At 65.9% G+C, this 57,163-nt stretch carries 52 protein-coding genes (1 of these 52 cut by a window edge); 28 read left to right on the forward strand and 24 right to left on the reverse strand.

What is annotated here, in order from left to right:
* Nucleotides 1-371: 371 nt before the first annotated feature.
* Entirely contained in the window at nt 372-3,362 is a 2,991-nt protein-coding gene (locus tag F464_RS0105525) for an EAL domain-containing protein (RefSeq protein WP_051092253.1), read from the reverse strand.
* 186 nt (nt 3,363-3,548) lie between these two features.
* Entirely contained in the window at nt 3,549-4,748 is a 1,200-nt protein-coding gene (gene tyrS, locus F464_RS0105530) for a tyrosine--tRNA ligase (RefSeq protein ID WP_018988793.1), read from the reverse strand.
* A 71-nt stretch (nt 4,749-4,819) separates the two neighbouring features.
* Between tyrS and F464_RS0105535 the strand changes: the two genes are divergently transcribed.
* On the forward strand, nt 4,820-6,142 hold the full coding sequence (locus tag F464_RS0105535) for a M23 family metallopeptidase (protein ID WP_026295770.1): 1,323 nt from the start codon (nt 4,820-4,822) through the stop codon (nt 6,140-6,142).
* Between the two features lie 75 nt (nt 6,143-6,217).
* On the opposite strand, the gene erpA is transcribed toward F464_RS0105535, so the two are convergent.
* The 4 genes from erpA to rplM all read right to left on the reverse strand — a co-directional run bounded on the left by erpA (nt 6,218) and on the right by rplM (nt 8,657).
* Nucleotides 6,218-6,568: an iron-sulfur cluster insertion protein ErpA gene (gene erpA, locus F464_RS0105540; protein ID WP_018988795.1), complete on the reverse strand. Its 351-nt coding sequence runs from the start codon at nt 6,566-6,568 to the stop codon at nt 6,218-6,220.
* Nucleotides 6,569-6,659: 91 nt separating this feature from the next.
* Nucleotides 6,660-7,688 carry an N-acetyl-gamma-glutamyl-phosphate reductase gene (gene argC / locus F464_RS0105545; protein ID WP_018988796.1) on the reverse strand — a complete coding sequence of 343 codons (1,029 nt, stop codon included), beginning with the start codon at nt 7,686-7,688 and terminating at the stop codon, nt 6,660-6,662.
* A gap of 134 nt (nt 7,689-7,822) precedes the next feature.
* Nucleotides 7,823-8,215 (reverse strand): 30S ribosomal protein S9, encoded by a 393-nt coding sequence (rpsI, locus tag F464_RS0105550; protein WP_018988797.1) that lies wholly within the window; start codon nt 8,213-8,215, stop codon nt 7,823-7,825.
* A gap of 13 nt (nt 8,216-8,228) precedes the next feature.
* Complete coding sequence (rplM, locus tag F464_RS0105555) at nt 8,229-8,657, reverse strand: 50S ribosomal protein L13 (RefSeq protein WP_018988798.1); 429 nt, start codon at nt 8,655-8,657, stop codon at nt 8,229-8,231.
* A gap of 248 nt (nt 8,658-8,905) precedes the next feature.
* On the opposite strand from rplM, the gene F464_RS0105560 reads away from it, so the two are divergent.
* Nucleotides 8,906-10,354 (forward strand): tryptophanase, encoded by a 1,449-nt coding sequence (locus F464_RS0105560; protein ID WP_018988799.1) that lies wholly within the window; start codon nt 8,906-8,908, stop codon nt 10,352-10,354.
* A 528-nt stretch (nt 10,355-10,882) separates the two neighbouring features.
* Complete coding sequence (locus F464_RS0105565; RefSeq protein ID WP_018988800.1) at nt 10,883-11,302, forward strand: OsmC family protein; 420 nt, start codon at nt 10,883-10,885, stop codon at nt 11,300-11,302.
* Between the two features lie 66 nt (nt 11,303-11,368).
* Here the strand turns inward: F464_RS0105565 and coq7 are convergent, their stop codons facing one another.
* From coq7 to F464_RS0105600, 7 genes are all read right to left on the reverse strand, one after another.
* The gene (coq7, locus tag F464_RS0105570) at nt 11,369-11,986 is read right to left on the reverse strand and encodes a 2-polyprenyl-3-methyl-6-methoxy-1,4-benzoquinone monooxygenase (RefSeq protein ID WP_018988801.1); all 618 of its coding nucleotides are present in this window, start codon (nt 11,984-11,986) and stop codon (nt 11,369-11,371) included.
* Between the two features lie 22 nt (nt 11,987-12,008).
* Nucleotides 12,009-12,467, reverse strand: a complete 459-nt coding sequence (locus F464_RS0105575; protein WP_084600434.1) for a CNP1-like family protein — start codon at nt 12,465-12,467, stop codon at nt 12,009-12,011.
* A 62-nt stretch (nt 12,468-12,529) separates the two neighbouring features.
* Complete coding sequence (locus tag F464_RS0105580; RefSeq protein ID WP_018988803.1) at nt 12,530-13,117, reverse strand: DUF3501 family protein; 588 nt, start codon at nt 13,115-13,117, stop codon at nt 12,530-12,532.
* Nucleotides 13,118-13,128: 11 nt separating this feature from the next.
* A complete protein-coding gene (locus F464_RS0105585; protein WP_018988804.1) occupies nt 13,129-14,469 on the reverse strand; it encodes a heterodisulfide reductase-related iron-sulfur binding cluster in 1,341 nt (446 codons plus the stop codon).
* 97 nt (nt 14,470-14,566) lie between these two features.
* On the reverse strand, nt 14,567-14,986 hold the full coding sequence (locus tag F464_RS0105590; RefSeq protein ID WP_018988805.1) for a rubrerythrin family protein: 420 nt from the start codon (nt 14,984-14,986) through the stop codon (nt 14,567-14,569).
* Nucleotides 14,987-15,130: 144 nt separating this feature from the next.
* Nucleotides 15,131-15,724, reverse strand: coding sequence for a CBS domain-containing protein (locus tag F464_RS0105595; RefSeq protein ID WP_026295771.1), 594 nt, complete (start codon nt 15,722-15,724; stop codon nt 15,131-15,133).
* Nucleotides 15,725-15,973: 249 nt separating this feature from the next.
* Nucleotides 15,974-16,504, reverse strand: coding sequence for an RNA pyrophosphohydrolase (locus tag F464_RS0105600; protein WP_026295772.1), 531 nt, complete (start codon nt 16,502-16,504; stop codon nt 15,974-15,976).
* A gap of 218 nt (nt 16,505-16,722) precedes the next feature.
* Here F464_RS0105600 and F464_RS0105605 point away from each other — a divergent pair, with 218 nt between their 5' ends.
* From F464_RS0105605 to F464_RS0105615, 3 genes are read left to right on the forward strand one after another with little or no spacing between them, the layout of a single operon-like run.
* The gene (locus F464_RS0105605; protein WP_018988808.1) at nt 16,723-18,471 is read left to right on the forward strand and encodes a proline--tRNA ligase; all 1,749 of its coding nucleotides are present in this window, start codon (nt 16,723-16,725) and stop codon (nt 18,469-18,471) included.
* Between the two features lie 20 nt (nt 18,472-18,491).
* On the forward strand, nt 18,492-19,136 hold the full coding sequence (locus tag F464_RS0105610; protein WP_018988809.1) for a lytic transglycosylase domain-containing protein: 645 nt from the start codon (nt 18,492-18,494) through the stop codon (nt 19,134-19,136).
* 30 nt (nt 19,137-19,166) lie between these two features.
* Nucleotides 19,167-19,532 (forward strand): PilZ domain-containing protein, encoded by a 366-nt coding sequence (locus F464_RS0105615; protein ID WP_018988810.1) that lies wholly within the window; start codon nt 19,167-19,169, stop codon nt 19,530-19,532.
* A 62-nt stretch (nt 19,533-19,594) separates the two neighbouring features.
* On the opposite strand, the gene F464_RS0105620 is transcribed toward F464_RS0105615, so the two are convergent.
* Complete coding sequence (locus F464_RS0105620; protein WP_018988811.1) at nt 19,595-20,239, reverse strand: bactofilin family protein; 645 nt, start codon at nt 20,237-20,239, stop codon at nt 19,595-19,597.
* Between the two features lie 332 nt (nt 20,240-20,571).
* On the opposite strand from F464_RS0105620, the gene F464_RS0105625 reads away from it, so the two are divergent.
* The 4 genes from F464_RS0105625 (at nt 20,572) to F464_RS0105640 (ending at nt 24,622) form a co-directional block, all read left to right on the forward strand.
* Nucleotides 20,572-21,975 (forward strand): sensor histidine kinase, encoded by a 1,404-nt coding sequence (locus tag F464_RS0105625; RefSeq protein WP_018988812.1) that lies wholly within the window; start codon nt 20,572-20,574, stop codon nt 21,973-21,975.
* A complete protein-coding gene (locus F464_RS0105630) occupies nt 21,965-22,618 on the forward strand; it encodes a hypothetical protein (protein ID WP_018988813.1) in 654 nt (217 codons plus the stop codon). Before F464_RS0105625 ends, F464_RS0105630 begins: the two co-directional genes overlap by 11 nt.
* Nucleotides 22,615-24,051: a sigma 54-interacting transcriptional regulator gene (locus F464_RS0105635; RefSeq protein WP_018988814.1), complete on the forward strand. Its 1,437-nt coding sequence runs from the start codon at nt 22,615-22,617 to the stop codon at nt 24,049-24,051. The genes F464_RS0105630 and F464_RS0105635 overlap by 4 nt, the downstream gene beginning before the upstream one ends.
* A gap of 229 nt (nt 24,052-24,280) precedes the next feature.
* Complete coding sequence (locus tag F464_RS0105640) at nt 24,281-24,622, forward strand: BON domain-containing protein (RefSeq protein ID WP_026295776.1); 342 nt, start codon at nt 24,281-24,283, stop codon at nt 24,620-24,622.
* Between the two features lie 41 nt (nt 24,623-24,663).
* Here F464_RS0105640 and tldD read toward each other — a convergent pair whose 3' ends face one another.
* The 3 genes from tldD to F464_RS0105655 form a co-directional block, all read right to left on the reverse strand.
* The gene (gene tldD / locus F464_RS0105645) at nt 24,664-26,109 is read right to left on the reverse strand and encodes a metalloprotease TldD (protein WP_018988816.1); all 1,446 of its coding nucleotides are present in this window, start codon (nt 26,107-26,109) and stop codon (nt 24,664-24,666) included.
* Between the two features lie 73 nt (nt 26,110-26,182).
* The gene (locus F464_RS0105650; protein ID WP_051092254.1) at nt 26,183-27,031 is read right to left on the reverse strand and encodes a carbon-nitrogen hydrolase family protein; all 849 of its coding nucleotides are present in this window, start codon (nt 27,029-27,031) and stop codon (nt 26,183-26,185) included.
* A gap of 5 nt (nt 27,032-27,036) precedes the next feature.
* Nucleotides 27,037-30,894 (reverse strand): YhdP family protein, encoded by a 3,858-nt coding sequence (locus F464_RS0105655; protein WP_018988818.1) that lies wholly within the window; start codon nt 30,892-30,894, stop codon nt 27,037-27,039.
* A gap of 181 nt (nt 30,895-31,075) precedes the next feature.
* Between F464_RS0105655 and glnE the strand changes: the two genes are divergently transcribed.
* The 5 genes from glnE (at nt 31,076) to F464_RS0105680 (ending at nt 37,267) form a co-directional block, all read left to right on the forward strand.
* Complete coding sequence (glnE, locus tag F464_RS0105660) at nt 31,076-33,760, forward strand: bifunctional [glutamate--ammonia ligase]-adenylyl-L-tyrosine phosphorylase/[glutamate--ammonia-ligase] adenylyltransferase (RefSeq protein ID WP_018988819.1); 2,685 nt, start codon at nt 31,076-31,078, stop codon at nt 33,758-33,760.
* Between the two features lie 122 nt (nt 33,761-33,882).
* Nucleotides 33,883-35,406: a CYTH and CHAD domain-containing protein gene (locus F464_RS0105665; RefSeq protein ID WP_018988820.1), complete on the forward strand. Its 1,524-nt coding sequence runs from the start codon at nt 33,883-33,885 to the stop codon at nt 35,404-35,406.
* 61 nt (nt 35,407-35,467) lie between these two features.
* The gene (locus F464_RS0105670; protein ID WP_018988821.1) at nt 35,468-35,920 is read left to right on the forward strand and encodes a SixA phosphatase family protein; all 453 of its coding nucleotides are present in this window, start codon (nt 35,468-35,470) and stop codon (nt 35,918-35,920) included.
* Nucleotides 35,921-36,068: 148 nt separating this feature from the next.
* Nucleotides 36,069-37,001: a hypothetical protein gene (locus tag F464_RS27910; RefSeq protein ID WP_018988822.1), complete on the forward strand. Its 933-nt coding sequence runs from the start codon at nt 36,069-36,071 to the stop codon at nt 36,999-37,001.
* 59 nt (nt 37,002-37,060) lie between these two features.
* Nucleotides 37,061-37,267, forward strand: a complete 207-nt coding sequence (locus tag F464_RS0105680) for a hypothetical protein (RefSeq protein WP_018988823.1) — start codon at nt 37,061-37,063, stop codon at nt 37,265-37,267.
* A gap of 66 nt (nt 37,268-37,333) precedes the next feature.
* On the opposite strand, the gene mnmA is transcribed toward F464_RS0105680, so the two are convergent.
* The 3 genes from mnmA to F464_RS0105695 are packed head-to-tail and all read right to left on the reverse strand — an operon-like array spanning nt 37,334 to nt 39,636.
* The gene (mnmA, locus tag F464_RS0105685) at nt 37,334-38,431 is read right to left on the reverse strand and encodes a tRNA 2-thiouridine(34) synthase MnmA (RefSeq protein ID WP_026295779.1); all 1,098 of its coding nucleotides are present in this window, start codon (nt 38,429-38,431) and stop codon (nt 37,334-37,336) included.
* 16 nt (nt 38,432-38,447) lie between these two features.
* Complete coding sequence (locus F464_RS0105690) at nt 38,448-39,173, reverse strand: hypothetical protein (RefSeq protein WP_018988825.1); 726 nt, start codon at nt 39,171-39,173, stop codon at nt 38,448-38,450.
* A gap of 7 nt (nt 39,174-39,180) precedes the next feature.
* Nucleotides 39,181-39,636 (reverse strand): NUDIX hydrolase, encoded by a 456-nt coding sequence (locus F464_RS0105695; RefSeq protein WP_018988826.1) that lies wholly within the window; start codon nt 39,634-39,636, stop codon nt 39,181-39,183.
* 196 nt (nt 39,637-39,832) lie between these two features.
* On the opposite strand from F464_RS0105695, the gene F464_RS0105700 reads away from it, so the two are divergent.
* The 5 genes from F464_RS0105700 (at nt 39,833) to F464_RS0105720 (ending at nt 44,356) form a co-directional block, all read left to right on the forward strand.
* The gene (locus F464_RS0105700) at nt 39,833-41,038 is read left to right on the forward strand and encodes a hypothetical protein (protein ID WP_018988827.1); all 1,206 of its coding nucleotides are present in this window, start codon (nt 39,833-39,835) and stop codon (nt 41,036-41,038) included.
* Nucleotides 41,039-41,152: 114 nt separating this feature from the next.
* Nucleotides 41,153-42,073, forward strand: a complete 921-nt coding sequence (locus tag F464_RS0105705; RefSeq protein ID WP_018988828.1) for a branched-chain amino acid transaminase — start codon at nt 41,153-41,155, stop codon at nt 42,071-42,073.
* A gap of 13 nt (nt 42,074-42,086) precedes the next feature.
* Complete coding sequence (locus F464_RS0105710) at nt 42,087-42,287, forward strand: zinc-finger domain-containing protein (RefSeq protein ID WP_018988829.1); 201 nt, start codon at nt 42,087-42,089, stop codon at nt 42,285-42,287.
* Nucleotides 42,288-42,372: 85 nt separating this feature from the next.
* Nucleotides 42,373-42,804: a YybH family protein gene (locus tag F464_RS0105715; protein WP_018988830.1), complete on the forward strand. Its 432-nt coding sequence runs from the start codon at nt 42,373-42,375 to the stop codon at nt 42,802-42,804.
* A gap of 160 nt (nt 42,805-42,964) precedes the next feature.
* On the forward strand, nt 42,965-44,356 hold the full coding sequence (locus tag F464_RS0105720) for a phosphomannomutase/phosphoglucomutase (RefSeq protein ID WP_018988831.1): 1,392 nt from the start codon (nt 42,965-42,967) through the stop codon (nt 44,354-44,356).
* 586 nt (nt 44,357-44,942) lie between these two features.
* Here the strand turns inward: F464_RS0105720 and alaS are convergent.
* Nucleotides 44,943-47,564: an alanine--tRNA ligase gene (alaS, locus tag F464_RS0105725; RefSeq protein WP_018988832.1), complete on the reverse strand. Its 2,622-nt coding sequence runs from the start codon at nt 47,562-47,564 to the stop codon at nt 44,943-44,945.
* Between the two features lie 90 nt (nt 47,565-47,654).
* Nucleotides 47,655-47,813 (reverse strand): hypothetical protein, encoded by a 159-nt coding sequence (locus F464_RS30850; RefSeq protein ID WP_018988833.1) that lies wholly within the window; start codon nt 47,811-47,813, stop codon nt 47,655-47,657.
* Nucleotides 47,814-48,008: 195 nt separating this feature from the next.
* Between F464_RS30850 and F464_RS0105735 the strand changes: the two genes are divergently transcribed.
* Entirely contained in the window at nt 48,009-48,560 is a 552-nt protein-coding gene (locus tag F464_RS0105735; protein ID WP_018988834.1) for a cob(I)yrinic acid a,c-diamide adenosyltransferase, read from the forward strand.
* A 178-nt stretch (nt 48,561-48,738) separates the two neighbouring features.
* Here the strand turns inward: F464_RS0105735 and aroG are convergent, their stop codons facing one another.
* Nucleotides 48,739-49,824, reverse strand: a complete 1,086-nt coding sequence (aroG, locus tag F464_RS0105740; protein ID WP_018988835.1) for a 3-deoxy-7-phosphoheptulonate synthase AroG — start codon at nt 49,822-49,824, stop codon at nt 48,739-48,741.
* A gap of 284 nt (nt 49,825-50,108) precedes the next feature.
* Here aroG and pcnB point away from each other — a divergent pair, with 284 nt between their 5' ends.
* The 7 genes from pcnB (at nt 50,109) to F464_RS0105775 (ending at nt 55,363) form a co-directional block, all read left to right on the forward strand.
* On the forward strand, nt 50,109-51,473 hold the full coding sequence (gene pcnB / locus F464_RS0105745) for a polynucleotide adenylyltransferase PcnB (protein WP_018988836.1): 1,365 nt from the start codon (nt 50,109-50,111) through the stop codon (nt 51,471-51,473).
* Nucleotides 51,470-51,982: a 2-amino-4-hydroxy-6-hydroxymethyldihydropteridine diphosphokinase gene (gene folK, locus F464_RS0105750; protein ID WP_018988837.1), complete on the forward strand. Its 513-nt coding sequence runs from the start codon at nt 51,470-51,472 to the stop codon at nt 51,980-51,982. The genes pcnB and folK overlap by 4 nt, the downstream gene beginning before the upstream one ends.
* 24 nt (nt 51,983-52,006) lie before the next feature.
* Nucleotides 52,007-52,369, forward strand: coding sequence for a DMT family protein (locus F464_RS0105755; RefSeq protein WP_018988838.1), 363 nt, complete (start codon nt 52,007-52,009; stop codon nt 52,367-52,369).
* A 15-nt stretch (nt 52,370-52,384) separates the two neighbouring features.
* Nucleotides 52,385-53,026: a deoxynucleoside kinase gene (locus F464_RS0105760; protein ID WP_018988839.1), complete on the forward strand. Its 642-nt coding sequence runs from the start codon at nt 52,385-52,387 to the stop codon at nt 53,024-53,026.
* 78 nt (nt 53,027-53,104) lie between these two features.
* The gene (gene panB / locus F464_RS0105765) at nt 53,105-53,920 is read left to right on the forward strand and encodes a 3-methyl-2-oxobutanoate hydroxymethyltransferase (protein ID WP_018988840.1); all 816 of its coding nucleotides are present in this window, start codon (nt 53,105-53,107) and stop codon (nt 53,918-53,920) included.
* Nucleotides 53,921-53,949: 29 nt separating this feature from the next.
* Nucleotides 53,950-54,777, forward strand: coding sequence for a pantoate--beta-alanine ligase (panC, locus tag F464_RS0105770; protein ID WP_018988841.1), 828 nt, complete (start codon nt 53,950-53,952; stop codon nt 54,775-54,777).
* Nucleotides 54,778-54,910: 133 nt separating this feature from the next.
* Nucleotides 54,911-55,363 (forward strand): CBS domain-containing protein, encoded by a 453-nt coding sequence (locus F464_RS0105775; protein ID WP_018988842.1) that lies wholly within the window; start codon nt 54,911-54,913, stop codon nt 55,361-55,363.
* Between the two features lie 56 nt (nt 55,364-55,419).
* Here F464_RS0105775 and pepN read toward each other — a convergent pair whose 3' ends face one another.
* Nucleotides 55,420-57,163: the 3' portion of an aminopeptidase N gene (pepN, locus tag F464_RS0105780; protein ID WP_018988843.1), read on the reverse strand. The gene runs 944 nt beyond the window's last position; the window shows 1,744 of its 2,688 coding nt (coding positions 945-2,688); its start codon lies beyond the right edge, outside the window; its stop codon occupies nt 55,420-55,422.

Here is a 57,163-nt window from a genome sequence, read left to right on the forward strand (position 1 = left end):
GAAATCATTACTGACTTACATATGAGCACTCAATCTTTGCAACATTAAAACCGCCGAAGCAGTTCCGGTCGCGCCAACCAAGCACCCACACTTATCGGTTGTCCAATTTTTTAAAGAACCGCTGCCGTTGCAGCGAGAAAGAGATTCTGACAAACCTTACCGCTTTCGTCAAGCACCGCAGCAAACTTTTTTAAATCCGCCGCCGCACTACCCACCTCTTTCCTCTCCCCACCGCCACCAACGAATCCGCTGCAGCGCTGAAGAGGCGCGAATTATATAGAGCTCAAAAACCCCGTCAAGCGCTTTAGCGCGGTTTTGTGCGAACGCGTCGTTTTAACCTGCAATTCGCCCCGCACGGCACAAGACGACACTCACCATGGGGGCAGCAGTTGAGCACGCACATCACTCTCGGCCCGGTAGCGGACGGCGAACATGTGAAATTCGTCTGGCGGCAGGGGCTGACTGACGAGGTAGCCCTGGAGGTAGTCGCAATGACGCATGCGAAGGAACTCACGCTGCGAATCCGTTTCGACTCCTTCCGCCGTAACCTTGAGTCCCAGGCTATGGGCCATGTTGATGATTGCCTCGACCAGGAGAGCGTCGTTCTTGTCTTCAACGCAGTCGCTGACAAAGCTCCGGTCGATCTTGACGTGATCGACCGGAAAACGCTTCAGGTAAGACAGCGATGAGTAGCCGGTTCCGAAGTCATCGAGCGAGTAATTGACGCCAAGCTTGCCGATTTCGCGCATGAGCGCTTCTGTGGCATCGCTGCTCTGCATGAGCACGGATTCGGTGATCTCCAGGACGAGTTTGATCCTGTCGAACCCGGGTTCCCGGCTGGCCTGCGCGATCAGTTCGAGCAGCCCCTGCTCCCGGAACTGGACGCCTGACACATTGACCGCAATCCGCAGCGGCGACAATCCCTGCTCGTGCCATTCGTTCGCCTGACGCAAGGCTTCGTTCAGTACCCATGCACCGATCGGGAGAATCATTCCAGTATCTTCGGCGATGGCGATGAATTCGTCGGGAGCGACGAGCCCGCGCAAGGGATGCTGCCAACGTACAAGGGCTTCTGCTCCGATCACGCAACCGCTTCGCGCATCGATGATGGGTTGGTAATAGAGCACGAACTGGCGGCGCTCGACAGCCACGCGCAGCTCGGCCTCCATCTGCACGCGCAAACGGGCAGCCTCCTGCATGTCCTGGGAATAGAATTGGCAGCGGTTCTTCCCCAGTTGCTTGGACTGGTACATCGCGATGTCGGCGTTGCGCAGCAGGGTCTGCACGTTGTCGCCGTCGTCGGGAAACACCGTTATCCCCAGGCTGCCCGAGACATAACGGTTCGCGCCGGCAAGCAGGAAGGGCTCGCGAATGATCCGTAGCACCTTCTCGCCGACGATCTGAAGGTCCTCGGCATCTTCAATGTCATCAACGACAAGCGTGAATTCATCGCCCCCGAGCCGTGCGACCGTGTCCTGCTGGCGGACACAGTCCTTGAGCCGGGCGGCAACCTCGATGAGCATTTCGTCGCCGACGTCGTGACCCAAGGTGTCATTGATCCACTTGAACCCGTCGAGATCAAGAAAGACGAGACCGGCTTTCTTGCCCATGCGACGGCCGTGCGCCAACGCACGCTCGAGTCTGTCATTGAGCAGGTTGCGGTTGGCAAGACCGGTGAGGGCATCGAAATTCGCCTGCCGCCAGATGACCTCCTCGCGTTGCTTGCGTCGCGTCATGTCGCTGAAGATCGACACATATTTGATGAGTCTTCCCGATTCGTCGCGCACGGCCGAGATGGTCAGCCACTGGGGATAGACGTCACCAGCCTTACGCCGATTCCAGACTTCACCCTCCCAGCGGCCGGTCGTCTCGAGGGTCGCCCACATGTTCTTGTAAAAACCGGCGTCGTGCCGCCCGGATTTGAACATCGCCGGAGTCTGCCCGATGACATCGTCCGACGAGTAGCCGGTAATTGAGCAGAAGGCAGGGTTCACGGAGGTGATGACGCCCGCGGCGTCCGCAGTCATGATCCCTTGACTGGATGCATCGAAGACTACCATCGCCTCACGCATCCTTTCCTCTGCCAGTTTGCGTTCGGAGACATCCCGTACGAGAGCGATGAAACCGGCTGGCGCTCCGTCGCTGCGCGAGAGCTGACTCATCGACGCGCTGAACTGCCGACACCCGCCGGGGAGATCCAGCGCGTACTCGAATTCATGTCGCTGCCCATCCTTCCGGATGGCTGCAAGCGCCTCGCCGACCGCGTGCGCGACCGGCTTCGGAAAAACATCGCCATAAGTTCGGCCCGGCAGATCGTGCGGAGCCATCGGAAGAAGAGCAGGATCGGGTGAATGAACTTCGACGATCCGCCCCGGCTCATCGAGTACGAACAGTTGGTCGGGCAGCGAACCGATCAGCGCTCCCAGCTTGGATTCACGGGCCGCCAGCGCAGACGTACGCTCATCGACCAGCGTCTGCAACCGGTAACGGTGAAATCTCAGCTCCGCCATCTGTTTCGCCAGCCAGCCGAGGAGCGCGCTGAAGATGAATCCGAGGAACAACTTGAGCGACAGCGTCGACTTGTGCGTCCAGCCGTCGGCCGGCGCGACGCTGAGCGTCCACGCGCCATTCGGCATCATGACTGCACGGTCCACCGGATCGATGAGCGACTCCTCCGAGGAGGCGGCAATGATCTGCTTCAGTCCGGTATCGGGGTGCACGCGCCAAAGTTGGTAGTGCAGCCCACGCTTCACGAGTTGGGGTAGCTGTGCTTTGCCGATGACCTGAGGAAACCGGATCAGTACGGTGGTAAATCCCCAGAATCGCGGCCGGCCGCTCTCGTCATCAAGGAACACCGGCAAGCGACCGACCGCTCCGATACCGCCCTGCATCAGTTCGAACGGTCCGGCAAGGGTGAGTTCCCCTGTATCCCGGGCGCGGAATGCTTCCTTGTTCCGGGCGGGATCCGCGAGCAGATCGTGCCCTATCGCACGTGCGTTCTCCGCGAGCGGAACGATCTGCCGGATGACTCCACCGGGCGCTAGCTGGAGGGAGTCGGCCCCGGGGTAGTAGCGGAGCATTTCCGTCGCAACGGCATCGAAGTTGTGAACCTCGCCCTTCCCCTGCCGTACGAGTGCAGCGAGGGCATAGGTCGCAGTCAGACCATGGCGGACGGCACTCTCGATTTCGTGCGCCTTGTCGCCACTCTGATCGGCAACTTCCGCACGCCGGATGCGCAGGCTCTCGCGCTCCGACTGCGCCACAAACAGCGTCGCAACGGCCAATGCGACCACAAAGACGATCGCGCCCAGGGAGCCGGGGCGCAAAGTGGCCCCTGAACAGAACGATGACCGGAACTTCATGGTCGCGAAATCCTGCCTTCAAGAACGGGCGCGGTGAGGAACGCTCCAGAAGCCGGCGCACGGGCGATGATCCGGAAAAGGATCATTCGTCGCTGCCAGCCCGAGCATTTTTACATTATTTTACACATGACATTTGCGCAAGTCCCGACCAACCGACGTCACGCGTCGGAATAAAGTCACCGGCAGTCACCCCAGATGCACGGTCGCAAACTTGCGCTTGCCGACCTGCAGCACCACGGTCACCCCCGACCGCAGTACGAGCCCCTTGTCCTCGACGCGCTCCCCGTCGAGACGCACGGCCCCCTGCTCGATCATGCGCATCGCCTCCGATGTCGTCCCGGTCAGGCCAGACTGCCTGATCACCTGGAAGACGGGCATCCCCGCGGTACCGACCGCGACATTCACCTCGGGCATATCGTCGGGAAGCACACCGCGCTGGAAGCGCGCCTCGAATTCCGCGCGGGCATCCTCCGCGGCTGCCGGGTCGTGGAAGCGGGCAACCAGTTCCATCGCGAGCATCACCTTGATGTCACGGGGATTGCGCCCCGTCTCGGCGTCACGGCGCAAACCGGCGATCTCGCTGGTCGAGCGGAAGGACAACAGCTCGTAGTAACGCCACATGAGGTCGTCCGAGATCGACATCAGCTTGCCGAAGATCTCGCGCGGACCTTCGGCGATGCCGATGTAGTTGCCGAGCGACTTGGACATCTTGTTTACGCCGTCCAGACCTTCGAGGAGCGGCATCATCAGGACGCACTGCGGCACCTGCCCCTCGTGCTTCTGCAGTTCGCGCCCCATCAGCAGATTGAACTTCTGGTCCGTACCGCCGAGTTCGATGTCCGCGCGCATGGCGACCGAGTCGTAACCCTGACATAGCGGATACAGAAATTCGTGAATGGAGATCGGCTGGTTCGCGACATAGCGCTTGGCGAAGTCGTCGCGCTCGAGCATGCGCGCGACGGTGCTGCGCGACGCCAAGCGGATCATGCCGGCCGAACCGAGGGATTCCATCCACGCAGAGTTGAAGCAGATCTCGGTCTTTTCGGGATCCAGGATCTTGAACACCTGATCCTGATAGGTGCGCGCATTTTCCATGATCTGCTCGCGCGACAGGGGCGGACGGGTGGCGTTCTTGCCCGACGGATCCCCGATCATGCCGGTGAAGTCGCCGATGAGGAACATCACCTGGTGACCCAGATCCTGGAAATGACGCAGCTTGTTGATGAGGACCGTGTGACCGAGGTGCAGGTCGGGCGCGGTAGGGTCGAAGCCGGCTTTCACCCTGAGCGGGCGGCCGGATTTCAGCTTCTCGGCCAGCTCGGCCTCTATCAGCAACTCGTCGGCACCCCGCTTGATCAGCTCAAGGGCTCCCTGTACGTCAGTCATGCAACTCTCCAATCAACGGGACGACAAAAAACTTTGATAAACTCGCGAAAGTTTTTTTGTCCGAAAATCCCATGCAGGCACGAAAAATCAGAATTCTAGCCGAACTGACCGGTCTCCTCCCCACTGGACGCAAGCGGTGGGCCGTTGGTGGTCTGGTCGGCACTTCGCTGCTGGGCGTTGTTGCCGCCACAGCCGTCCCCCCCGGGATGCCCCAAACGTCCATCGTCACCGAATCGGTCGTCGAGCGTCTTGGGCCGATTGCATCGCCTCCCGCCGACTCCACGGACCTGCCGTTCGTCTTCGATGAACGCGTGCGCCCCGGCGACACGATACAGGCAATCTTCCGCCGCATCGGCGCGAACGACCAGGAAGTCCTCGACTACCTGAATCAGCCGGCAGGACTGCAGGCTCAGAAACAGCTGCGTGCCGGCCGATCGGTCCTTGCCACCGTCCAGGCGGACGGCAGGATCGCCTTGCTGAGCCTGCCGATCGCCGGCGGCGACGCGCGCTATACGGTGGAACGGACCGCTTCGGGCCTCGAATCCGGCACACGCAGCGCGGCATCACTGGACGTGAACATCGAGATGCGCGCCGGGACGATCCGCCAGACTCTATTCGGAGCAACCGACGCGGCGGGGATCCCCGACAGTGTCGCCACGAAACTGGCGGAAATTTTCGGTACCGAGATCGACTTCAGTAGTGATCTGCGGCGCGGCGACCACTTCAGCGTCGTGTACGAGTCGCTGCACGACCAGGGGATGCCTGCCGGAGCCGGACGCATCCTGGCCGCAGAGTTCATTAACGACGGAAAGCGCCACACCGTCGTACTGCATCGCGACGAGGACGGCGCAGATACATATTTCACCCCCGACGGACGCGGCCTGAACCAGGCTTTCCTGCGGTACCCGCTCGAGTTCTCGCGCATTTCCTCCAATTTCGGGGGACGCATGCATCCGATCCACAAGCGCTGGAAAGAGCACAAGGGTACGGACTTTGCTGCACAGACGGGAACGCCGGTCAAGGCGGCATCAAACGGAGTCGTCGAGTTCGCGGGTGGCCAGAGCGGCTATGGAAACATCGTGGTGATCCAGCACCGGGACGGCTACGAGAGCGCTTACGCACACCTGAATGGCTTCGCGCAAGGACTACGCAAGGGGCAACGCATTCGCCAGGGCGACGTGATCGGCTATGTCGGATCGACGGGGTGGGCAACCGGCGCACACCTGCACTTCGAGATCCGCGTGAACGGAGTTGCGCACGATCCGATGAAGATCGCTCTGCCGACCACCAAGCCGCTTGGAGGCAACGCGCTTGCAAGCTTCCGCCGTGAGACCGCACCGATGCTCGAGCGCATGGCGCTACTTGATCGTACAACGGTGGCGCGAGCCGAGTAAGCAGCAACGCAAGCGGCGCCAGAAAAAGGAAACGGGAGGCTGCGGCCTCCCGTTTTGCTTGATGCCTAGCCCGCTTCAGGCGGAGAAGGAAGACCCGCAGCCGCAGGTACTCGTCGCGTTCGGATTGCGGATCACGAACTGGGATCCTTCGAGCCCTTCCGTGTAGTCGATCTCGGCGCCGACCAGATACTGGTAGCTCATCGAGTCGATCAGAAGTGTCACGCCGTTCTTCTCGAACGCGGTATCGTCCTCGTTCACTTCCTCGTCGAAAGTGAAGCCGTACTGGAAGCCGGAACAGCCGCCGCCGCTGACGAAAACGCGCAGCTTGAGTTCGGGATTGCCCTCTTCCTCGATCAATTCCTTGACCTTGCCCGCCGCGCTGTCTGTAAAGACAAGCAGTTCGGGCGTTTCGACTGCAGTACTCATGTTATCTCCTGAAGGGGTGTGCACCTTCAAATAATGCGTCACCCGACGCGTTTCGTCAAAATGAGAGTAGCTATCGCCGCGATTGGTTCCATCAGGGACTGACGGGCACGATGTCGAGACCCAGGGTCTCGTCCAGGCCGAACATGATGTTCATGTTCTGAAGCGCCTGCCCGGCCGCGCCCTTGACGAGGTTGTCGATGACCGACAGAACGACGACGACATCACCACCCTGCGGACGGTGGACGGCGATGCGGCACATGTTGCTCGCTCGCACCGAACGGGTCTCGGGGTGACTACCCGCGGGCATTACGTCGACGAAAGGCTCGGTGCGATAGCGCGATTCGAACAAGCCTTGCACGTCCACATCCTGAGTTAGCCGGACGTACAGGGTCGCATGGATGCCGCGGATTATCGGCGTGAGATGCGGCACGAAGGTCAGGCCGACCGGCTTGCCAGCCATACCGGCCAGCCCTTGGCAGATTTCCGGAAGATGGCGATGCCCCGGGACGCCATAGGCCTTGAAACTATCGGCGGACTCGGCGAACAGCGTGTGGACCTCCGCCTTGCGCCCGGCACCCGAGACACCCGACTTGGCGTCGGCAATCAGATGCGAAAGGTCCGCCACGCCGGCCTCGATCAGCGGCAGGAAGCCGAGTTGCACGGCCGTGGGGTAGCAGCCGGGATTGGCGAGCACGCGGGCCGCACGAATCTGCTCGCGGTTGCGCTCAGGCAGTCCATACACGGCTTCGGCGACGAGTTCGGGGGCGGAGTGCGTCATGCCGTACCACTTCTGCCATTCGGCAAGGTCGCGGATACGGAAGTCGGCAGCGAGGTCGATGACGCGAACACCTTTGTCGACGAGTTCGCGCGCCTGCTGCATGGCGATACCGTTGGGCGTGGCAAAGAAGACGACGTCGCAGCGGTCGAGCTCAGCCTCGGCGGGCGTGACGAAGCGCAGGTCGACGCGGCCGCGCAGGCTCGGGAACATCTCGGACACCGCCATGCCCGCATCGCCACGCGAAGTGATCGCGTGCAACTGAACGTCGGGGTGACGCGCAAGCAACCTGAGCAGTTCGACACCCGTATAACCCGTACCGCCGACGACACCAACCTTGATCATGCTTTCTCCTTGGCGGGGCAATCCCCGATGCAGCTTTTAATTATCTCATCCATCGCGCGCCGATTTTGCGGGCGGAAAAGCAAAAAGCCGCCCAGCGGGCGGCTTTTTGTTCCTGCGGATACCGGGAAAAGGTATCAGCGCTTGGAGAACTGCTTGCGGCGACGGGCCTTGCGGAAACCAACCTTCTTCCGTTCGACTTCGCGTGCGTCGCGGGTCACGAAACCGGCCTTGCGCAGCACCGGCTTCAGTTCGGCATCGTATTCGATCAGCGCACGGGTGATGCCGTGACGAACGGCACCCGCCTGACCCGACTCGCCACCACCGGTGACGTTCACCATGATGTCGAAGCGGTTTTCGTTCTCGGTCAGCGTAAGCGGCTGGCGCACGATCATGCGGCCGGTTTCACGCGAGAAGAACTCGTCCAGCGGCTTGCCGTTGACGACGATGTTGCCGGAACCCGGCTTGATGAAAACACGGGCAACCGCAGTCTTGCGGCGGCCAGTGCCGTAGTTGTAAGTCACAGCCATTGATCGGCTCCTGTCAGATCTCGAGAACTTTGGGCTGCTGAGCGGCATGCGGATGCTGGGCACCCGCGTAGCACTTCAGCTTCTTCAGCATGGCGTAACCCAGCGGCCCCTTCGGCAGCATGCCCTTCACCGCCTTTTCGAGCACGCGTTCCGGGAAGCGCTGCTGCAGCTTGGTGAAGTTGGTTTCGTAGATTCCGCCCGGGAAACCGGTATGGCGGTAGTACTTCTTGTCTTGCGCCTTGTTACCGGTGACACGCAGCTTCTCGACGTTGACCACGACGATGAAGTCGCCGGTATCGACGTGCGGCGTGTAAATGGGTTTGTGCTTGCCACGCAGACGGCGGGCTACCTCGGCGGCGACCCGGCCAAGCACCTTGTCCGCAGCGTCGACAACAAACCAGTCGCGCTTGACTTCGTGCGGCTTGGCAGAAAACGTTTTCATTCGAATCCTCGATCTTGTCCGGCCTGGGGCAGAGGCCAATAAACGGAAAGCTCGTGATGGTAATAGGAAGGACACCCGAAAGTCAAATCAGGATCAATGATCACCGCTACCGGTTGCGATGAAACCGAAGGTTCACGCTTCCTGACATGACAGAGAAACTCGCCAACATTTGTGTAAGGTCAAAGCTCCGGGCGGCACCGCATGAATAATAGTGCACTTTTAGCAAAAAAGACCGGAGGATTGAGAGTATGGCGGAAGTTAAGTTCTTTGGCGGCGAGAACATCCCGCTCGAAATGCACAAGGTCCGCATCGTCCAGAAACTGACGCTGCCGCCGGTGGAACGCCGGCTTGCGGCGATCACGGAAGCGGGAAACAACACCTTCCTGCTGCACAACTCGGATGTGTTCATGGACATGCTCACCGACAGCGGTGTGAACGCCATGAGTGACCAGCAGCAGGCGGCGATGTTCATCGCCGACGACAGCTATGCCGGGAGCGCTACCTACACGCGACTGGCGAACAAGCTGCAGGACATCTTCGGCATGACCCACTTCCTGCCCGCCCACCAGGGACGGGCCTGCGAAAACATCCTGTCGCAGGTGCTGGTGTCGAAGGGTTCGGTCGTACCGATGAACTATCACTTCACGACCACCAAGGCGCACATCACGCTCAACGGCGGCACGGTGGAAGAGCTCGTTGCGGACTCGGGCCTGGAAGTTGTCAGCGTGCATCCGTTCAAAGGCAATATGGACACCGGCAAACTGCGAGACGTGATCGGCTTGCACGGCGCGGACAAGATTGCCTTCGTGCGCATGGAGGCCGGCACGAACCTCATCGGCGGACAACCATTCTCGCTGCAGAACCTCGTCGACATCCGCAAGATCTGCGACGAGCACGGCCTTCTGCTGGTACTGGATGCGAGCCTGCTTGCAGACAACCTGCACTTCATCAAGCAGCGCGAGGATGGCTGCAAGACACTCGGCATTCGCGAGATCACGCGCCGGATCGCCGACCAGTGCGACATCATCTATTTCTCGGCGCGCAAACTCGGGTGCGCCCGCGGCGGCGGCATCTGCATCCGCAGCGAGGAGATGTATCGCCGCATGCGGGGGCTGGTCCCCCTGTATGAAGGCTTCCTCACCTACGGCGGCATGTCGGTGCGCGAGATGGAGGCGCTTACCGTCGGGCTGGAAGAGACGATGGACGAGGAGGTGATCAACCAGGGGCCTCAGTTCATCGCCTACATGGTGGACGAACTGCAAAAGCGCGACATTCCGGTCATCACGCCGGCGGGCGGACTTGGCTGCCACGTCAACGCGATGAAGTTCGTGGACCACATTCCGCAGGCCGAATACCCGGCGGGCGCGCTGGCGTCGGCGCTGTATATCGCCAGCGGCATCCGCGGGATGGAGCGCGGAACGCTGTCCGAGCAGCGCGAACCGGACGGGCGCGAGATCTTCGCGAACATGGAACTCGTTCGCCTGGCGATGCCGCGGCGAGTGTTCACGCTGTCGCAGGTCAAGTACGCGATCGACCGGCTGGAGTGGCTGTATGCCCATCGCCGGCTCATCGGCGGCCTCGCGTTCACCGAGGAGCCGGAGATCCTGCGCTTCTTCTACGGCCGCCTGAAGCCGGTGTCGGACTGGCAGGAGACCCTCGTCGCGAAATTCCGCGCAGACCTCGGCGACAGCCTCTGAACCAGACATGATCGGCCGCCCCTTCCATCGGGAAGGCGCGGCCGCAAAAGATCCGGCCCGAGGGAACCGTCCGCAAGGGACGGGGATACGCCGCACAAGGCGTGCAGCCCGCACCGCTTCATCCAAAAAAAACGCAGCCCCTGCGGGACTGCGTTAAATCCACACCAAAGGAGGAGGGTGGAGGAGACACCGGTTTGGATCACGAAGCTCAATTGATCCGACTGGTTTCGATTATCCGCAGCCGAACTTGGCGTGGCAAGGTTTTTTTGTGCGTCGCACTATAAATGTTTTAATAGAAAGATAAGCGTTGCTTATTAAATCTCAACTCATTGACGTATATCAATTTAGAGAGCGCTTTCATGGCAAGCCGGGGGTGACTGCGGTCTACACCAGGCAGTCAGACAGACTATCGTGCTGCGCCGCAACAGCGGCACGTGGCGGGGACGGGCGGACGCGCGCGGCATTCCGGTAAAATCGCCACCCGGTCGACCAATGGCGACCCCAATCCAGCCGACAACGGAGTCAAAGATGGAATGCACGATCAAATGGGTCGACGGGATGACCTTTCTTGCCGAGACGGGCACCGGTCACGTCGTTGCGATGGACGGAGCTCCCGAGGCGGGCGGACGCAACCTCGCGCCGCGGCCGATGGAGATGATGCTGGCAGGTGCCGGCGGATGCACGGCGTTCGACGTCGTGCTGATCCTGCAGCGCGGCCGCCACGACGTCCGCAACTGCGAAGTGAAGCTCGTGGCGGAACGGGCCGAGACCGATCCCAAGGTGTTCACGCGCATCACCTTCCACTTCACGGTGACCGGCAAGGGGCTGAAGCGCGAGACGGTGGAACGCGCGGTACATCTGTCGGCGGAGAAGTACTGCTCCGCCTCGATCATGCTCGCCAAGACGGCGGAGATGGTCCACGAAGTGACGATCATCGACGTGGAGTAAGGCCCCTCCCGCCGGGGGACCCGGGGCGCAGAGGGGGATGAGACAGCCCCCTGCCCTGCTTTCGGGTCAGACCCGGTACGCGGCGGTCGTCATGACCCGCGCCGCGAGCTTCATCGCGGCCTTCACCGGCCCGGGAAGCTCCTGCGCGCCGAGGCCGATGGCGGTGTCGGCATGGCGCGCTTCGTCAAGCTTCATCTGCCCGATGATCCCGCGCGACTTGTGGTCCTCGGCCGGCAGCTGAGCGAGATGCCCGTCGAGATGGGCCTCCACCTGACGCTCGGTTTCGGCGAGAAACCCGAGATTCCAGCGCTCGCCGAGCCGCCCCGCCAGCATCCCCAGCGCCAGCGACCCGCCGTACCACAGGGGATTCAGCAGGCTCTTGCGCCCGCCGAGTTCGGCAATGCGCTGTTCGGTCCAGGCGAGATGCTCGGTTTCTTCGTTCGAGGCCTGCTCTAGTTCGCGCCGCACGCTGGCGTCGCGCGACATGATGGCCTGCCCCTGATAGAGGGCCTGGGCGCAGATCTCGCCACAGTGATTGACGCGCATGAGACCGGCAACGTGGTCGCGCTCGGCGTCGCCGAGCAGGGTATCGGGCATGTCGCCGCCGGGTACGGGGCGCACCGAACGCGCGGGGGCGAACAGGGTGCGCAGGGCCTTGTCGAATTCAACGATGAGCTGATCCATGGAACTTCCTCGGTCGGGCGGCTTATTTTCCGGATTTCATGAAGGTGCTGGCTTCGCCGCGCAGGTGCCGCAGGACTTCGTTGCGGTCGCGCGGAGGCACCGAGCCGTCGCAGATGTGGTCTTCGGAAAGCGCCGCACGGGGGCGGTTGTAGGCGTTGTCGACGATCGGCTTCCAATCCTCGTCGCGCACCGCGGACCATTGCCCGCCGGCACGACCGGTCGCGTACAGGCGCCAGGTGCCGCTGGCGCAGCGGATACCTTCGTGCGTGACGTTCATTGCGCCGCCGGCCGTGCGGACCACCAGCGTATAGCGGACAACGCCATCGTCGCCGACAACGATGCTGTCCTCGTCGATGTAGAAGTGGTTGGGCGATGCGCTGCTGACGAAGAACTCGCGCAGATCGCCTTCGCGCGGCGCCGCCGGAAGCGTGTAGCCCCCCTCCTTCCACTCGGGATCGGGTTCGTTGAGGAGCCCGGCCATTGCCGGGACCGAAAAACAGGCGAGGGCCAGAAGGCCCCCGCGAACGATAGGTTGCAGCCGCGTCAAGCTCGCAGATCTCCACACAATGATTGCCGGATCGCCTCGGGTACAGGCTCCACAACCGCCGTCAGGGCGGCGTGATCGACACCGATCGCGAGCCCGGCGCCTGCATGCAGGGCGCGGATCTGCACGGGCGGCAGTTCGAAGCGGAGGAAGTGCACCGCGGACGTCTTTTCGCCATTGTCGCGTTCCAGGTCTTCGTCCGCAATCGCGAAGATCGGTTCGCCATCCGCAATACGCACCCAGACGCGACGCTCGATCCCGATCAGGCGGGCGAGCCAGAGTCGCCGCTGACCCTCGTCGGTGAATTCAATCATCATCGTCGCCTTCCAGTTGCCGCCGTCGGGAACGAGCGGGTTGTAGGCGTCGAGTTCGTCCTGTATGCCGGCCTCCTCGAAGCTGCGCTCGATGCGCAGCATCTCCTGGATCTGGTAGCGGATCGTGAGTTCGTCCTCGAAGATCAGCGTGATGTGCTCGCCAAGATGCAGTGTACGCGCCTTCTTGTGCGCGATGATGCGGCTGCGGAAGGCCGTGCGCTGGCGGGCATAGTCTTCGAGGCTGAGGAGGCTGTCGCGGGAAATGGCGTTCATCGGGGAGATCCTCACAACCCATAGGCCCTGCGCAGCAGGGTCAGGGGATGGGCCTTTTCGGCCTTGAGTTCGGTACCGCCGTCGCGGATGCCCTGCTGGATGTGGCGGCCGGCGATGGGGCAATCCGAGCTGATGAAGTCGGGCCCGGCCTGCGCCATCTGGCGGAACACCGGGCGTCCGATCTTCATCGACTGATCGAAATACTCTTCCTTCACTCCCCAGGTGCCGTCATGCCCGGCGCAGCGCTCGACCGTGGTGACCTCGGTGCCGGGTACGAGCTGCAAGGTCTCACGCGTCTTCTGTCCGATGTTCTGCACGCGGCTGTGGCAGGGGATGTGGTACGAGACCTTGCCCAGCGGCTGCTTGAAGTCGGTCTTGAGCAGGCCGTCGCGGTGGCGGAGGATGAAGTACTCGAAGGGGTCGAACATCGCGTCGGCGACGGCCCTGATATCGGCGTCGTCCGGAAAGAGGAGCGGGAGTTCCTGCTTGAACATCAGGGCGCAGGACGGGACCGCGGCAAGGATCGCGTAGCCGTCGCGCGCGAGTGCCGAGAGACCCGGGATGTTGACGTCCTTGAGACGGCGCACGCCCTCGAGGTCGCCAAGTTCGAGCTTGGGCATGCCGCAGCAGGTTTCCCGCGGGGCGAGGACGGCCGGGATCTCGTTGTGGGCGAGTACGGCGACGAGGTCGTGGCCGATTCCGGGCTCGTTGTAGTTGACGTAGCAGGTCGAGAAGATCGCGACCTTGCCGGGCGTGCGTTCGCCGTCGCGCACGGGCCACTCCGCCCGGAGCTCGGCGGCGCGGCGGAAGCGGGTCGGGGCGTAGGGCGGGAGCTCCCGCCGCTTGTCGACACCGAGGACGGACTGCAGGACGGCGCGCGCGGCGCCGTTGCGGTTGGCGGCGTTGACGGTCTGAGCGACGACCGGAATCGCGGCGAGCTTGCCGAGCGCATCAGTGCTGGTGAGCACCTTGTCGCGCAGGCGTACTTCGCCCTTGCGGAACTTGACCGCCTTGGCGCGCAACATCAGGTGCGGGAAGTCGACGTTCCATGGATGCGGCGGGACATAGGGGCATTTCGTCATGAAGCACAGGTCGCACAGGTAGCACTGATCGACGACCTTGACGAAATCCTTCCTGGCGACGCCGTCGAGTTCGCCGGTACTGCCCTCATCGACGAGGTCGAAGAGGGTCGGGAACGCGTTGCACAGGTTCACGCAACGCCGGCATCCATGACAGATGTCGAACACGCGCTCGAGCTCGTGGTCGAGCCTGGCTTCGTCGTAGTAGTCGGCCCGCTGCCACGCGATCGGGTGGCGCGTGGGGGCCTCGAGACTGCCTTCCCGCTTGGACATGCGACCTCCCTTTGCGCACGAGCCACTGGCCGTGCGGCCTGAAAGAAGAAGTCAGGGCAACCCGCGCGGTCGCCCGTGGCCGGATGCTGCCCGGAACTCAGTCCTGCAGTGCGTCGAGCGCCTTCTGGAAGCGGTTGGCGTGCGAGCGCTCCGCTTTGGCGAGCGTCTCGAACCAGTCGGCGATCTCTTCGAAGCCTTCGTCGCGCGCAACTTTCGACATGCCCGGGTACATGTCGGTGTACTCGTGGGTCTCGCCCGCGATGGCAGCGCCGAGGTTGGCACGCGTGGCGCCGATCGGCAGGCCGGTGGCGGGGTCGCCACAGGCTTCGAGATATTCGAGGTGGCCGTGGGCGTGTCCGGTTTCGCCTTCCGCCGTCGAGCGGAATACTGCGGCGACGTCGTTCTGGCCTTCCACGTCGGCCTTCGCCGCGAAGTACAGGTAACGGCGGTTGGCCTGCGATTCGCCCGCAAAGGCGGCTTTCAGGTTCGTTTCGGTCCTGGATCCCTTGAGTTCCATGGTCGTCTCCTCGTTCAATGTATCGAAGATCCGCCCCGGTCTGGCGCCGGGGATGCTTGAAGCCTAGAAGCCGCGGGCGCCAAGGGAAAATTGAATGGCGCTATGTTTTCGATGGCGCCCGGCTATGGGGAGGGGTTCCGCAAATCAGGCCGCGATGGCGGCCTCGATCTCGGCGAAGGTGCGCGCGATCTCGGTGATCATCGGCTGCGGTTCGCCGAGCTGGCGTGCGATCTGCGACGCGGAGAAGATGCCGCGGATGAGGCCGCGACCGCCCTCCTCGCGCTCCAGCACCAACAGATGCTGACGGCCGGAACGCCGCAGCGTGGCGACGATGTGGCCCACGTCGGCACGCATGATCTCGCCGAGTTCGACAGCTTCGGTCTTCTCGAGCGGAGTCATGACGCTGTCGACAGTCAGTTCGCCGAGTGTCACGCCGCGGTCGCGCGCGGTATGGACGGGGCGTTCGCCGAGCAGGTCGGCGACGGTGATGACGCCGCGCACGAGGTGGCGCGCATCACTCACGAGAAGGAGCCGGACGCCGCGCAGCAGCATCGCGCGGTTGGCATCGTCGAGCAGCGTTTCGCCGGAAATGGTCGCAGCAGGCACTCGAGTAAAGTCGGTCATGACTTCGACCGCAGGAGATGAGGCGGACACCTTGCGACTTTCATCGGTTCTGGCGACTTCGCAATGCAAGCCGGCCAGCCGGACTTGCGGAAGCGGTTCGAATTCCCGGTTCATGAGCATCTCCATTGCAGACGATGGCATGGAGGGACGCGTGTTTGCCTTGCGGACGATCGCATCGACACAAGCCACCCGCGCCCCGCGAACGGCGCCGTCGATGCGCGCCGCTGCCGGTCGAGAACCGGCATAAGCAGTTCGACCGGCCACCCGTTCGACGGTTCAGCGGCGCATGGACGGAAATGAAAAAAACACCGCTGCGACGCGCCCGGATGTTCCGGAAGCGTCGCAGCGGCGTCGCTGCCTCGCTCAGGGCTCGCGCGTTTCCGCGGCGACCCGATAAGCTTCAGGCAGATCTCCGGGACGGAGCCGGAACAGGTTTTTCGCCAACTCCAGCAGTGCCTGCTGGTACACCTGCCGCTTGAACTCTATGACAGCTTCGAGCGGCACCCAATACTCACTCCAGCGCCAGGCATCGAACTCTGGATGGTTGCTGGCTCGCAGGCAGACGTCGGAATCACGGCCAACCAGTCGCAGGAGAAACCAGATCTGTTTCTGACCGCGGTAGGTGTTGCGCCATTCCCTCTTTATCCAGTGTTTCGGAACGTCATACCTCAACCAGCCGCGCGTGCGGCCAAGAATTTTCACATGCTCGGGGCGCAGACCCACTTCTTCGAAGAGTTCCCGGAACATCGCCTGCTCGGGGGATTCCCCGTGCTTGATGCCCCCCTGCGGGAACTGCCAGGAATGTTCGCGAATCCGTTTGCCCCAGAAAACCTCGTTGCGCGCATTGACCAGAACGATGCCGACGTTCGGGCGATAGCCTTCACGGTCGAGCATGATCAAACCTTCAATTCATGAGAGTTGTAGCAATTTTTTCACACTTACCCTGCGTTGGAAAGGCGCGACCCGTGGCATGTTCCCGCATCCGAAGCGCTTTTTGCCGCACGGGCGCCGGAATTTGTGCCGGCCGCGCATCTGCCGCACGGCACGTACCCGAGGCGCACCCGACCGGCTAGAATTCATGGTTTGCCCAACCGACTACCGCGGACTCAAGAATGCGTGCCAGCCAGTATTTCATCTCCACCCTCAAGGAAGCCCCCGCCGACGCCGAGATCGTCAGCCAGAAGCTGATGCTGCGTGCGGGCTTCATCCGCAAGGTTGCCGCCGGCATCTACAGCTATCTGCCGATCGGCCTGCGCGTGATCCGCAAGGTCGAGGAGATCGTGCGCGACGAGATGAATCGCGCCGGGGCTCTCGAACTGACGATGCCGATGGTGCAGCCGTCCGAGCTGTGGGCCGAGACCGGCCGCTGGGAGAAGATGGGCGAGGAGATGCTGCGCTTCAAGGATCGCCATGAGCGCGACTTCGCGCTGCAGCCGACCTCCGAGGAGGTGGTGACGGACATCGCGCGCCAGGAGCTGAAGAGCTACCGCCAGTTGCCGAAGAATTTCTACCAGATCCAGACCAAGTTCCGCGACGAGCGCCGCCCGCGTTTCGGCGTGATGCGCGGGCGCGAGTTCACGATGAAGGACGCCTACTCCTTCGACCGCAATGTGGACGCGGCGGGTCGCAGCTACGACGCGATGTATGCGGCGTATTGCCGCATCTTCGACCGGCTGGGCCTCACCTACCGTGCGGTGGCGGCCGACACCGGCGCGATCGGCGGCGACCGCTCGCACGAGTTCCAGGTGATCGCCGACACCGGCGAGGACGCGATCGTCTATTGCCCGGATTCGGATTATGCGGCGAACATCGAGCTGGCCGCGGCGCTGCCGCTGCTGCCGTCGCGCGCTGCGCCGGCGCACGGACTCGAGAAGACGCCGACGCCGGGCGCGGCGACCTGCGCCGACGTTGCGAAGCTGCTCGACCTGCCGCTCACGATGACGGTGAAGTCGCTGGTGCTCGCGACCGACGACGTCGATGACAAGGGCCGGGCGGCCGGTGTGACGGTGTGGCTGCTGCTGGTGCGCGGCGACCACGGGCTGAACGAGGTCAAGGCGAGCAAGGTCGAGGGCCTGAAGGCGGGCTTCCGCTTCGCGACCGAGGCGGAGATCCACGAGCACTTCGGCTGCAAGCCCGGCTACCTCGGGCCGATCGGCATGAAGAAGGCGGTGAAGGTGATCGCCGACCGTACGGTCGCGAACATGTCCGACTTCATCTGCGGCGCCAACGACGAGGACTACCATTACACCGGCGCGAACTGGGGCCGCGACCTGCCCGAACCGGACCTCGTCGCCGACCTGCGCAATGTGGTCGAGGGCGACCCGAGCCCGGACGGCAAGGGGCGGCTCGCGATCCAGCGCGGCATCGAGGTAGGCCACGTGTTCTACCTTGGCACGAAGTACTCGAAGGCGATGAACGCGACCTTCCTCGACGAGGACGGCAAGCCCAAGCACTTCGAGATGGGCTGCTACGGCATCGGCGTCACGCGCATCCTGGGCGCGGCGATCGAACAGAACAACGACGCGCGCGGCATCATCTGGCCGGACGCGCTCGCGCCCTTCCGCATCGTCGTATGCCCGGTGGGCTGGGGCAAGTCGGAGGCGGTGCGCAGCGAGGCGTTGAAGCTCTACGAAGGACTGCTTGCCGCGGGCGTGGATGCAATCCTCGACGATCGCGACGAGCGCCCGGGCGTGATGTTCGCCGACTGGGAGCTGATCGGTGTGCCGCATCGCGTGGTGATCGGCGAACGCGGACTGAAGGAGGGCATGGCCGAATACCAGGGGCGGCGCGACGCGGAGGCGACGAAGGTGGCGATCGGCGATCTTGCGGGTTTCGTTGCCGCGAAGCTGCGGGGCCAATGACTTTCGGCTATAACAGACGCATGACACACGCGCTCCGACCGCTGCTGCTCGCTGCCCTGACGGCCACCCTGGCCTTCAGCGGCGGCGCATCGGCCGGCAACCAGATCTACGAACCGATGGCGGCGAGCGTGCGGGCCGCGCTGCACGCGGCGGTGAGCGATGCAGGCGCGCCGGAGCTGCTGATCGCTGACGCGGGCGAGCGCGCCCGCTGGATGGGCGAGATGTCGCGCCGCCTCGAGAAGCGCATCCCGGATCGCGCCTACCGGGAGGATCTGCTGACCTCGGTGCATTACGAGGCGACCCGCGCGGGGCTGGACCCGCAGCTCGTCCTCGGCCTGATCCAGGTCGAGAGCGGTTTCCGCAAGTACGCGGTGTCGGGTGCGGGCGCGCGCGGCTTCATGCAGGTGATGCCCTTCTGGGTGAAAGTGATCGGCGGAGCGGACGACAATCTCTTCCACCTGCGCACGAACCTGCGCTATGGCTGCACGATCCTGCGCCACTACCTCGACGTAGAGAAAGGCGACCTGTTCCGGGCGCTGGGGCGCTACAACGGGAGCCTCGGCCGCGCCGAATATCCGAACATGGTGCGTGCGGCGTGGGAGCGCCACTGGAGCTACCAGCCGCTGACGCTCGCCGTGACGGAGGCACGCGGCCAGACGAACTGAGCCGCGCAATCTTCAGACTCGGGAACCGACATGGAACACCGACTGTTTCGCCGCCGATCGATCTCGATTTCGTTTCGCGTGTATGACGCGGAAACCGGCAAATTCATCGGGCGCATCGGCGACATCAGCAAGGGCGGCCTGCTCGTGTACGGCCCGAGCAGGATGCTGACGGGCCAGCTCTACCGCCTGCGGATCGACCTGCCCGACGACCACGGCAAGGCGCGTAGCGTCGTATTGCCGGCCAAGGCGATGTGGTCGGGCTACGACTCCAACCCGGAGTTCTGCAGCACGGGGTTCCGCCTGTTCGAACTGGACCGTCCGGAGAACGAGGCGGCCCTGAAGTCGATGCTGTCGCGCTTCACGGTCGGCTTCGACGACGAAGACGGCGAAAATTGAACGGGAGCCGTCAGCGGACCTCGTCGGAGGCCGGCTGACGGTTCCCGGACTGCGGACGCAGCTCAGGCGCCGACGGCAACCTTCACATTGGGCTCATCGCGCCCGACCGCGCGCACAGTTTCGCGCCCCGCATCCTTGGTGTCCTTGGCATTGGCCAGCGACTGGACGTCGCCGGAAATCTCGCCGCCTTCCTCGATCAGGATCTTGCCGTAGCGGATCTTGCCGCTGACGCGCCCGGTCGAATGGATGATCAGCTGGCTACGGGCGGTCAGCTCTCCTTCGAAACGGCCGCGCACTTCCGCGACATCGATGCCGACAGTACCGGCGAACGAGCCGTTTTCGGCGATGCGGATCACGCGGCTGTCCATTGTCGCCTCGACACGACCCTCTACGACCAATGTGTCGCAGTCGAGGATCTCGGCGCCCTTCAGTTTGACGTCCGGCCCGACGATCAGGCGGCTGCCGGTATCCTGGGCGTTGTCGTCGATCGCGGCAGCCGCGAGGCTCGCGGCCGCAAGCGCCTTGTCGTCAGCGGCCGGAGAGAAGTCGCTGGACGATGCCGGCAGTTCGGACGAACTGCGCGACAGGCTTGCACCGGAGGACGCCGGTCCCGTGGTCAGACTGCCCGACGGAGACCGCATTGTGCCGTTGTTGCGCGAAGCCGGGGTATCTGGAACCTTGGGGAACAGGGCGGGTTTGTTGAACATGGTCTCTCCTTGAATCCATAAACGTTTCCGGGCCGACGGTCATCGCCCCCGTGGGCAGGCATAGCATGTGCCATGCCATGGAATTAAGGTGCTGAATTTCATGGATTTATTTCCGGGCGAAGGAAAATTCGCCGGGGCGGGCGCAATTTGTGTCGCCGGCCGGCGACAGTCCACACCCAAAAAAAACACAACTTGCTGTTTTGCTTGATGTTTAGTGCGTCGCCAGAAGGCGACACATGAGACGTTCAGAAACACCGCCTTGCACTTGCTTACGGCGCAGGCGTCCGGTCGCCACCTACACTGTCGCGCTGGTTTACGAAGATCCTCCAGCCATGTCGCGCCTTTCCTTCAGTCATTCGCTGCTTGCCAGCTTCCTGCTCGTTGCGGCGATCCTGGGCGCCACCGCGTTGGGGGGGCTGATCACGCTGGAGGAATTCGCAACACGACACCGCGAGAGCGTCGGCGACGCGCTGAAGTATTCCAGCGCAGTGCAGCAGCTGGGCGAGCGCAGCGTCGACATGGAGCGCAGTGCGCGCCAGTTCCTCGTGCTGAAGGATCCGCTGCTGCTCGAGCGCTTCGAGCGGGCGCGCGCCGAGTCGCTGGCTGCGCTGCAGACGATCGCCGCGCTGCGCGCGCCGAGCGTGAGTGCGCTGGTCGAGGAATGGCGCTCGGCGGCCGAAGCGGCCGGCGCGGCCCTCGCGGCGGACGGTCCGGCGGAATCGGCGACGGTCGCGCTCGGCCGGGTGCCGCCGCTGAACGAACAGCTCGCCGGCGAAGTGCAGACGCAACTTGGCCAGCAGAGCCAGGCCCTGCTCGAACAGCTGGACGCGAACCGCGGCAGGCTGGCTTGGCACGTGCTCGCTGCGATCATCGCCGCCTGCACCTTCGCGGCGCTCACGGGCTGGTGGCTGCTGCGTCCGATCAACCGCCTCGAGGCCGCGATCGAGGCGCTGGGCGAAAGCCGCTTCGACGAGCAGGTGGCGATTCCCGGACCGGCCGACCTGCGCCGCGTCGGCCGCCGTCTGGACTGGTTGCGCCTGCGGCTGGCGGATTTCGAGGCGAACCGCAACCGCGTGCTGCGCCACGTGTCGCACGAGCTGAAGACGCCGCTCGCGTCGGTGCGCGAAGGGATCGCGCTGCTGGAAGACGGCGTGGTCGGCGACCTGAGCGGTGAGCAACGGGAGGTCGTCGCGATCCTGCAGCACAACACGCGAGAGTTGCAGGAGCGCATCGAAGATCTGTTGGGTTATAACGCCGCCGTGTTCCACGCGCGCAACCTGCGCCGACGCCCGGTGATGCTGCGCGCGCTGGCCGAATCGGTGATTGCGGAGCAGCAGTTGCCGATCCAGACCCGCAACCTGAAGGTCGTGCTGCACGGCAATCCGCCGGCGTTCAGCGCCGACCCCGAAAAATTGCGCATCGTGCTGGCGAACCTGCTCGCGAACGCGGTGTCCTTCAGCCCCCGCGACGGCGAGATCCGCGTGACGCTGAGTACCCACCCCGGCTGGGTGCGCGTCGACTGCCTCGATGAAGGGCCGGGCGCCGCGGCGGAGGAGGCCGAACGCATTTTCGACCCCTTCTTCCAGGGCACCCGGCAGCCGGACGAGCCACGCCACGGGAGCGGACTCGGGCTGTCGATCGTGCGTGAGTTCGTCGTCGCCCACGGCGGACGCGTCGGACTGCAGCCGTCGGCAAGAGGTGCCTATTTCAGGATCGAACTTCCGAATGAGCGTTAACTTGACCCACGACCAACCGCGCATCCGCATCGCCACATCGCACCGCGGACGCAGGGCAGTTGCCGGCCTTACCCTGGCGGTTGCGGCGGCCCTGGCCGGCTGCTCGACCGTGCGCAGCGCAACGGCAGAGCTGCCCGCGCTGCCGCAGATGCCACCCCTGCTCGGCAGCAGCAATACACCGGTGCGCAACGCCCTCGCCTACCACGAAACGATTCGCGGCATGAACGGCACCGAACTCGCCCGCGAACGCTCGACGCTGTCCGGCGCCGGCAATGCCCCGCTCACGCAGATGAAGCAGGCGATGCTGCTGAGCCATCCGCAGGGAAACAACAACCTGCAGCGCGCGCAGTCCTTGCTGGAGGCAATCAGCGGATCGGATAAGGCGGACGCCGTGGCGCTGCACCCGCTCGCCCGCCTGCTGGCCGAACACGTGCAGGAACGCGCGCGCCTGGAGAGCACCGCGGAACGCCTCACGCAGCAGCTCGAACGTACCGGACAGCAACTCAAGGATGCCCAGAAACAGAGCGACCAGCTTCAGGAGAAGCTCGACGCATTGACCGAAATCGAACGCACACTGCCGGCGCGCCCGTCCGCGCCGACACCACCGCTGCCGTCGGCGCGGGAAAGGAGAAACGATAAATGAGGACGAGCCCGACCACGACAGGCGACGCAAGGACGGCGCAGGATGGCGCGCATCTGCTGCTCGTCGACGACGACGCCGACCTGCTGCGGCTGCTGTCGATGCGACTGCGCGCGAGCGGTTATCGCGTCAGCACCGCCGAAAGCGCCGAGTCCGCCTTGGCCTGCCTGGCGGTGGAACGCTTCAGCCTGGTATTGAGCGACGTGCGCCTGCCGGACCGCGACGGACTGCTGCTGTTCGAGGAGATCCGTCAGACCTGGCCGGCGCTGCCGGTGATCCTGCTGACCGCCCATGGCACCATCCCGGATGCGGTGGAGGCGACCTCGCGCGGGGTGTTCGGCTATCTGACCAAGCCCTTCGACAGCAAGGCGCTGCTCGGCAAGATCGCGCAGGCGCTGCAGATCGGCGGCACGCCTCACGCCTCCTGCGAGGAGCGCAAGGCGGCAACGGGCTGGCGCGACGGGATCATCAGCCACAGCAGCCGCATGGCGACGGTGCTGGACGAGGCCCAGCTCGTCGCCGCCTCCGACGCCAGCGTGCTCATACGCGGCGACAGCGGCACCGGCAAGGAGCTGCTGGCGCGTGCGATCCACGAGGCCAGCCCGCGCGCGGCCTGCCCCTTCATCGCGATCAACTGCGGCGCGATTCCCGAGCAACTGCTCGAATCGGAACTCTTCGGCCACATGAAGGGCGCCTTCACTGGCGCAGCAAGCGCACACACGGGCCTGTTCCAGGCCGCGGATGGCGGCACGGTCTTCCTCGACGAGATCGGCGACATGCCGCTCGCACTGCAGGTGAAGCTGCTGCGGGTGCTGCAGGAGCGGGCGGTGCGTCCGGTCGGCGCGAGCCGCGCGCTGGCCATCGACGTGCGCATCCTCTCGGCGACCCACCGCGACCTCGAAGCGGCGCTGGTCGCCGGGACGTTCCGCGAAGACCTGTTCTATCGCCTGAACGTCGTGTGCCTGAACCTGCCGACGCTGGACGAACGGCGCGAGGACATCCCGCTGCTGGCGAATCACTTCCTGCGGGGGCTCGCGCGCAAGTACCAGAAGCGGCTGCGCGGCTTCGCCCCGGAAGCGCTCGAGGCACTGACCACCGCCGCCTGGCCGGGCAACATCCGCCAGTTGCAGAACGTGGTGGAACAGGCCAGCGCACTCGCGACGACACCGCTGATCCCCCTTGCACTGGTGGAGCGTGCGTTGCGCGGGCCGAGCATCGAGGCGCTGAGCTACGCCGAAGCGAAATTGCGCTTCGAGCGCAACTACCTGATCCAGCTGCTGAAGCTCACCGATGGCAACGTATCCGACGCCGCCCGCCTCGCGGACCGCAACCGCACCGAGTTCTACCGCCTGCTGCAGCGGCACTCACTGACCCCCAGCCTGTTCCGCAGCGACAGCGCCGATGTCGCCCGCGAGCGACAGCAGGAATTCCACTGAATCAGAGACTTGCGTCAATATGCCAACCGCTGTCGGGGAATAACGACACTTTTTGACCCAGCGGGGCAAGCCGGGCGTGGCGCGGATGCGGAAATGCGTCGGGAAACCCGCCCGACCCGCGTCCGCAAAGACCTTGAGGGCAGCTGGCACGCCACCTGCTGTAAGAAGAGCCAAGCGCGTCCCCAACCGCGCGTGCAACTACCTGACTCTTCGCAGAAGGAGCCCCGACGTGATTACCCGCAAGAACATCGTTTCCTTACTTACTACCAGTGCAATCGCATTCTGTATCGGCACACCGGCACGGGCTGACAGCCTCGTGGCGGCGGCACAGGCAACGGCGGCCGTGGTGCGCGACGAACACGATCACAACCTCCAGCGCGACATCAAGACGGCGATCGGTGCGGACCCCGAACTGAACACCGCGCACATCGCGGTCTCCGCGCATGCTGGGCGCGTGACGCTGGCCGGCGTCGCCGTCAACGAGGATCAACGCGCCCGCGCCCAGCGTACGGTGCTGAACGTGCGCGGAGTGCGTCTGGTCGAGAACGCGCTGGAACTGGCAGAACGCTGAACCGTCGGCGCGCCGCCGGTGCCGGGCCTCCCCCCGCCTGGTCAGCCGGTGCCGCCGACGGTCAGCCCGTCGAGGCGCAGCGTGGGCTGGCCGACCCCTACCGGTACGCTCTGGCCGTCCTTGCCGCAGGTGCCGACACCGGGATCGAGCGCCATGTCGTTGCCGATCATCGACACGCGCGTGAGCGCATCCGGGCCGTTGCCGATCAGCGTCGCCCCCTTCACCGGGCGAGTGACCTTGCCGTTCTCGATGAGGTAAGCCTCGGCGGTCGAGAACACGAACTTGCCCGACGTGATGTCGACCTGGCCGCCGCCGAAGTTCACCGCGTACAGGCCCTTCTTCACCGACTTGATGATCTCTTCGGGCGCCTTGTCGCCGTTCAGCATGTAGGTGTTGGTCATGCGCGGCAGCGGCAGGTGGGCGAAGGACTCGCGCCGGCCGTTGCCGGTAGGCTTCACGCCCATCAGGCGGGCGTTCATCGTGTCCTGCATGTAGCCGGTGAGGATGCCGTCCTCGATCAGCACCGTGCGCTCGGTCGGATTGCCCTCGTCGTCGATGGTCAGCGAACCGCGACGGTCCGGCAGCGTGCCGTCGTCGACGACCGTGACGCCCTTCGCCGCGACCTGCTGGCCCATGCGCCCTGAGAACGCGGAGCTGCCCTTGCGGTTGAAATCGCCTTCGAGGCCGTGGCCGATCGCCTCGTGCAGCAGGATGCCGGGCCAGCCGGGGCCGAGCACGACGCTCATCGTGCCCGCAGGCGCGGGCCCTGCGGCGAGGTTCACGCTCGCCTGATGCACCGCCGCGCGCGCATATTCCTGCAGGCGCCCGTCGTCGAAATAGCCGTAGTCGAAGCGCCCGCCGCCGCCCGCACTGCCCTGCTCGCGGTGGCCCTTGTCTTCCATGATCACGGTGACCGACACGCGCACGAGCGGGCGCACGTCGGCTGCCATGTGGCCGTCGCTGCGTGCGACGAGCACGACTTCCCACGAGCCGGCGATGTGCGCCATGACCTGCGTGACACGCGGATCCTCGCCACGCGCGAAGCCTTCGAGGCGCTCGAGGAGCTTCACCTTGGCGGTGTCGTCGAGCGACGCGAGCGGGTCTTCGCCACGGTACAGGCGCGACTTGCCGGAATGCGGGGCAATCGCTAAGCTGCGTCGCCCGCCCGCCTCGGCGATCGCGCGCGTCGCTTCGGCCGCCGACGTCAGCGCCGGCAGCGAGATGTCGTCGGAGTAGGCGAAGGCCGTCTTCTCGCCGCTGATCGCGCGCACGCCGACGCCCTGCTCGATGTTGAAGCTGCCGGACTTGACGATGCCTTCCTCGAGGCTCCAGCCCTCGGAACGGTGGTACTGGAAGTACAGGTCGGCGTAGTCGAGGCGATGGCGCATCAGCTTGCGGAACACCTTCTCGATTTCCGCCTCGCCCAGATCGTAGGGGTTGAGGAGGTAGCGGTCGGCGACCTTGAGGGGGTTCTGTGCTCGGCTCATTGTTCGTCCAGGTTGAGGTGTCCGCTCGGTTCGACACGGACAACGCGAATAAGGTCAAAAGGCAGGGGCGCGCTCAGGCGCCTTCCGTCCCGAGGCAGCGGTGACGCAGTGCCGGCAGGCTCTCGCGCACGGCCGCGATGCGCGCGGGGTCGAGGTCCGCCCACACAACGCCTGGGCCTTCGTCGCGGCACGCGAGGACTTCGCCCCACGGGTCGGCGATCAGCGTGTGGCCCCAGGTCACGCGGCCGCTCGGATGGCGCCCGCCCTGGGCCGGCGCCATCACGTAGCACTGGTTCTCGATCGCGCGGGCGCGCAGCAGCACCTCCCAGTGATCGCGGCCGGTCGTGAAGGTGAAGGCGGCAGGCAGGATGATGAGATCGACCGCGCCCATCGCGCGGAAGAGTTCGGGGAAGCGCAGGTCGTAGCACACCGACAGACCGACACGGCCGCAGGGGGCATCGAAGGTGACGACCTCGCGACCCGCCTCGATCGTCGCGGCCTCATCGTAGCGTTCGGCGCCCTTCTGGAAGCCGAACAGGTGGATCTTGTCGTAGCGTGCGGCGCGCTCGCCGCGATCGTCGAACACCAGCGTCGAATTGCGCACCTTGGCGTCGGAATCGGCGACCAGCGGAATGGTGCCGCCGACCAGCCACACACCGTGGCGTGCGGCCGTCTCGCGCATGAAGTCCTGTATCGGACCACGGCCGTCGGCTTCGCGGATCGCCACCTTCACGGTCTCATCGGCGGTGATCAGCGGGAAATATTCGGGCAGGGCGACGAGCTTTGCGCCCGCGGCCGCGGCCTCGGCGACCAGCTCCGCGGCGACGCGCAGGTTGTCGCCGACATCGGGGCCGGAAACGGTCTGGATCGCGGCAATACGCACGGGAGGCACGGGCGCGGCGGGCGGGTCGGAACGGTTCAAGCTGCTCACTCCTGCTTCGATGAATCCGCCGCACCGGGGGGCGTGACGGAAATTTTCTCGACTTTCGGATCGGCCCAGTTGCCGGTGATCGAATAACTGAACGCGAACATCTTCTCGATCGGATCGCTCAATGCCTTCTGGGCGACATAGGCGACCACGCCCGCGACCGGGTTGATGAGTCCGGCTGCGGCGCCCAGCGCGACCGATTCGGCCAGCGTCGGCTGCACCCTGACGCGCAGGTCCTGCGTCTCGTCCTCGAGGTCGACCGAACCGCTCATCCGCACCCTTGCCGAGGGGCCGCGGATCTGCAGATCCTCGGTGCGCAACTGCCCCGAAGCCGCCTTGATGCTACCGGAAATGCTGTCGAAGGCGAATCCTTCGCTGAACACGTCGCGGAAGTCGAGGGTCAGGCGTCGCGGCAGGGACTGCAGGCTGAGCACGCCGAGCAGACGCCCCATTCCGGGATTGAGCTTGCGAAACTGCCCGTCCTCGGCCTCGATCGTCATCGTTCCGGTCAGCGAGGGATAGTGGATGCGCGTCGGGGCCCCGCGCCAGGCGACCTTGCCCGCCAGCACCGCCTTGCCGCCGCGCAGCACTTCCCCGTAGCCGAGCCGGCTCGCGAGCTGGCCGGCATCGCGCGCTTCGAGGCGGAAATCGAGGTCGGTCTGCGGCCGGACGCCGGGACGCCACAGGCCGGAACCGCCCAGCTTGCCGTCCGGATTCGCGAGGGACACCGAATCGAGGTGCCACATCCCGCCGCGGTTGCGCGCCTGCAGTTCGAGACGGCCGAACTCGATGCCGCGCAGCGAAAAGCGATCGACGACGACGTCGAGGGCAGGCAGGCGGCGCGGCGGCTCTTCGTCGTCCGCAGCGCTCTCGGCCGCAGCGGGGGCGTCCGCGGCATCGTGGTTCCCGCCAAGGACGAGGCGCTTCAGACGCGCACGCAGCGTGCCGTCGCCGCCCTCTCGCCAGTCGAACTCCCCTTCGGCCTCGCGGCTCTCGATGCGCCCCTTCCAGCCACCGTCGTCGGCCCGGACGCTGAGGTGTGCGTCGCCAAGCTCGTGGCCGAAGCCCGTCAGGCGCTTCGCCCGCAGGTCCAAACCGGCGACGGCGATCGGCGGCCTCGCCGGCGTGTCCTTCTGCTCGCCTGCACCGGCGGCATCGAGCACCTTGCGCCAGGCATCGATGTCGAATTCGTCGAGCTTCGCCGCGACCGCGAAGCCCGGTTCGCTGGCAGGAATTCCGGCATGCACGCCGACCCCGCCGCGCGCCGCGCCCCAGGTGTCGCCTTCGCGACGGCGCTCCAGTTGCAGTTCGCCGCGCCCCTCCAGCGCGACGCGCAAGCTCTCGGACTTGCCATTCGCGGGGAAGTCCAGCATCACGTGCAGCGGCCATGCGGCCGAGGCGCTCTTGTTCAGCGGCTCGGGCAGACTCGATGCGACGCCGGCCAGCGTGGAATCGACCACCACGTGCGTGCCCTGCGAGCGCACGTCGATGTTGGCCCGCCACTCTGCACCGCCGGAGAGGTGATCGAGCCCGGGCCAATCGTGCGCCTCGCGCACGGCCTGCACCTTGAGCGCTCCGCGGGCATCGAAGACGACGCCCCCATCCTTCGCGGTGTGCGCCGCGAGTTGCATCGGTTCGCCGTACAGGCGCGCACGCGCCTCGGGGATCGCCAGATCGCTCTCGGTGAAGCGCACGACTCCCGCCGCCTCCGTCAGCGGCGGCAGGCCGTCGACAACGGTGAGGCGATTGGCCGCGAAATGGTATTCGCCCTTCACCGTGCTGGTATCGATGTGGCGCAGCGGCAGCACCAGCCTGAGGTCGAGCGCACCCGTCCCTTCGGCGCGCATCGCGTCGGTGAACCCGTCGATGCGCCGCGACACCGGACTCTCGGAGACGAAGCGCAGGAAATCGGCCGTCGCCCCGGCCGCTCGGCCGTGGATACTCATGATCTCGCCGCCCGGCGCGTCGAGGTCGGGCACGTCGGCGACGACGTTCGCGAGCGCAACACCGAAGATGCGCGCGCGGTCGGCCGTGATGCGCATGCCAGGCCCGTCGAAGCGCACCTCGCCGTCGATGTTGGTGATCGACGGCCACCCTTCGGCATAATCCAGTCGCGCGCCGAATACGCGAGTGGTCACGAGGAACTCGCCCGACTTGCGGTCGCGGAAGGGGAAATCGTCAAGATTGCCCTTCAGGCGCAGGCGTGCGTCCGGCACCCGCCCGCCGACGATGCCGTGCCGCAGCCAGGTCCGCGTCTCGTCATTCACGACGTGCGGCAGATAGCGCCACACCGCACCGCTTTCGGCACGTGTCAGGCGCGCGGTGAGGTCGATCTCGCCTGCCCCTTCGGCGGCCGGCCAGTAGCGCCCGGACGCCGTTCCGGTCGCATCGGGATTCTCGAAACTCGCGCTGTCGAGCGCGATCTCGAGACGCCCGGCGGACTGCGTCCAGCGCCCGTCCGCACGCAGGGTCGAGAAGCCGATCCGCGACTCGGGGAAGACCGCCGGCAACTCCAGCGCAGCATTCTGCCCGGCGATGCGGAAGCGTCCGCCGCGTTCGTCGCCCTCGATCTCGCCCGACATCCCCGCGAGGCCCGGAAGAACTCCTTGCGGATTGAGCCCGATGCCATCGAAGCGGGCGCGGACCTTCCACGACTCCAGCCGGTCTGGCGCTCCGCGCCACTCCAGACGCAGGTCGTCGAGCGTACCCTGGGGCGCGAACGCCCCGAGGCGCTCGCGCACGGCCGGATCGAAAGGCAGGTGCGCCGCCAGGTTGCTGAGCACGCGGAAATCGAGGCGCCCGCTCGTGAACTTTCCCCCATCCGGCGCGCCGTCGCCCGTGCCGTGCAGCACCAGATCCAGATCCGTCGGTGCGACCGTGAGCCCATCGTCGGTCGCGAGCTGCAACCCACGCGCAGAGAATTCCATGCCATCCGCGGTGCGCCGCCCCGAAAGACGGCCGCGCACGCCCGCAAGCTCGAGGACCGGCAGCTCGTCGCCGAGACGCGTACTCACTTCGTCGAGCGCCAGATCGACCGCCAGCGAGTTGATGCCCCCCCCGCCGACTCCCACCCAGGCGCGCACCCCGCCTTCGCCGGCGAGCGCGACCGGATAGTCGATCCAGGTCCGCCAGCCGCCCAGGCTCGCCTCATCCGCTGCGAGATACAACTGCCCCATCCAGGACGAGGGATCGGCCGGGGTCCGGCTCTCCAGTTCGCCGCGCACCACCACCATCGGCGCGAGCTCGGCCGGCGCTTGCGCCTGCAGCGCGAACTGGTAGCGCGGGCCGCTGCGCAGCAGGCGGAACTGGACGCCCGCCAGGTTCAGTTCGGGGGCACCGCGCAGCGCGTCGGTCCAACCCAGGCTCGCATCGCGCACGACGATCTCGCGCTGCGCGAACAACCAGTCCGCCAACGACCCCCCGGAGGTTTCCTCCGGATCGACGCGCACACCGGCAATGTAGATCGCGCCATCGACCTCGCGCCGCATCGCGAGCACGGGGCTCTTCAGCTCGATGCGGTGGAAGTGCGGCTCGGCGCGCAGCAGCGAAGACCACGACAGGGTCGCTTCTATGCTTTCCAGGCGCAATGCAGGGCGCCCGGCGCTGTCCTTCAGCTCGAAGCCGGTGAGGTGCAGTCGCGGGCGCACGCCGGACAGGTCGGCAGACAGGCCCTCGATCGACACCGGCAACCCGACCGCGCTCGCAATCGCACCCGCCACATCCTCGCGGAACTCGCCCACGCGGGGCACCAGCACCTCGCGCACGACCAGGAAGCCCGCCCCGGCCACGAACCACACCACCAGCAACACGACCGACAGCACGCGCCACGGGCGACCGCGACGCGCGGTCGACACCATGGAACGGACGTCAGGTAAGTGGGCGTGGGGAGCGTTCATCGGTAATAGGGTAGAAGCGGCGCCGCGATGCGACTGGATGCGGACCGGGTTCGATACAATCCAGTCTGCATCCTGAGCATCGGCACCCGCTCAGGCGTCCGGGGAACCGTGCATTCTATCAACGATCCTGAGCTCGCCTCCCATGTCCGAAACACTCAAGCAGCCCTCCGAAGCAATTTGTTACGCAGCAACGCTGTCGCGCTACCTGCAGCGCATGCTCGACAGCCGCACCTGGCTCGCCGAACGGCTCACTGCCTCGCTCGACCGGCCGCTCGACGCCGAGGCGATGCAGGCCTTCATGGCCGGATCCGGTCTCGACGAGGCGCACCTGCGCGGCACGCTGCGCAGCCTGCGCATCTGGGTCATGGGCCACCTCATCGTGCGCGACCTCAACGGCATGGCCGATCTCGCCGAAGTCACCGAAACGATGACCGTGCTCGCCGAGGTCACGCTCCGCGCCGCCCACGACGTGCTGCGCGAGGCCCTGGTGCAGCGCTACGGCGCTCCGGTATCGCAGACCGGCTGGGAGCAGGAACTGCTCGTTGTCGGCATGGGCAAACTGGGCGGGCGCGAACTCAACGTGTCTTCTGACATCGACCTGATCTTCATCTATCCCGAGGACGGCGAAACCGGCGGGGCGAAAGTCATCAGCAACTTCGAGTTCTTCGAGCGCCTGGGCAAGCAGCTGATCCAGGCACTGGCCGAGATCACCGAGCACGGCCAGGTTTTCCGCGTAGACATGCGCCTGCGCCCGAACGGCGATTCGGGGCCGCTGGTGTGCTCCTTCGACATGCTGGAGAACTACTTCATCACCCAGGGACGCGAATGGGAGCGCTACGCATGGATCAAGGCGCGTGTGCTCACCGGCGAACGCTTCGAGGAACTTGAGAAGATCGCCCGCCCCTTCGTCTTCCGCAAGTACCTCGACTTCGGCGCCATCAACGCGATGCGCGACCTGCACGCGCAGATCCGCCGTGAAGTCGCGCGCCGCGAACGCGCCAACAACATCAAGCTGGGCCCTGGCGGCATCCGCGAGATCGAGTTCATTGCGCAGGTGTTCCAGATCATACGCGGCGGCCGCGAAACCCAGCTGCAGATCCGTCCGACGCTCAAAGTGCTCGCGCGCCTGGCCGAGCGCGGTTTCCTCGCCCCGGAGGCGGTCGCCGAACTAAGCGAGGCCTACGAATTCCTGCGCCGCCTCGAGCACCGCCTGCAGTACCTCGACGACGCACAGACGCACGACCTGCCCGGCAACGACGAGGACCGCGCCCGTATCGCGCGCGCGATGGGCTTCCCCGACTTCACCGCCCTGCTCGAAGTCCTCGACCGCTACCGCGCGATGGTGAGCCGGCACTTCGAACACGTCTTCGGCGACCCCGCGGAGGAAGGCCACACCCTCGACAGCATGTGGGCCTCGGCCGGCGACAGCAGCCAGGTCGAAACCACCCTCGCCAAGCTCGGCTACCGCGATCCGCCCGCCGCGGCGCGCCGCCTCGCGGCGATCCGCACGGGCAACCGTTACCAGCAGCTGCCCAACCACATCCGCAGCCGCCTCGATGCGCTGATCCCGCGCGTCGTCGAAGCCGCCGCCAGCACCTCGGGCGCCGACGAGACACTCGGGCGCTGCCTCGACCTCCTCGAATCGATCAGCCGCCGCGGCGCCTATCTCGCGCTGCTGCAGCAATACCCGCAGGCGCTGCGCCGCGTTGCCGACCTCATGAACGCGTCGCGCTGGGCCACGCAATTCCTCATCCGCCACCCCATCCTGCTCGACGAACTGCTCGACGCACGCATCCTGCAGACGGCCCCCGACTGGACCGCGCTGCGCCAGCAGATCGCCGAGGCCGTGGACGCCGCCGAACCCGACATGGAACGGCAGATGGACTTGATGCGCGAACAGCACCACGCGCTCGTATTCCGGCTGCTGATGCAGGACATCGCCGGCATGCTCACGGTCGAAAAGCTCGCCGACCACCTCTCGGCGCTCGCCGACATGATGCTGGACCTGAGCATCCCGACGATCTGGCGCAAGATCAAGATCCGCCATCGCGACGAACCGAAGTTCGCCGTGATCGCCTACGGCAAGCTCGGCGGCAAGGAACTCGGCTATGCGAGCGACCTCGACCTCGTGTACCTGCACGACGACGACGCAGCCGAAGCGCCCGAGGTCTACGCCCGCCTCGGCCAGCGCCTGAACACCTGGCTGTCGAGCCAGACCGCCGCGGGCATCATGTTCGAGACCGACCTGCGCCTGCGCCCCAACGGCGAATCCGGCATGCTCGTGTGCTCGCTAGACTCCTTCCGCAAGTACCAGCTCGAGTCCGCCTGGGTTTGGGAACACCAGGCGCTCACGCGCGCGCGCTTTGCCGCGGGCGACGCCGCGCTCGGCGACGCCTTCGAGCGCATCCGCTGCGAAGTCCTGCGCCAGCCGCGCGACCTCGACAAACTGCACGCCGATGTGCTCGAGATGCGCCACAAGATGCGGGATGCGCACTCGGGCAAGAGCGAACTCTTCGACCTCAAGCACGATCTCGGCGGCCTCATCGACGTCGAGTTCCTCGTCCAGTACCTCGTGCTCGGCCATGCCCACCAGTACCCGGAACTCACCGGCAACCTCGGCAACATCGCGCTGCTGCGCATCGCCGGCGAGCTGGGCCTGATCCCCGCCGGCCTCGCCGGCCGCTGCGGCGACAGCTACCGCATGATGCGCCACCTGCAGCACCGCCAGCGCCTCAACGACCTGCCCTCGCGCGTCCAGCCGCTGGAAGTCGCGTTTGCGCGCGAATCGGTACGCCGCCTGTGGCAACTGGTATTCGGCGAAGACTGACGCGCGGCGTGCCGCAAGGGCGCGGAAATGCACGCTGAAATATTTCAGTCCGGATTTCCGCGCATGACGCGAACGTAGTGCACGACTAGAATCAGGCCCCTATCACCGGGTGAACGAGCCTCATGAGCCAGGAAATCGAACTCAAACTCGCGCTGCCCCCCAAGGCCCTGGCGGCGCTGCGGCGCCACCCGCTGGTGGCCGGCGCCGCCCGCCAGGGAAGCGCAAAGACGCTCGACAACACCTACTTCGACACCCCCGACCTCCGGCTCCAGGCCCGCAAGATCGCCCTGCGCACCCGCCGGCAGGGTCGCATCGAATTGCAGACCGTGAAGTGCGCAGCCGAGTCCACGGCCGGCCTCACCAGCCGGCCGGAGTGGGAACAACCCTTTTCCGGCAGCTTCGACTTCAGCGCGGTGGATGCCCCCAAGGTGCGCAAGCTCCTCGTCCGCCACGCATCCGCGCTCGTACCCGTCTTCTCGACCCGCTTCCGGCGCGAAACCCGCCTGTATGCGCCCGACGACAAGGTGCGCATCCTGATGATGATCGACACCGGGAAAGTCGTCGCCGGCGACCGGCGCGCGCCGATCAGCGAACTCGAACTCGAACTCGTCACCGGCGAACCGCTCGACCTGCTCCTGCTCGCCTGCCGCCTCGCCGCCGACAATCCGCTGATACCGAGCGACATCAGCAAGGCCGAACGCGGCTATGCGCTCCACCTCGGCACCCGGCACGAACCCGCACGCGCCGAGCCGTCCGCCATCGGCGCCGGCGATTCGCCGCGCGCAGCCTTCCGCGCCCTCGCCTACGCCTGCCTGCGCCAGTGGCAGGCCAACGCCGTCGGCGCAACCGAGGACGGCGCGCCCGAATTCATCCACCAGCTGCGCGTCGCGCTGCGGCGCCTGCGCACCCTGCTGAGCCTCTTCGCCCCGCTGCTGCCGCCGGAATTCGTCGAGCACTGGCGTGCGCGCCTCGGCGAGAATGCACGCACCTTCGCCGAAGCACGCGATCTCGACGTCCTGTACGACGAAATCCTCGCACCGGTGGCGACCGACGAAGCCGGGCACAGCGGCAGCGAGGCCGACTCCGTCATCGCGCTGGCCGAACGCATCCGCACCGAATGCGAGCGCGCACGCAGCGAATCCCTGCATGCGCTCGACCCCGCCGCCCAAGGCCGCCTCATGATCGGCCTGACCGCAGCGCTGCACGCCCTGCCGGAAGGCGGCGCCAACGCCGGGCTCGCCCTCACCGACTTCGCAGTCCGCGAACTGGAGCGTCTGCGCAAGAAGGTCCGGCGCAGGCACGCCGCGGCAGCCGACCGCAGCCGCACGCACCTGCACGCGTTGCGCATCGCCCTCAAGCGCCTGCGCTACGCGATCGAGTTCTTCGCACCGCTCCTGCCGGCAAAACCCGCCCGCCGCTACCTGGCGCCCCTCGTCCGCGCCCAGGACGCGCTCGGCTTCGTGCACGACGTCGATGTCGCGCGCGTCCGCCTCGCGCACTACGCCGGCGACGACGCACCGCTGCGTGCCGCGGCGGCCTTCGTGTGCGGCTGGCACGGGCCCGGCTACGCCCGCCTCGGCCGCCGCGCGCTGCGCGACGTCGCACGCCTGCTGCGCGAAGACGCCCCCTGGGCCACGCACGGCTGAACCGTCATCGCATGGCAACACTCACCGCATAGGCTGCGCAGCTTTGGACACGGAGAACACGATGGACCTGTTGCTGTGGCGCCATGCCGAGGCCGTCGACGGCAGCCCCGACCACACGCGCGAACTCACCGAACGCGGCCTGCGCCAGGCGCAGCGGATCGCCGCCTGGCTGGAAGACCGCCGCCCCAAGCGCCTGCGCGTGCTCGTGAGCCCGACCGTGCGCACGCGCCAGACCGCCACTGCGTTCACGGACCGCTTCGAGATCGTCCCCTCGCTGGGCCCCGAAGGCAACGTCGCGGACCTGCTCGGCGCCACCGGCTGGCCCGACTCCGCCGGCCCCTGCCTGGTCGTCGGCCATCAGCCCGCGCTCGGCCGCATGGCCGCGCTGCTGCTCTCTGGCGTGGAAGCCGACTGGACGATCAAGAAGGGCGCGCTGTGGTGGTTCTCCAACCGCGTGCGCGACGGCGAAACCCAGACCGTGCTGCGCGCCGTCGTCCCCCCCGACCTCGCCTGACGCCAGCGGCCGACCGGCCGTGGTGCCGTGCAAAAATTTGTCCGCGACTCGGCTTCGCGTAAGCACGCTTGCCGTAAGATTCGCCCTGCGACAAGGGCGCCGTTTGCCCGCCAGCGCCTTCCGCTTAACCCGTCCGGGCATTCCAGAGATGAATACTACCGTCACCGCCAACGGCACCAAGCGCGTCATCGACGGCGTGGAACGCGTGTTCTACGACGGCTACTGGATCAAGGCCTACGATCCGCCCGCCGACTCGCTGCGCATGAAACGGCAGCTGATCGAGGGGCTTACGCGGCGCCTGTTCAACCACGTCGAGCACGGCATCAACATCCCCGGCAAACGCCTCGCCGAGGCGCGCACATCCTACGATGACGAGCAGGATCCGGACCGCAAGCGCGTGAAGGGGGCGATGCTCGCGGGCGCCCTGTTCAACCGCGCCACCGACATCTTCACCAAGCTGATGGAGATGCAGGAACTCGGCATCGAGATCCAGACCGACAACGCGCTGATGCGCGAATGCGGCTTCTGCCTACAGGAGGCGCTCAGTCTCGGCAAGCTCGTGCGCCACCGCAGCGGCGAGGAAGGCATCGACGAGCTGTGGGGCGAACCCTTCCGCGCGTTCTCGATCCCCATCGAAGCCTTCTACGACAGCCGCTACATCAAAATCTCGCAGACCCTGCGCGACATCGACCGCATCAGCGGCGTGATGGTCGAAACCTTTGCCGGTTCGCGCTTCTTCGAAGGCATCGAGGACCCGACCCTGCGCTTCGCCGAAGTCGCCAAGGTCAAGTGCGAAACGCTGCGCACCGACCCGGCGATCTTCGACGTCTGGGCCGACTTCGCCGTTGCGGCCGAACGACTCGCGAGCATCACGCCGCGGCTCGCCGGCGTGACCGGCCCGGAAGACCTGCAGCTCGCCGTCGACGGCGTGAACCTCATCGTGCAGGGGCGCGACCTGGTGAGCTACATCACCCGCGCGCGCGTGCCCATGCCCAAGAGCACGGGCGAATACGTCGAGCGCTGCGAACACTGGCGCCAGGGGCTGTGCCTGCGCCTGCACCCGCCGCTGGTCGCGCCCTGAATCCGGCCCGCGCTAACGACCATGACAACGACCGGCATGCCGGCGAACAGCGACACACGATGAAGAAGACCGACCTCGAAAAGCTCAACGGGCTGAAGATCCGCAGCCGCATGAAGAACACCGACACCCCCGACCGCTTCGCGAAAGCGTCGAGCGGCGCGAATGGCGGGTCCGGCGTCAATCCCCTCGTCGCCAGGCTCCTGAAGAAGGGTCTCGACGAAAAGGACCTCGACGAGAAGGGCCAGGACGAAAAGGGCAAGGCGTAAAAACGGCGACGCCCGGACGGCGCTCAGCACCGTCCGGGCGTACGCTGCCGCGAGCGGGGCTCCCGCTCAGACGATCACGCCGCCGCCCAGGCACACCTTCGATTCATACACGACCACGCTCTGCCCCGGGGTCAGCGCCCACTGCGGCTGCGCGAACACGATCTCGGCGCGGCCGTCCCCCAGCACATCGATCTCGCACGGCATGTCCGGCGTGCGGTAGCGCGGTTTGGCCGTATACACCCAGTGGGTGTGCGGATCGCGCCCCGAAATCCAGTTGAGCTCGGCCGCGGTCAGGCTGCTCTTCAGTAGAGCTGGATGATCGTGTCCCTGCACGACGTAGAGCACGTTCGCCTTCACGTCCTTCGCGGAGACATACCACGCGTCGTGCTCGCCCGCCTCGTCCTGCTTGCCCTTGATGCCGCCGATGTGCAGCCCCTTCCGCTGGCCGATGGTGTGATACATCAGCCCCTGGTGCTCGCCGAGCACGCGCCCGTCGTCCAGATTGCGGATCTCGCCCGGCTTGGTCGGCAGATAGCGCATCAGGAATTCGCGGAACGGCCGTTCGCCGATGAAGCAGATGCCCGTCGAATCCTTCTTCGCCGCGACATGCAGCCCCGCATCGGCTGCGATCCTGCGCACCTCGCGCTTGTACAGCCCGCCCAGCGGGAACAGCGTCTTCGCTAGCTGCGCCTGGCTCAGGCGATAGAGGAAGTAACTCTGGTCCTTGGTGCCGTCCTCGGCCTTCAGCAGCTGGTATTCGGTGCGCCCGTCATTGACCCACTCTCGCACGCCGGCATAGTGCCCGGTCGCGATCCTGTCCGCCCCGAGCTGCATCGCATGGTCGAGAAAGCAGCGGAACTTGATCTCCGAGTTGCACAGGATGTCCGGGTTCGGCGTACGCCCGGCCTCGTATTCGCGCAGAAAATCGGCGAACACGCGATCCTTGTACTCGGCCGAGAAATTCACGACCTCGAGGTCGATGCCGATCACGTCGCATACCGACGCGACATCGACAAGGTCCTGACGCGTCGAGCAGTATTCGTCGTCGTCATCGTCTTCCCAGTTCTTCATGAACAGGCCGGTCACCTGGTAGCCCTGTTGCTTCAGCAGCAGCGCGGTCACCGAGGAATCGACGCCGCCGGACATGCCGACGACCACCTTCATCCCGTTCGCATCCTTCTTACTGGACATTCGGTCCTTCTCCATTCAGCCATTCCGCCAGCGGCAGCACCACCGCAGGCTCCCCATGATCCACGAACCAGCTATCGACCGCAAAGCGCGCGCCGGGACTGTGCCCCGACACCGGCGTCGGCCCCGCCTCCGGACGCAACGCGAGCGCCGACCCGATGTCGGCCAGCACTTCGCCGCAATCGCACAGCGCGAGCATGGGCGCGATGTGGTCGGGCACCGGCGCCGGCGCGACCAGCACGGCCGCCTGCTGCGCCGGGGCATCCGTCTCCTCGATCACCGCGGAAAAGTGCTGGAGCACCAGATAAGGCGCCCGCCGCTCGACCGCCAGCACACGATGAAAACGCAGCCAGCCGCGCGCGGCCATGAGTTCGAGAAAATGCGTCGTCGTCGTCGAGTGGTCGATGCAGTCCATGCGGCCCGCGACGTCATCATCGCGGTAGTTGCCGCCGCGGTCCGCCGCGATCGGGGTCTGCCCGGCGGAGAGGCGTTGCATCATGCCCACGGCCCGGGCAATCGCAGCGCGCTCCGAATCAGCATCCGTGGCTTGCGCCAGCACGCCCGCCACACCGGCGAGTCCATCCTCGGCCAACACCACCTCGACCCGGCTCGCACAACCGTAGTTGAAGCACACCTCGACCGCGGCCGCCCCCTGCGCCTGGGGCAGCCAGGCCAACAGGCAAGCGGACACGCAGGTGAGCACCGCGGCTCGCGTCACGCGAGGCTCAGCCCGGATAATGCCGGATCAGATCGAGCGCGTAGCGGCGTCCCGCGATCCAGTCATCCACGCACTGCAGCACCAGCGGATTACGGTGCCGCTCGCGGCAGTCCAGCAGCGCGTCGCGCGTCATCCACAGTGCCCGCACAATGCCGGCATCCAGCGCACGGCCCGTCTCCTCCGCACCGACCGTGCCGCCGAATGTGAAGCGCAGATAGGTGATTTCGCCCTGCGGCACGGGCCACTGGTAGATCCCGACCACATACTCGGGCACGAAGCGGTGCGCGGTTTCCTCGAGCGTCTCGCGCGCAGCCGCCTCCACCAGCGACTCCCCCGCCTCGAGGTGGCCGGCCGGCTGATTGAAGCGCAGCCCGTCGACCGTTTCCTCCTCGACCACCAGGAAACTTCCGTCGCGTTCGATCACCGATGCCACCGTGACATTCGGCTTCCACACTCTTTCCATTGCAGCCATCGCCGGCAAAAACCTCAATTTTAACGCGCCACGCACGCCGCGACGCGCGAAACTGCAAGCGAAAGCATCCTGCACGATGCGCACAAGTGCCTGACAGGCATTATCATTCAGGGCTCTCCACGTCAAACCAAGAAAAAGATCGTGCGGAGGAGACAGCTCGTCCGAACAAGACCAACTCATAACGATCATGACACCCTCACTCGCTGGCATACCCGTCGATTTCATCCTGTTTGCGTTCACGCTGCTTGGCGTGGCGCTGTTCCACCACTACACCCTGTACGTCGCGCTGACCGGCTTCATCGTCATCAGCCTGTACAAGATCGTATTTACCGGTTTCGCGACGGGTGCCGGTGTCGCAGGGTGGCTGGGTCATCTCGGTCATGAATGGGTCACCTTCGCCAACCTGTTCGGCCTGCTGATGGGCTTCGCGATCCTCGCGCGGCACTTCGAGAAGAGCCACGTGCCGGTGATCCTGCCGAAGTTCCTGCCGAAGGACTGGAAAGGCCCGTTCGCGCTGCTGGTGATGATCTTCTTCATCTCCGCGATCCTCGACAACATCGCCGCGGCGCTCATCGGCGGCGCGATGGCGCACCAACTCTTCCGCGCCAGGGTGCACATCGGCTACCTCGCAGCCATCGTCGCGGCCTCCAACGCCGGCGGCGCCGGCTCGGTCGTCGGCGACACGACCACGACCATGATGTGGATCGCCGGCATCTCGCCGCTCGCCGTGATCGAAGCCGCCCTCGGCGCAGCCGTCGCCCTGTGCATCTTCGGCACCATCGCCGCGAAGCAGCAGCACGCCTGGTCGCCGATCAACAAGCACGCGCACGAACACACCCGCGTAGACTGGGGCCGCATCGCCATCGTCATGCTGATGCTGGGCCTCGCGATCGGCACCAACGTCACGATCAACATCGCCGCGCCGAGCATCGCCAGCAGCTTCCCCTTCATCGGCGTGGCGCTGTGGGTCGCGATTCTCGTGAGCGCGAAACTGCGCCGGCACGACTGGGAAATTCTGCCGGAAACGGCCAAGGGCTCGATCTTCCTGCTCTCGCTGGTGGGCTGCGCGTCGATGATGCCGGTGAACGAACTGCCGCCGGCATCGTGGATGAGCGCACTGGCGCTCGGCTTCGTCTCCTCCGTGTTCGACAACATCCCGCTCACCGCGCTGGCGATCCGCCAGGGCGGCTACGACTGGGGCTTCCTCGCCTATGCGGTCGGCTTCGGCGGCTCGATGCTGTGGTTCGGCTCGTCGGCCGGCGTCGCCCTCTCGAACATGTACCCCGAGGCCCGCTCCGCGGTGCTGTGGCTGCGCAAGGGCTGGCACGTTCCCGTCGCCTATGTCGCCGGCTTCATCGCCATGATGGTCTTCGTCGGCTGGCATCCGCAGTAAGCCGCGCTCGACCCGCATCCCGGCAAACCCGCCGCGATTGCGCTAAAATTGCGAATTCGTTCCGCCCTACGGGGCGGATCCCCCCTGAATACAATTCCGCTGGAGAATCCCACCATGTCCATGGCTGACCGCGACGGTTTCATCTGGCAGGACGGAAAACTCGTGCCGTGGCGCGAGGCCACGACCCACGTCCTGACCCACTCCCTGCACTACGGCCTGTCCGTATTCGAGGGCGTGCGCGCGTACAAGACGGCCAAGGGCACCGCAATTTTCCGCCTCCCCGAGCACACGCAGCGCCTGATCAACTCCGGCAAGATCTACATGATGGACATTCCTTTCTCCAAGGAAGAACTCATGGAAGCCCAGCTGGAAGTCGTGCGCGCCAACAAGCTCGAATCCTGCTACCTGCGCCCGATCGCCTTCTACGGCTCGGAAAAAATGGGCATCTCGACCCGCGGCGCGCGCGTCCACGTCGCGATCGCAGCCTGGCCGTGGGGCGCCTATCTCGGCGAGGAAGGCCTCGAGAAGGGCATCCGCGTGAGGACCTCGTCCTTCGCGCGCCAGCATGTCAACGTCACCATGGCACGCGCCAAGCTCGCCAGCACCTACGCCAACTCCATCCTCGCGAACCTCGAGGTCACGGCCGACGGCTATGACGAAGCGCTGCTGCTGGACACCCAGGGCTTCGTCGCCGAAGGTGCGGGCGAAAACCTCTTCGTGATCAAGGACGGCGTGGTCTATGAACCGGAAATCGCCTCCGCGCTGACCGGCATCACGCGCGACTCCGTGATCAACGTCGTGCGCGAACTGGGCCTACGCTTCGAATCGCGCCGCATGACCCGCGACGACATCTACATCGCCGACGAAGCCTTCTTCACCGGCACCGCGGCCGAAGTCACCCCGATCCGCGAGCTCGACAATCGCACGATCGGCGCAGGCAAGCGCGGTCCGATCACCGAAAAGATCCAGGCGCGCTTCTTCGACATCGTCAATGGCCGCGCCCCCGAATACGAGCGCTGGCTCTCTTTCATCTGAGGATTTCCCCGCCATGGCCGATAACCAGGACAAGAACCAGACCATCGCCGTCACCGCGCAAGACCTGCCACTGTACTGCCCGCGCCCCGACGCGCCACTGTGGGCCCGCCACCCGCGCGTCTTCCTCGACGTGCTGGCCGAAGGCGAAGCGGTCTGCCCGTATTGCAGCGCCAAATACGTGTTCACCGGCGAGCACCCGAAAGGTCATCACTGACCCTGCGGACGCACGAACCGACCATGGGGGCAGCGATGCCCCCATCGCTTTTCCGAACCAGCCCTACCGTCAGAGCCGGCAACAAGTGAGCAAACCCGTCTACACCACCGCCCTGGAGGCCGAGGCAGCTTTCTATGATGCGCTCGCGCGCTCCGACCTGGAAGCGATGTTGCAGGTGTGGTCCGAAGACGACGAGGTCGTCTGCATCCACCCGGACGGCGCCCGCCTCGTCGGCCTGCGCGCCGTACACGAAGCCTGGCGCCAGCTGTTCTCAGGTGGCGCGCGCCTCACAGTCAGCGTTTCGCAGCGCGTCGCCACAGGCAACTCCCTGCTCGCAACCCACAACGTCATCGAACACGTTGCCGTCGCCGGCGACGACCGCTTACCTCCGCCGATGGTCGCAACCAACGTCTACGCCAGCGGCCCGCACGGGTGGAAGATGATCATGCACCACGCCTCGCCGGCCCCCGAAATGCAGCACGTCGGCATGCACGACGGCCCGCGCATCGTCCACTGACCGCGCCGATGCGGCGCCGCAACATGCGCTTATGCTTTTCCGGCCGCCCCGACACACCTGATTCACGCATCTGCGCTATCCTGCGCACCTCGTCGGAGCCGACGCACGCGAGCGTCGGGTCCGCCCCCGAACCTGACCTCTGCACAAGAAGACGCCGAACATGACATCGACCTCCTATGCCGTCCCGGCAGCAGAAATCTTCAAAGCCTACGACATACGCGGCATCGTCGACCGCAGCCTCACCGCGGACGCCGTGCGCGCGATCGGCCACGCCCTCGGCTCCGAAGCCGTGGCCCGCGGCCAGCGCGCGATCGCCGTCGGCCGCGACGGCCGCCTCTCCGGCCCCGAACTCGCCGGTGCGCTGTCCGACGGCATCCGCGCCGCGGGTGTCGACGTCGTCGACATCGGCTGCGTGCCCACCCCGCTCACCTACTTCGCCGCCTACCAGCTCGGCACCGACTCCTGCGTCAGCGTCACCGGCAGCCACAACCCGCCCGACTACAACGGCCTCAAGATGGTGCTCGGCGGCCAGACCCTCTACGGCCCCCTGATCCAGGACCTGCGCCGCCGCATCGAGAAGAATGACCTCGCCCACGGCGCCGGACAGTTGCGCCAGGAAAACGTCGTCGACGCCTACCTCGAACGCATCGTCTCCGACGTCAAGCTCGCGCGTCCGATGAAGATCGTCATCGACTGCGGCAATGGCGTCGCCGGCGCGGTCGCCCCCGAACTCTTCCGCCGCCTCGGCTGCGACATCGTCGAACTCTTCTGCGAAGTCGACGGCACCTTCCCGAACCACCACCCCGATCCGTCCAAGCCGGAAAACCTGCAGGACGTCATCCGCGCCCTGAAGGAAACCGACGCCGAACTCGGCCTCGCCTTCGACGGCGACGGTGACCGCCTCGGCGTCGTCACCAAGGACGGCGAGATCATCTTCCCCGACCGCCAGCTGATGCTGTTCGCTGCCGACGTGCTGTCCCGCGTGCCGGGCGGCGAGATCATCTACGACGTCAAATGCACACGCAACCTGTCGGGCTGGGTGCGCGAGCACGGCGGCAAACCGACGATGTGGAACACCGGCCACGCCCTCGTGAAAGCCAAGCTCAAGGAAACCGGCGCCCCGCTCGCCGGCGAGATGAGCGGCCACGTATTCTTCAAGGAGCGCTGGTTCGGCTTCGACGACGGCCTCTACGCCGGCGCCCGCCTGCTCGAGATCCTGTCGCGCCACGCCGACCCCAGCGCAGTGCTGAAAGGCCTGCCCGACGCGGTGAGCACGCCCGAACTCAACATCAAGATGGCCGAAGGCGAACCCTTCGAACTCGTGCGCCGCCTCAAGGAAACGGCCCGCTTCGACCGCGCCACCGAAGTCATCACCCTCGACGGCGTGCGCGTCGAATACGCCGACGGCTTCGGCCTCGCACGCCCCTCGAACACCACGCCCGTGGTCGTGCTACGATTCGAAGCTGATAACGAGGCCGCCATCGCTCGCATCCAGAACGCTTTCCGCGCCGCCATCGAGCAGGTCTGGCCCGGCCTCAAGCTGCCGTTCTGAGAACATCCGATAACAAGAACAACAACAAACACAAGGCCCCGCTCCGCAAGGAGCGGGGCCTTTCCTTTTTCCCGCCATCCCGCCGTTCGCCCTGTCGAAGGGCACTGGCAAGGGCTTCGACAAGCTCAGCCCGAACGGTAGTAGCGCGCTGCACGACTCCGGCCGCCCGCAGGGTGCTTCCATCGCCCAAACCGCGTAGCGCCCCCCCGAATTCCTCCCCGCCAAATCACCCCTTCCGCCAGGCGCCGTCGCCTTCCCCGCAGGGCTGTCGTGAGCGCCGCCGGCCTGGCCGTTGCGGGGGAAACACGGCGGCGCATGTCTGAGGGCGCGCAGCGCCCGAGTTTGCGCCGACGCCCCCGCGACGGTCAGGTTGGCGGAAAGCCGAAGGCCGCGAGCGTCTGCCCGGAGGGGGAAGGCGACGGCGCCGACCACGGAGTACCTCTGCATCATCAACCGCGCCCCAAAAAAGGAAGAGCCTCGCCAGGCCATATAGCCCGCGAGGCTCTTCCCACGACCGCGCCAGCCCACGCCCTTCGACGGGCTCTGGGCGAACGGCTTACTCAGGCGACCGCTTGCAACCGGGCGCTTACAGTTTCCCCGCCACCCAGTCCGTGACACCCGCCAGCGCCGCCGGCAGCTTCGACGGTTCGGTGCCACCCGCCTGCGCCATGTCCGGCCGGCCACCGCCCTTGCCGCCAACCTGCTGCGCGACGAAGTTCACCAGCTCGCCCGCCTTGACCTTCGCGGTCTGATCCGCCGTCACCCCGGCAATCAGGCTCACCTTGCCGTCGGCCGTCGACGCCAGCACGATCGCCGCCGACTTCAGCTTGTCCTTGAGCTTGTCCATCGTCTCGCGCAGCGTCGGCACGTCGGCGCCGTCCAGCATCGCCGCCAGCACCTTGATGCCCTTCACGTCGGTCGCCTGCGCCACCAGATCGTCGCCCTGGCTGGCCGCCAGCTTCGACTTCAGCCGCGCGAGCTCCTTCTCCAGCGCACGCACATTGTCCAGCACCGCCGCGACGCGCTCGGCGACCTCGTCCGGCTGCGCCTTCAGCAAGGCCGCCACGCCCTGCACGCGCCGCTCCTGCTCCTGCACGTACTGCAGCGCCAGCTCGCCCGTCACCGCCTCGATCCGGCGCACGCCGGCCGCCACACCGCCTTCCGACAGAATCTTGAACAGGCCGATGTCCCCGGTGCGCGCGACGTGCGTGCCACCGCACAGCTCCCTGGTCGAACCGATCGACAGCACGCGCACCTCGTCGCCGTACTTCTCGCCGAAGAGCATCATCGCGCCCGTCTTCTGCGCCTCCTCGATCGGCATCACGCGCGCATCGGTCGCCGCGTTGGCGAGGATCTCGGCATTCACGATCTCCTCCACCTCGCGGATCTCCTCCGGCGTCATCGGCGCGGTGTGCGCAAAGTCGAAGCGCGTCTTGTCCGGATCGACCTGCGAACCCTTCTGCAGCACATGCGCACCCAACACCTCGCGCAGCGCCTTGTGCATCAGGTGGGTGACCGAGTGGTTACGCTGCGTGCGCGCGCGCGCCGCCACATCGACCTTCGCCGCCACGCCCTGCCCGACCGACAGCCGGCCGGTCTTCAGCACGCCGTGATGGCCGAACACCGTGGCCTGGATCTTCTGCGTGTCCTCGACCGCAAAAATGCCCGCCGCACCGCGCAGCTCGCCGCGGTCGCCGACCTGGCCGCCCGACTCGGCGTAGAACGGCGTGTTGTCCAGCACCACGACGCCCATGTCGCCTTCGACCAGCTCATTGACCGGCGCACCGTCCTTGTACAGCGCCAGCACGTTGCCGCGCTCCTCCAGCCGCTCATAGCCGTGGAAGACCGTCGCCGGGCCGTCGTATTCCAGGTTCGCCGCCATCTTGAACTTGCCGGCCGCCCGTGCCTGCTCCTTCTGGCGCGTCATCGCCACATCGAAGGCCACCGCATCGACCGTCACGTCGCGCTCGCGGCACACGTCCGCAGTCAGGTCCAGCGGGAAGCCGTAGGTGTCGTGCAGCTTGAACGCCGTCTCGCCGTTGAACACCTTCACATCGGCAGCCGCCATCGCCGCCAGCTCTGCGTCGAGGATGGCCATGCCGTTCTCGATCGTCGCGAAGAAACGATCCTCTTCCTGCTTCAGCACCTCCGACACACGCCCCTGGGCCGCCTTCAGATCAGGATAGGCCTCGCCCATCTCGACCACCAGGTCCGCCACGAGGCGATTGAAGAAGGCTGCCCGCGCACCCAGCTTGTAGCCGTGACGGATCGCGCGGCGGATGATCCGGCGCAGCACGTAGCCACGCCCCTCGTTGCCGGGGATCACGCCATCGGCGATCAGGAAGGAGCAGGCGCGGATGTGGTCGGCCAGCACCTTCAGGCTGGGGCTGTCGAGGTCCGCGGTCTTCGTCTCGCGCGCCGCCGCCTTGATCAGGTTCTGGAACAGGTCGATCTCGTAGTTGCTATGCACATGCTGCAGCACCGCCGAGATGCGCTCGAGGCCCATGCCGGTGTCCACGCTGGGCTTGGGCAGCGGATGCATCACGCCCGCCTCGTCGCGGTTGAACTGCATGAACACGTTGTTCCAGATCTCGATGTAGCGGTCGCCATCCTCCTCGGGCGATCCCGGGGGGCCGCCCCAGATCTCGGCGCCGTGATCGTAGAAGATCTCCGTACACGGACCGCAGGGGCCGGTGTCGCCCATCATCCAGAAATTGTCGGAGGCGTAGCGCGCGCCCTTGTTGTCGCCGATGCGGATCACGCGCTCGGCCGGCACACCCACTTCCTTGGTCCAGATGTCATAGGCCTCGTCGTCCTCGGCGTACACCGTGACCCACAACTTGTCCTTCGGCAGCTTGAATTCCCCGGTGAGCAGCTCCCACGCGTAGGAGATCGCATCGCGCTTGAAGTAGTCGCCGAAGCTGAAGTTGCCCAGCATCTCGAAGAAGGTGTGATGCCGCGCCGTGTAGCCGACGTTCTCGAGGTCGTTGTGCTTGCCGCCGGCACGCACGCATTTCTGCGAGGTGGTTGCACGCGAATACGGGCGCTTGTCGAAGCCGAGGAACACGTCCTTGAACTGGTTCATCCCCGCGTTGGTGAACAGCAGGGTGGGATCCTCGTGCGGCACCAGCGAACTGGAGGAGACGATCTGGTGGCCTTTCGACTCGAAGAACTTGAGGAATTTCTCGCGGATTTCGGCGCTTTTCATGGCTGGAATTCGGTTGGGCGGCGCCGCATCGGCTCCGCGTCGTTCGGAAACGAAGATTCTAACCGATGCCCGCCCGCTTGCGCCCGCGCGTCAGCCTCCCAATGACACCACCAGCGCAGTTCCCGTGTAGCCCGCCTGCGGCGAGAGCGACAAGGGAATCTGGATGAATGCGTAAGTCATGACAAACAGGAACAGCCCGGCGACGACCGCGACGAACTGCACGAAGAATTCCGTTTCGCTGAGTTTCATTGCACGCTCCCGTGGACCTGCAGGCAGGCCGTCTTGAACACGGCCCGATGCTAGGGCGACATCCCTTGCCGTCCGGTAAGCCGATGAAACCCTTGGTAAGCCTATGAAACGCTTGCGAACAACGCCCGGCACCATGCGCCGTGCGGCCATCGCCTATAATTTCAGCCTTTCCAGCTAAAAAAACGGATCAACCCCATGGGACATCGACTTTCGAAGATTTACACCCGCACCGGCGACGCCGGCACGACCGGACTGGGTGACGGCAAGCGCGTATCGAAAAACAGCCTGCGCATCCATGCCCTCGGTGAAGTCGATGAGCTCAATGCCACAATCGGCGTGCTGCTGTGCGAGGAACTGCCCGAAGACGTGCGCACGCTGCTGACCGACGCGCAACATGATCTCTTCGACCTGGGCGGCGAAGTGTGCATTCCGGGCATGAGCATGATCACCTCGAAGCAGGTCGATAAGCTCGAACAGGAACTGGATCGCCTCAACGAGCCGCTGGAACCGCTCAAGGACTTCATCCTGCCCGGCGGCACCCGCCCCGCCGCGCTCGCGCATCAGGCCCGCACGGTGTGCCGGCGTGCCGAACGCTCGATCGTCGCGCTGGCGCTCGAAGAGGCCGTCAACGACGGTCCGCGCCAGTACCTGAACCGCCTCTCGGACCTGCTGTTCGTGCTCGGCCGCGTGCTCAACCGCGCCGGCGGACGCGGCGACGTGCTGTGGCAGAAGCGCAAGAATGCCTGATCCGGCGCAGGCTGCAGCAGAAGCGGTCGCCGCGCTGACGAACGTCGCGCGCCGACCTCAGGCGGCCGCGGAGTGAAATCCGCGCGCCGCGGACGGCCTCCTCACCCGACCCGGGCGGGCAGGCCGAAGAGACCGGAACATTTCTCCGCGCCGCAAGAGCCCCGCGCGGATCCCCGCCTTATTCCAGATCGGCGCCTTGGCTCACGCGCCGCAGGCGCACCGCCTCGGCAAGGATTTCGAGAACGGCCACGCTGTCCTCCCAGCCGATGCATGCATCGGTGATGCTCTTGCCGTACTCGAGTTCCTTGCCCGGCACCAGATCCTGACGCCCGTCCTTCAGGTGCGACTCCACCATGACGCCGATGATGCGGTCCTCGCCCGCCGCCATCTGCACGCCGACGTCGCGCGCGACGTCGATCTGCAGGCGGTGCTGCTTGCGGCTGTTGGCATGCGAGAAGTCGATCATGACCTTGCCGGGCACACCCGAAGCCGCGAGCTCCTTGCACGCCGCGTCGACACTCGCCGCATCGTAGTTCGGTGCCTTGCCGCCGCGCAGGATCACGTGGCAGTCCTCGTTGCCCAGCGTCGACACGATCGCCGAATGGCCCGCCTTGGTCACCGACAGGAAGTGGTGCGGCGCCTGCGCGGCCTTGATCGCATCGACGGCGATCTTCACGTTGCCGTCGGTGCCGTTCTTGAAGCCGACCGGGCACGACAGCCCCGAGGCGAGCTCGCGGTGCACCTGGCTCTCGGTCGTGCGCGCGCCGATCGCCCCCCAAGAAATCAGGTCGCCGATGTACTGCGGCGTGATCATGTCGAGGAACTCGGTCCCGGCCGGCAGACCCATCTCGTTGATTTCCCACAGCAGCTTGCGCGCGAGGCGCACGCCTTCGTTGATGCGGAAGCTGTTGTCGAGGAAAGGATCGTTGATCAGCCCCTTCCAGCCGACGGTGGTGCGCGGCTTCTCGAAATACACGCGCATCACGACGAGCAGTTCGTCCTTGAAGCGGGCGGCCTCGGCCTTCAGCTTGCGCCCGTACTCGAGCGCCGCATCGATATCATGGATGGAACAGGGCCCGATTACGACCAGCAGCCGGTCATCGGCGCCGAACAGGATGCGATGGATCGCCTGCCGCGCCTCGAACGCCACTTCCGCTGACTTCGGGGTCGCCGGAAACTCGCGCAGCACGTGCACGGGCGGCACCAGCTCCTTGATTTCCTTGATGCGGACGTCGTCGATGTGGATCTTCACTGAAGCGGACATGGCGAAAACTCAGCAGAGTGGCATTGGCAAGCGTTCGATTCTAGCCGAAGATCGGCGTCCGCCGGGGCTCCCGAGCATCCAACGCCGGGGTTCGAGCCCGATACGTCGATCATCGCCGTGCATCGCTGCCGATCCTGGACGATACGGTCATCACGCTTGCCGGCACGGCGCCGCGCGAGTTCCGTTCGATGCGCACGCGCAGCCACCAGCGCGGCCATGGCTGCGATCGGGCGCCGCATCGGTTATGATTAGCAGCTTATGTTGACCGCACCTCCCTCTCTCCAATGATCCGCAAGCTGCTGCGCAAGGTCTTCCGCCGCGCCGCCTCGCCCATCAACACCGAACCTGCGCTGGTCCCCGTTACCCAGCACGGCATCCGTCGCGAACAAATCTCGCCCGCCGCCCGCAAGGTATGTTCGGTGCTGCAGGACGCCGGCCACAAAGGTTTCGTCGTCGGCGGCGCCGTGCGCGACCTGCTGGTCGGCCATCCGCCCAAGGACTACGACGTCGCCACGAGCGCGACGCCCGAGGAAGTGCGCGCGCTGTTCCGCCGCTCGCGCATCATCGGTCGGCGCTTCAAGATCGTGCATGTCATGAGCGGCCCGGAAACGATCGAGGTTTCGACCTTCCGCGCCAGCCAGAACGCCGAGGATGCCGAGACCGACGAACACGGCCGCGTGCTGCGCGACAACGTGTACGGTTCGCAGGCCGAGGACGCCACGCGGCGCGACTTCACCGTCAACGCGCTGTACTACGATCCGACCACCGAACAGATCCTCGACTACCATCACGGCGTCGCCGACCTCAAGCAGAAGACCCTGCGCATCATCGGCGACCCGCGCGCGCGCTACCGCGAAGACCCGGTGCGCATGCTGCGCGGCGTGCGCCTCGGCGCGAAGCTCGGCCTCACGCTCGATCCCGCCGCCCGCAACCCCATCCGCGAGATGGCGGAACTGCTCGAGAACGTGCCCGCGGCACGCCTCTTCGACGAAATGCTCAAGCTGCTGTTCTCCGGCTACGCGGTCAAATGCCTGAAACAGCTGCGCGAAGAAGGCCTACACCACGGCCTGCTGCCGCTCCTCGACGTGATCCTCGAACAGCCGCTGGGCGAGCGTTTCGTCTGGTTGTCGCTCGAAAACACCGACGAGCGCGTGCGCGCCGACAAGCCCGTCTCGCCGGGTTTCCTGTTCGCGACCCTGTTGTGGCATGAAGTGCTCGCCAACTGGGAAGCGCGCAAGAACAACGGCGAGCACACCCAGCCGGCCCTCTTCGCCGCCATGGATGAAGTGCTCGACGCGCAGGCCGGCAAGCTCGCGATCACCAAGCGCATCGTCGGCGACATCAAGGAAATCTGGGCCCTGCAGCCGCGCTTTGAAAAATGCAGCGGTAAAACCCCATACCGCCTCATCGAACAGCCGCGCTACCGCGCCGCCTGGGACTTCCTGCGGCTGCGCGCGCAGTCGGGCGAAATTCCGATGGCGCTGCCCGACTGGTGGGACCGCTTCGCCCATGCCGGCCATGACGCACGCGAAGCGCTCCTCGCCGAAACGCCGACCGCCGGTGAGACAGCCGAGCGCAAACGACGCCGTCGCCGCCGCAAGCCGTCTGCGGCCACGACCGAGGCCACGGCAAGCAGCGACGCATCATGACCGGCCATCGCCCGCCGCCGGGCCACGGCCCGGTGCGCGCGTTCGTCGCCCTCGGGGCCAACCTGGGCGATGCCGCCGCGGCGCTAGACAGCGCTTTCGCCGCGCTCGACGTGCTGCCCCGAACGCGCCTCGTCGCGCGCTCCAGCCTCTACCGCACTGCGCCGGTCGGCGTCACCGGCCATCCCGATTACATCAACGCCGTCGCCGCGATCGACACGACGCTGCCCGCGCCCGATCTGCTCGAGCTCCTGCTGAACCTCGAGAGTTCGCACGGTCGCCTGCGCGAGACCGAACTCGCCCCGCGTACGCTGGACCTCGACCTGCTCCTCTACGGCGACGCGACGATCGCCCTGCCGGGCCTCGACGTCCCGCACCCGCGCATGCACCTGCGCGCCTTCGTCCTCGTACCGCTCGCCGAGATCGCGCCCGACACCGACATCCCCGGCCGCGGCCGCGCAGCGGACCTGCTCGAAACCGTGCGCGACCAGCGCATCGAGCGCCTGGCCTGACCCGCCCACAACGTCGAGTCGTCCATGACCGCCTGGATGCAAACCCTGCCCGTCTGGGTGCAGACCGCAATGCTGCTCACCGCATCGAACGTCTTCATGACCTTCGCGTGGTACGGCCACCTAAAAAACATGCAGTCCAGGGCCTGGTTCGTCGCCGCCATCGTCAGCTGGGGCATCGCACTGTTCGAATACCTGCTGCAGGTGCCGGCCAACCGTATCGGCGCAGCCGATCTGAACCTCGCCCAGCTCAAGATCATGCAGGAGGTGATCACCCTGCTCGTCTTCGTCCCCTTCGTCGTGCTGTACATGAAGCAGCCGATCAAGCTTGACTACCTTTGGGCCGCCCTGTGTATGCTTGGCGCGGTATATTTCATCTTCAGAAACTAAAGGCGACTTTTCTGCATGCTCGACAAGGCACGCTACATCGTGGTCGAAGGCCCCATCGGCGCGGGCAAGACCTCACTCGCCCGGCGTCTTGCAGAACGCCTCGACGCCCGGGCGCTGTTCGAGCAACCGGAGCTGAACCCCTTTCTCGGCCGCTTCTACCAGGACGCCGAGCGCTGGGCGATGTCGACCCAACTGCATTTCCTGTTCCAGCGCTTCGACCAGCTCGGCATCGTCGCCGAGGCCATGGATAGCCAGCAGCGTGTCGTGTCGGACTTCGTGCTGGACAAGGATCCGCTGTTCGCCGCGCTGAACCTCGCGCCCGACGAGCTCGCGCTCTACCAGCGCGTGTTCGACGCGATGAAGCCCGCATCGCCGCCGAAGCCGGACCTCATCATCTACCTGCAGGCCAAGCCTGAAACCCTGGTCGAACGTGTCCGTCGACGCGGCCTGGACACCGAGCGGCGCATCACCGAGCAATACCTCGAGCGCGTCGCAGAGCGTTACGCACGCTTCTTCTACCAGTATGATGCCGCGCCACTGTTCATCGTCGATGCCGAAGTCCTCAACCCGGTCGACCACGATGACGACTTCGAGCTCCTGCTCGATCGCCTGCGCAACATGCGCAGCTATCGGGAATTCTTCGGTTACGCCGCCTGAGCGAGCAGCCGGCGGACCCCGAAACGGCTTGCACCTGCGCGGAATTCACGAATAACCGCACCTCTTCCGAGGCCCCCGATGAGCTACCTCCAGGACGAAAAACCCGTCACCCTGTCCGAACTTGGCAAGATGCGCACCGAAGGGCGCAAGATCGCCATGCTCACCTGCTACGACGCAAGCTTCGCCGCGCTGCTCGAACGCGCCGGCGTGGACGTCGCGCTGATCGGGGATTCGCTCGGCAACGTCGTGCAGGGGCAGAAGTCAACCCTGCCCGTGACGCTGGACCAGATGGTCTATCACACCGAATGCGTCGCCCGCGCCAACACCCGCCTCTTCATCGTCGCCGACATGTCCTTCGGCAGCTATCAGGAAAGCCCCGCGCAGGCGATGCGCAACGCCGCACGCCTGATGGCAGCCGGCGCCCACATGGTGAAGCTCGAAGGCGGCGCCTTCATGGCCGAGACCGTGCGCTTTCTCGTCGAGCGCGGCGTGCCCGTATGCGCGCACATCGGCCTCACGCCGCAGTCCGTGAACCAGCTCGGCGGCTATCGCGTGCAGGGCCGCAGCGAAGCCGGCGCAGCACAGCTCAAGGCGGATGCGCTCGCGCTGGAGCAGGCAGGCGCCGCCTTGATGGTCATGGAAATGGTACCCGCCGCCCTCGCAGGCGAAGTCACTGCCAGCCTCGGGTCGATGGCGACCATAGGCATCGGTGCCGGCCCCGGCTGCGACGGCCAGGTGCTCGTGCTGCACGACATGATCGGCGTCTATCCCGGCCGCAAGGCGCGCTTCGTCAAGAACTTCATGCCCGGTGCCGCCAGCATCGAGGACGCTGTCGCGAACTACGTCCGCGCGGTCAAGGATGGCAGCTTCCCCGCCACCGAACACTGCTACTGACTGTCCGCTCCACCCGCAGGAAACACGCCATGCAGATTCATACCACTATCGACAGCCTGCGCGCCGCGCGCAAGACCGCCGGCAAGGTGGCCTTCGTCCCGACGATGGGCAACCTGCACGACGGCCATATCACGCTGATGCGCCAGGCGGGCGAGCAGGCCGATGCCGTCATCGCGAGCATCTTCGTCAACCGCCTGCAGTTCGGGCCGCGAGAAGACTTCAACAGCTACCCGCGCACGCTCGCCGCGGACTGCGAAAGGCTGGAGGCGGCCGGCGTCGCCCACCTCTTCGCCCCCGACGAGAACGTGATGTACCCCGAGCCGCAGCATTACCATGTCGATCCTGCACCGGCGCAGATCAGCATCCTCGAGGGCGAGTTCCGCCCCGGCCACTTCGGCGGCGTCGCCACCGTCGTGCTCAAGCTCCTCAACATCGTGCAGCCCGACATCGCGTTGTTCGGCAAGAAGGACTACCAGCAGCTCATGGTCCTGAGCAACATGGTCCGCCAGCTGGCGATTCCCGTCGAAGTGCTGCCCGGCGAGACGGTACGCGCCGACGACGGCCTCGCGCTGTCCTCACGCAACGGCTACCTCTCGCCCGAGGAGCGCGCCGAGGCCCCGCGCCTCTATCGCCAGCTCGCGCACATCTGCGAGGCCGTGCGCCGCGGTGATCACGACTTCCTCAAGCTCGAGACCGAGGCGGTCGCCGAGCTCGCCGCACACGGATGGAAGCCCGACTACATCGCCGTCCGCCGGCGCGCCGACCTGCAGCCTCCCATGCATGCCGACGACCCACTCGTCGTGCTCGCCGCGGCCAAGCTCGGTCGCACCCGCCTCATCGACAACCTGGAAATCTGACACACGCTGGGCCGGGATGGCCCCGCGGAGCACTGCACACTTGCATCCGCGCCCGGTTCGTTTCAAGCTATGCCGGTATGCTCCCGATCAGCGGGAGAGCCGCGTGAATGCCTAACACGAACGGAGGGACGCGATGCTTGCGACGACAGTGACAGTGCGACAGATTCTCGAACAGAAGGGCTCGACGACGCACTCGGTGACGCCCGCCGTCAGCGTCCTCGACGCCCTGGCGATGATGGCCAAACACGACATCGGCTCCGTGCTGGTGCTTGAGAATGACCGCCTAGTCGGCATCTTCACCGAACGCGACTACGCGCGAAAACTCGTTCTCAAGGGCCTCAATTCGCGCGAAGCGACCGTGGGCGACGTGATGACGCCCAATGTATGCACGATCACCCCCGCGCTGGCGATCGACGCGGTGATGAACATCATGACGGAGAACCGCTTCCGTCACCTGCCGGTGGTCGAGCACGGCAACATCGTCGGCATCGTCACCATCGGCGACGTCGTCAAATCCATCATCGACCAGCAGGAAAAAACGATCAGCCACCTGTCGAACTACATCGCCGGCGAGCTCACCACCTGAACATCCCGCGGGCCGCGGACACCGCGCCCCGCCTGTCTCGCCGTCCCCGCGGGCGCTCAGTCCGCAAGCGCCTTGCCGACGATTTCCGCGACGTCGGGCGACAGCCCCGGCGTCGCGGCGACCCGCCCGATCTGCGCGCGGATGCTCTGCCGCAAGGCAGGCGTGAAGCGCCGCCAGTTTTCCAGTGCCCGCGCCATGCGAGCCGCGACCTGCGGATTGCGGCTGTCGAGCGCGATCACCTGATCGGCCCAGAATGCATGCCCACTACCGTCCGGCGCATGGAATTCGGCCGGATTCGCGCGGAAGAAACTTCCCAGCAGCGCATACACCTTGTTCGGATTGGCGAGGCTGAACGCCGGGTCGTCCATCAGCGCGCGCACGCGCCCGAGCACCGGTGCCGCGGCCGCGTCCCAGCGCCAGGCCGAAGCCTGCAGCGCGAACCACTTGTCGAGCACCAATGCATCGTCGCGGTAACGCTCATGGAAGCGCGACAGCGCGGCCTCGCGCGCGGGGCTCGCGCTCTGGACCAGGGCGGCCAGCGCGCCGAAGCCCTCGGTCATGTTGTCGAAGCGCGCAAACTGATCTTCCGCGCGCGCCAGCCCGTCGCCGACCCCGGCAGCCGCGAGGTACTTCAGCGCGAGGTTGGCGAGCGCACGCCTGCCCGCATCGCCCGGGTGGTAGCGATACTCGCCCGCCACCTCCATCGCCGCGCAGATCGCCAGCCAGTCGGGCGCCAGCGCCTTGCCGAGTTCGCGCATCAGGTACATCAGCGCGGTCCGCAGCGCGGCCGGATCGGCGGGCTCCATCCGTTCCAGCAGATAGGTTTCGGAAGGCAGCGCCGCCGCCTGCGCGCGGAAGGCCGCGTCGAGCGCAGCATCGTTCAACAGCGCACGGAAAGCCTGCGCGAAAGCTGCCGGCAGCGCGAGCACGCGCCCGGCAGCAGCCTCCGCGGCGAGCGCGAGGATCACGCGCTCCGCATAGCGCTGCGCCGCATCCCAACGGTTGAAGGCGTCGGCGTCGTGCGCCATGCGGAACGCGAGCCGATCGTCGCTCTCGTCGAGTTCGAGGATCACCGGCGCCGAAAAGCCGCGCAGCACCGAGGGCCCCGGCTCGGCGGCAAGGCCGACGAAGCGGAAAGTCTGCTCCGCCTCGGACAGGACCAGCACGCGCGTCGTCGCGCCACCGTGGTTTTCCCCTTCCAGGCTCAGCGGCAGATCCTTGCCGTCGGGTCCGATCAGGCCGACCGCGACCGGGATCACGAGCGGCGACTTGTCGGGCTGCCCCGGCGTCGGCGGGGTGTGCTGCGACAGGGTCAGTGTGTAGCTGCCGCTCGCCCCATCCCATGCACCGGCCGCCTTCACGCGCGGCGTGCCCGCCTGGCTATACCACAGCATGAACTGGTCGAGGTCATAGCCGTTCGCCTCCGCCATGCAGTCGACGAAGTCGTCGCAGGTCACGGCCTCGCCGTCGTGGTAGCTGAAGTACAAGTCCATGCCGTTACGGAAACCCTCCGCGCCGAGCAGCGTGTGCAGCATGCGGATGACTTCGGCGCCCTTCTCGTACACCGTCGCGGTGTAGAAGTTATTAATCTCCTGGTAGCGCTCCGGCCGGATCGGGTGAGCCATCGGCCCCGCATCCTCCGGGAACTGCGCCGCACGCAGCACGCGCACGTCGTCGATGCGCTTGACCGCACGCGCCGACGCCGCTCCTGCGTCACCCGCGGCCAGCGCAAGCATGTCCGCGGAGAACTGCTGGTCGCGGAACACCGTCAGGCCTTCCTTGAGCGTGAGCTGGAACCAG

The sequence above is a fragment of the Aromatoleum toluclasticum ATCC 700605 genome (genome assembly GCF_000378245.1).
Classification (GTDB): Bacteria; Pseudomonadota; Gammaproteobacteria; order Burkholderiales; family Rhodocyclaceae; genus Aromatoleum; species Aromatoleum toluclasticum.

Bases quoted from the DNA above. Each gene is read 5' to 3' on its own strand.
- F464_RS0105525 (WP_051092253.1), bottom strand. From the start codon at position 3,362: ATGAAGTTCCGGTCATCGTTCTGTTCAGGGGCCACTTTGCGCCCCGGC.
- tyrS (WP_018988793.1), bottom strand. From the start codon at position 4,748: ATGACTGACGTACAGGGAGCCCTTGAGCTGATCAAGCGGGGTGCCGAC.
- F464_RS0105535 (WP_026295770.1), top strand. From the start codon at position 4,820: ATGCAGGCACGAAAAATCAGAATTCTAGCCGAACTGACCGGTCTCCTC.
- erpA (WP_018988795.1), bottom strand. From the start codon at position 6,568: ATGAGTACTGCAGTCGAAACGCCCGAACTGCTTGTCTTTACAGACAGC.
- argC (WP_018988796.1), bottom strand. From the start codon at position 7,688: ATGATCAAGGTTGGTGTCGTCGGCGGTACGGGTTATACGGGTGTCGAA.
- rpsI (WP_018988797.1), bottom strand. From the start codon at position 8,215: ATGGCTGTGACTTACAACTACGGCACTGGCCGCCGCAAGACTGCGGTT.
- rplM (WP_018988798.1), bottom strand. From the start codon at position 8,657: ATGAAAACGTTTTCTGCCAAGCCGCACGAAGTCAAGCGCGACTGGTTT.
- F464_RS0105560 (WP_018988799.1), top strand. From the start codon at position 8,906: ATGGCGGAAGTTAAGTTCTTTGGCGGCGAGAACATCCCGCTCGAAATG.
- F464_RS0105565 (WP_018988800.1), top strand. From the start codon at position 10,883: ATGGAATGCACGATCAAATGGGTCGACGGGATGACCTTTCTTGCCGAG.
- coq7 (WP_018988801.1), bottom strand. From the start codon at position 11,986: ATGGATCAGCTCATCGTTGAATTCGACAAGGCCCTGCGCACCCTGTTC.
- F464_RS0105575 (WP_084600434.1), bottom strand. From the start codon at position 12,467: ATGGCCGGGCTCCTCAACGAACCCGATCCCGAGTGGAAGGAGGGGGGC.
- F464_RS0105580 (WP_018988803.1), bottom strand. From the start codon at position 13,117: ATGAACGCCATTTCCCGCGACAGCCTCCTCAGCCTCGAAGACTATGCC.
- F464_RS0105585 (WP_018988804.1), bottom strand. From the start codon at position 14,469: ATGTCCAAGCGGGAAGGCAGTCTCGAGGCCCCCACGCGCCACCCGATC.
- F464_RS0105590 (WP_018988805.1), bottom strand. From the start codon at position 14,986: ATGGAACTCAAGGGATCCAGGACCGAAACGAACCTGAAAGCCGCCTTT.
- F464_RS0105595 (WP_026295771.1), bottom strand. From the start codon at position 15,724: ATGAACCGGGAATTCGAACCGCTTCCGCAAGTCCGGCTGGCCGGCTTG.
- F464_RS0105600 (WP_026295772.1), bottom strand. From the start codon at position 16,504: ATGCTCGACCGTGAAGGCTATCGCCCGAACGTCGGCATCGTTCTGGTC.
- F464_RS0105605 (WP_018988808.1), top strand. From the start codon at position 16,723: ATGCGTGCCAGCCAGTATTTCATCTCCACCCTCAAGGAAGCCCCCGCC.
- F464_RS0105610 (WP_018988809.1), top strand. From the start codon at position 18,492: ATGACACACGCGCTCCGACCGCTGCTGCTCGCTGCCCTGACGGCCACC.
- F464_RS0105615 (WP_018988810.1), top strand. From the start codon at position 19,167: ATGGAACACCGACTGTTTCGCCGCCGATCGATCTCGATTTCGTTTCGC.
- F464_RS0105620 (WP_018988811.1), bottom strand. From the start codon at position 20,239: ATGTTCAACAAACCCGCCCTGTTCCCCAAGGTTCCAGATACCCCGGCT.
- F464_RS0105625 (WP_018988812.1), top strand. From the start codon at position 20,572: ATGTCGCGCCTTTCCTTCAGTCATTCGCTGCTTGCCAGCTTCCTGCTC.
- F464_RS0105630 (WP_018988813.1), top strand. From the start codon at position 21,965: ATGAGCGTTAACTTGACCCACGACCAACCGCGCATCCGCATCGCCACA.
- F464_RS0105635 (WP_018988814.1), top strand. From the start codon at position 22,615: ATGAGGACGAGCCCGACCACGACAGGCGACGCAAGGACGGCGCAGGAT.
- tldD (WP_018988816.1), bottom strand. From the start codon at position 26,109: ATGAGCCGAGCACAGAACCCCCTCAAGGTCGCCGACCGCTACCTCCTC.
- F464_RS0105655 (WP_018988818.1), bottom strand. From the start codon at position 30,894: ATGGTGTCGACCGCGCGTCGCGGTCGCCCGTGGCGCGTGCTGTCGGTC.
- glnE (WP_018988819.1), top strand. From the start codon at position 31,076: ATGTCCGAAACACTCAAGCAGCCCTCCGAAGCAATTTGTTACGCAGCA.
- F464_RS0105665 (WP_018988820.1), top strand. From the start codon at position 33,883: ATGAGCCAGGAAATCGAACTCAAACTCGCGCTGCCCCCCAAGGCCCTG.
- F464_RS0105670 (WP_018988821.1), top strand. From the start codon at position 35,468: ATGGACCTGTTGCTGTGGCGCCATGCCGAGGCCGTCGACGGCAGCCCC.
- F464_RS27910 (WP_018988822.1), top strand. From the start codon at position 36,069: ATGAATACTACCGTCACCGCCAACGGCACCAAGCGCGTCATCGACGGC.
- F464_RS0105680 (WP_018988823.1), top strand. From the start codon at position 37,061: ATGAAGAAGACCGACCTCGAAAAGCTCAACGGGCTGAAGATCCGCAGC.
- mnmA (WP_026295779.1), bottom strand. From the start codon at position 38,431: ATGAAGGTGGTCGTCGGCATGTCCGGCGGCGTCGATTCCTCGGTGACC.
- F464_RS0105695 (WP_018988826.1), bottom strand. From the start codon at position 39,636: ATGGAAAGAGTGTGGAAGCCGAATGTCACGGTGGCATCGGTGATCGAA.
- F464_RS0105700 (WP_018988827.1), top strand. From the start codon at position 39,833: ATGACACCCTCACTCGCTGGCATACCCGTCGATTTCATCCTGTTTGCG.
- F464_RS0105705 (WP_018988828.1), top strand. From the start codon at position 41,153: ATGTCCATGGCTGACCGCGACGGTTTCATCTGGCAGGACGGAAAACTC.
- F464_RS0105710 (WP_018988829.1), top strand. From the start codon at position 42,087: ATGGCCGATAACCAGGACAAGAACCAGACCATCGCCGTCACCGCGCAA.
- F464_RS0105720 (WP_018988831.1), top strand. From the start codon at position 42,965: ATGACATCGACCTCCTATGCCGTCCCGGCAGCAGAAATCTTCAAAGCC.
- alaS (WP_018988832.1), bottom strand. From the start codon at position 47,564: ATGAAAAGCGCCGAAATCCGCGAGAAATTCCTCAAGTTCTTCGAGTCG.
- F464_RS30850 (WP_018988833.1), bottom strand. From the start codon at position 47,813: ATGAAACTCAGCGAAACGGAATTCTTCGTGCAGTTCGTCGCGGTCGTC.
- F464_RS0105735 (WP_018988834.1), top strand. From the start codon at position 48,009: ATGGGACATCGACTTTCGAAGATTTACACCCGCACCGGCGACGCCGGC.
- aroG (WP_018988835.1), bottom strand. From the start codon at position 49,824: ATGTCCGCTTCAGTGAAGATCCACATCGACGACGTCCGCATCAAGGAA.
- pcnB (WP_018988836.1), top strand. From the start codon at position 50,109: ATGATCCGCAAGCTGCTGCGCAAGGTCTTCCGCCGCGCCGCCTCGCCC.
- folK (WP_018988837.1), top strand. From the start codon at position 51,470: ATGACCGGCCATCGCCCGCCGCCGGGCCACGGCCCGGTGCGCGCGTTC.
- F464_RS0105755 (WP_018988838.1), top strand. From the start codon at position 52,007: ATGACCGCCTGGATGCAAACCCTGCCCGTCTGGGTGCAGACCGCAATG.
- F464_RS0105760 (WP_018988839.1), top strand. From the start codon at position 52,385: ATGCTCGACAAGGCACGCTACATCGTGGTCGAAGGCCCCATCGGCGCG.
- panB (WP_018988840.1), top strand. From the start codon at position 53,105: ATGAGCTACCTCCAGGACGAAAAACCCGTCACCCTGTCCGAACTTGGC.
- panC (WP_018988841.1), top strand. From the start codon at position 53,950: ATGCAGATTCATACCACTATCGACAGCCTGCGCGCCGCGCGCAAGACC.
- F464_RS0105775 (WP_018988842.1), top strand. From the start codon at position 54,911: ATGCTTGCGACGACAGTGACAGTGCGACAGATTCTCGAACAGAAGGGC.